Genomic DNA, 57,671 nt, shown 5'->3' on the forward strand with positions numbered 1-57,671 from the left:
AAATTCATTACATGGCAAAAAAAGAATTGTTTGAAGGGAAATTTAAAAATTGGTTTTTTAAAAATGTAAATGCATTCCCTGTAGACCGTGCGAATCCAGGGCCAAGCACATTGAAAATTCCATCACGTTTATTAAAAGAAGGAAAAGTAGTAGGGATTTTCCCGAGTGGGACGAGGTCATCAGAAGACGTTTCACTAAAAGCTGGGGCTGTTACGATTGCAATGCGTTCTAACGTTCCGTTAATACCGGCAGCTTATGTTGGTCCATCAAGTATAAAAGAATTGATAAAAGGAAAAAAAGCGCGATTAGTTTTTGGAGACCCAATTCAAATCGATGCTGAAGAACAAATAGATCGAAAAACGGCTATGAAAATGATGACAGATGAATTAAATGCAAAGTTTGAAGAACTAAAGGAAGTTTTGCAGCCAAATCAAAAATAAGAAAAGACGATCGTGCATAGACGGTCGTCTTTTCTATTATTATTTATATAAAGGGGAAAGGGGACACGAAGTTATAGTGTAGCAGCGTAAATGAAAGCAGTAAGAAGAACCGTGCCGCTAGCTAGTCCTAAAAAATCTAATTTATTAAAAGTGATGTTGTTCATAATGTATTCTCCTTACTTGTTTAATGTAGAAGCAACAGCTTTTGCATCGATAAGAGCGGAAAATACCAAGCTCATTGTATTTAAGAAATTGTTCGTTTTCATTTTGTTCATCATATAGATCCGCTCCTTTTCAAATGGTTGTTGCCCTGTTTCTGACTTAATTATATGAAATGTTGCGGAGAGTCACTATCGAATTAGCTTACAGGAAAATTACACTTTTGTAAGAAAAACGAATGAAAGTGTCATGATGAGAAGATTTGACATATGTTCATGTGATTCATTAAGTTAAAAGTAGAGGTGAGTGTATGGCTAATATTAAAGATATTGCAAAGATGGCTGGGGTTTCAGTTACGACTGTTTCGAGGGTATTAAATGATCATCCATATGTAAGTGAAGAAAAAAGGAAAGTTGTTTTAGAAATAGTTGAGAAATTGAATTACTCGCAAAATGCCAATGCTGTTCATTTATCAAAAGGGAAGACGAATATTGTTGGCGTGATTTTACCTTATATTAATCATCCGTCTTTTGATGCGATGGTGGGTGGAATGATGGAAGTTGCGTTAGCTCACAACTATCGAGTGCTTCTTTGTCAAACGAACTACAATAAAAAAGAAGAAATGAAAAGTTTACATATGTTGAAAACAAAGCAACTAGACGGTCTTATCATTTGTTCTCGTGCCAATGAGTGGGAAACTATAGAGCCTTATGCAGCGTATGGGGCGGTTATTGCTTGTGAGGATAATGATATTGAAAGCATATCGAGTGTATATACAGATCATTTTAATGCCTTTCAATTAGGGATGAGTTACCTTATTGAAAAAGGTTATAAGAAGATTGGATATTGTACGGGAAGAAAGTTAGGGCCAAGTAGTAAGAAACGTTTTGATGCTTATAAACAACAGCTACAATTAATAGATGAAGAAGTGATGGAAGATCGGATTTTCACAGAATGCTTTACGTTAGAAGATGGTGTAAGAGTTGCACATCAATTCAAGGAGATGGAGAATCCTCCTGAAGCATTAATAGTGGCAGGAGATGAAGTTGCTATTGGGATCATGACAGAAGTTGAAAAATTAGGTATTGAAGTTCCTGAGGATTTAGCGATTATTGGTTTTGATAATCAACCGATTTCTCAAGTTTTACAACTGACAACCATTGACCAAAATTTAAAGGGAATAGGTAAGACGGCTTTTGAAATGTTTTATAGGCAAGTAAGTGATGAGAGTTCTAAACAAGAAAAGATGGAAATTCCGTATAAACTTGTGGAACGCTCGACGGTTTAGTATTTATCCGTTATGTGTATAATCACATAACGGATTATTTTTTGAAATGTCTTTGACAGGAAACGCGTTTCATACTTTATAAAAGAGTTACACCGGTCTGTAATAATCCATGGATTCTTTTCAAGTGTTAAAACAATGAATAGAATTTGGAGGAATATGCATGAATGAACTTTTATTAAGTATGAAAAAATATGTAGAGGATGACGAAAAGATTTTAGCGTTTGTCGTAGGGATATTTGAAAAGGATGACTTTACTTTATGTTATCAACATGGGATTTTTGTTGCCACTACTAGACGTCTTCTGTTTTACGGGAAATTTTCGTGCTATCCTGCGATATTTGAAGAGTATTCATATTTGCATATAGATGACATAGATTTCCGTCCATATTTCGAATGTACTTGTAATCGTGAAACCATTAGAGCTAAGTATATTCAGAGTGGGAATGTGGAGCGCTTTGTCCGTACAGTTAGAGCGAATATGAATAATTAATCACCCCTTTGTTTAAACATAATATCTTGGTCTTTGTGAGGGGAAATGCGGAATAAAAACAACTTCTAAACCTCTAGGAGATAGTGATACAATGTCAAATGGGGGGAGGTATGAACTATGGTTAATCAACGTATAAAGGAAATAACACTAATTACAATTGGTTCATTATTATTCGCAATTGGTATTAATTACTTTGCAATTCCAAACCGTTTATCAGAGGGTGGAATTATTGGTGTAACGGTTGTTACGTACTATTTATTTGATTGGTCACCAGGAATTGTGAATTTTGGTTTGAATGCAATTTTATTAGCTGTAGGTTATAAATTTTTTGATAAGAAAACGATGGTTTACACAATTATAGGTATTGTGGAAACCTCTTTGTTTTTATATGTTACAGAACATATCGAATATCAAGTAAATAGTGATACGTTACTAGCAGCTTTATTTGCTGGTGTATTTGTAGGTATCGGATTAGGCTGTATGTTCAAAGCTGGAGGTACATCAGGAGGATCGGCAATTTTAGCTCGACTAGCAAATCAATATTTAGGTTGGAGCGTTGGTAAAGGCGTACTTATTATTGATATCGTTGTAATTGCGGGTTCTGTATTTATAATAGGACAAGAAAAGGCAATGTATACACTTGTAGCTGTATTTGTCGGAGCGAAAGTAATTGATTTCATCGTGGAAGGTATGGATACAAAAACAGCTGTTACAATCATTTCAAATCAACCGGATTTAATACGTGAAACTATTACAAAAAACATGACACGCGGTGTCACTGTATTAGAAGGACGCGGCGGATATACTGGTAAAAATAAAGAAGTTTTATATATCGTTATTAATAAACAAGAGCTTGTTAAGTTAAAGCAAGTTATTAGTAGAGTTGATGAAGATGCCTTCGTTGTCATTCACGATGTGCGTGATGTACTTGGCGGTGGCTTTAAAGCAAGCTAAAAGGTGAACGAGAAAATTCGTTCATCTTTTTTTATCCTGCATTAACGGGCAGTAGAACTCCCACCTCAAAATTCAGCTGGAGCAAAGAAATTAGGTGGGAGATCAACTGCCCGTAAACGCCCGATTGGTGAGGGCCGATAATCAGTGGGGGGATGAACAAAACCCCCACTGATTAAAGTTTCACTTTATTCTTACAAAAATGTAAGGGTAATGTAATGGGATTGAATGGTAGATTAAATTCCTGCTCTTTAGAATGGATGTATAAGTATCCTGTAGAGGAGGAAGATCAGTATTATGAAGAAAAAAATAATTACTACTGTAATAGCTATGGTAGTGATAGTAGTAGTATTACTACCTACGAAACTTGGACCAGTTATTGATAAATATAATCCGCTTTATACGACGAAAGAATACTATACAATTGTGGATGCGATTGGTCAGCGTGTCGGTGATGAATGGTATGAATATGAATTTATTGCATTTGATGAACGTGGAAGAGAACAAAAAATAAAGAAGACTGTTAAGCATATGTTAAAGAGAGATGAAGCATTAAAGGTGTACGCAAAAGGACGCTACGGCGAGGCAATTGAAGAAATTGAAGCTGTAAATATTCCTATTAATGCGAAGAGTAAACTTTTAACGATGAGATAGCGAATTATACCCCCACCTATTTTTTGTCGAAAATAAAAATACTAGGTAGGGGTATTTTAGGTTCGTGAAAAAGCCTTAGTCCATATGGACTAAGGCTTTTCTTATTATATAAAGGGGAAGGGGGTACATTGTAGTAGCATGAGTGAAAGGTATAAGAAGAGTAGGCTACTAGCAATGTAATTTGGTTATGTGAGTGTTCTTCTTATTTGGTTTACTTTCTAACTTTATTGTACGAAATATAGGTAAGGGAAACTATCGAATTACATTACACATAGCTTACAAACATGTAAGCCTTCTGTAATGTAATTCGATGGTTAAAATATAGTAAATTTCATATAGTGTAACTAGAAAGTCTCACTGTATCACTTTCTGTTTGTAATGTTAATGAAGAATGAAAAACCAACTAATTTTTAATAGCCCTCATCTCTATTTAGATGAGGCTCTTTTTCAAACCTTACAACATTGTAAGGTTTACGTAAGTTAATTCGATAGTAAATTTGTCATATTTTTTGCATAATAGATACAAATAGATAAAAAATAATTAGGGATATATTAAGAAGGGAGAAAACTGGGATGCGTAAAGAAGAAGTAGTGAAGTTTCCAATTAAAGATTTCTGTAGCTACTTTACTGTTGCCGTAGTATGTATTGGATTATTTGATATAATAACAAATTTAATTGTTAACTAATATAGATGATAAAACAAGAAGGAAGACCCTTTCTTGTTTTTTTTATGGGGGCATAAAGATGAAATTGATTGATAGTCATATACATGTTGATCAATATGAGAATGAAGAGAAAAGTAGATTATTTATAGATGTGGAAAACAGTAAAGAGATACAAGGGCTTATTGCAGTATCTATGAATTATCAATCATGTCTAGAAACTTTATCTTTAGCAAAGCGATATCCTTTTGTACATCCAGCAATAGGTTTTCATCCGGAGCAGCCGATTCATAAAGAGGAATGTGAGCAAATTTATAAATTAATTGAAGATCATGTAGAGGAAATCGTTGCGATTGGTGAAGTGGGCTTGCCATATTATTTAAGGAAAGAAGATGAAAATATTGCTATTGATCCATACATAGCGGTGTTAAAAAAGTTTGTGGAACTAGCTAGTAAATACGATTTACCAATTATATTGCATGCGGTTTATGAAGATACTGACACTGTATGTGGTTTACTTGAAGAATATAAAGTTTCGCGTGCACACTTTCATTGGTTTAAAGGAAGTGAAGAGACAATGAAACGGATGATGAGGAACGGTTATTATATTTCTATCACACCGGATGTTTTACATAAGGAGAAAATTAGAAAAATAGTTTCGTATTATCCGCTTGAATATATGATGGTAGAAACAGATGGGCCGTGGGAATTTCAGAAGGATACGATGACACATCCTTATATGATAAAAGATGTATTACAAGAAATTAGTATAATAAAAAAAATATCAGTAGAGAAAGTTACTGAGCAAATATATGCGAATACGGTGCGATTTTATAAAGTTAGTGAGTCATAAAAAAATACCAAGCATCTCGCTTGGTGTTTTTTTATGACTCTAATTTTTTCGCACGTCTTAATAATAAAAGAAAGACAATTATAATGAACCCAATTATATGGAAGAACCCATATTGTTTTATATAATCAATTATGTCATTCGCACTTGTTGGTTTTTCAATGTGAATGCCTTCTTTATTAGTAGTAATATGAATATCTTTCATTTTTACTTCATTCATGTCTTTTTGTAAATCAATCCACTCTATGTTTGGAATACTTTCTAGTTCTTTTAATACTTCTTTTAATGGTTCAACGCCCAAGTAAGGATGATAAAATGCACCGATAATTCCATCAGATAGTTTAGTGATAGATAAAGCACGTTCTTTCATTTTTGCTATAGCTTGTGGCTTACCTTCTTCAATAAAGCCAACAGTTTCAGGAATTAATTTCATCCCATGTAAAAATGACGGTGTACTTATATAAGCCGGTGAGTGCATTGATTTCCAAGTTGTATCGTTTAGTTGTATTTGTCCTACATAAGTTGAAAAATATTGTGATAGTATTTCATATCCTTTTTGAGACATTGTATAGTGCGGAGCTTCAAAGGCAACTGGATATAATTTAGCTTCTACAAGCTCTGTAATCCCTTTTTCAATATGATCTTTAATATATTTTTCTTCGAAGGCTTTCCCGTTTTTTACGTATTTATTATAGTCTTCTGTAGACTGAAAATCTTTTTTTGTTTTTGATTTTTCATGGTTTGGTTGGCGAATTGGTTGATCTGTTTTTACATCCCAAAATTCAAAACCTTCGCCAGTTTCACTATCATAAAACTGATGTGTGTAACCATGCATAACGATAGAGCCACCATTATCTTGCATAAAGTGTAAAACATCGATTAATTCAGAGTTATCCTTTAAATGTACTGTTTTTCCTGTGTCTGGATCTTTGTAAACAGGGATAACGGTAATCATATAAGGGAGCTTTTTCTCTTTTAGTAATTCAGCGATTTCTTTTAATTGCTTTACATCTACAGCTGGATGAACGTCTTCAAGACGTAAATAAGCTGAAGTTTTATTTGTTTCAGGTATTTGTCCGAAATAAGAAAATAACATTTCACCGACGTAATGAGACATCCAATCGAAAAGGTTTGGAGTTGCAACATAATAGGATGTTCCTTGCTGAATGATTAACGGATGAGTTCCATCAGCACTCAAGGCGTAAGCAAGAGTTGTTCCTTTTGTTTCAATTTTCTTCATTAAGCGTTCTTCATGTAATTCATTTTTTAACTGGTTAGTCGGATATTCTATAGTGTGAATTCGTATATCGGTTTCTTTCGAGGTAATGAAAGAAAAACGATTAGATAATTGTTCAACATTTTGTCCTAAAATTAATATGGGACCTGAGAAGTTTTCTAGAAATTGTTTTGCTGCAATAGAAAAATCTTCTTTTTTCTCTCCGATATAAACAATATGTGTATAAGAAGATGATTCAGTACTTTCCTTTATTTCCTTTAAGCTTTTTACTGTTATATCTTTTGTAAAGTGCCCTAACTGAGTATTAAGGATTTGTACATTGTTTGTAATTTTGTTGTCTTCTGTACTATACAAAACGAGTACTTTTGATTTTGATGATGTTTGTGCAGAGGTATGTATAGGAATGAGTAGTAAAATGCTGAAAAAGATTAGTAGAGTTCTTTTCATTTATTTATGCTCCTATTCTATATATGGAATTCAATTTACAATTATATACAAGAAATAAGTTATAGTCCATGTAAGTTACATTTTTGCACGTATTTACCATATGTTTTTTCGCAAAATCGGTCTAAAGCATGATGATAATATGTATAGTAATTTGCTATGATTGAAAGGTAAGAGAATGATAGAGTGTTGGTAATTGTAAAAGAAAGGCTGAAAGGGGACAAATTTCAGCGGAGAAAGAGGTAGAGGTAGTGAAGAAATTCTTTGTAGGATTTTTAGTTGTTCTTGGAGTGTATTTATATTTCCAAGGAAAGTCTGAAGGAATGGGTAAGCTAATGAATGAGACAAGCTATGTTGATTCAGAAGAAGCAAAACAGATGAAACAAATCATTATAGAGGAAGCAAAGAAAGTAAACCTTCCGGAATGGATACCTCTTACAATTGCCGAACACGAAAGTAGGTTAAATCCAAGAAGTGTTGGAGATAACGGAACTTCATTCGGATTGTTTCAATTACACCGCGGTGGTGGGCTTGCGCCAGATCATTTAACTGATGAAGAGCTGAAAGATCCACGTACAAATGCGCAAATTGCAATGCCGCATTTAATGAAAGGTTATAAGCGCGGGGTGCAAAAAGGTTTGACTGATTTTGCATTACTGAAATATATAGCGAATACATCTGGATGGCCAGGGAATTTAGGACCAGAGTGGACGGATAACAATATGAAGTATAACATCGGATTAGAGGATGTATACTATCGAAATAAAGGTGTAATCAAAGAGTAGGTTTTCTATACCTACTCTGTTTTTTTGTGAATAATTTTGTCTTCGTGCTTCATGAAATACTGCGCTAGTTGTATTTTCACCTCTTCTAGTTTTGTAGAAACTTGTGGTATTTTATATCCTACATACAACGGTGAAACGACAAACCTAGGAACAACTTTACAAATGATTTTTCCATTTAGATGATAGAAGAATAAGTTATAACTACTACATCCTTTATGGAAATCTGTCAGTATGTAACGTACAGTTTGCTGAATATAATTTGCCATTTCATCTATAAATGCAATATATTCAATGACTATGTTAAATTCAGTAAAGCCAATAATAGGACGCTCTGAAATGTTGAGTTCAATGCGTTCATTTTTTTGAACAATTACCCCTTGGAAATTTGCTTCCTCAATATTTTCAAGATAGTCTACATGTTTCATTCCGATAATTTGCATATGTGCATGATGCAAACTTCCGCCTGAAAATGGACCATGATTTTTGTATAAAATCACAGAAGTGAATTCTTCATTTTCCTGTAAGTTTAACCAATGGAGAATAGAGAAGCGAATTAGTTTTCTCATATGTTCTTCTGTATATGTTGCGATATGGTCTTCGCAATTATCTGTTTCGATTAGCACGGTTTGAAAGGTATCCTGTAATGTAGGGAATTTATTTTTTAACCAAATAATAGAGCCCTCAGTTGCTAAAATATCCGTTAAATTTTCTCTGTCACAAAAAGGACATGCAGCGCTTCTGTTCCGAATGCTTTCTGGTTTTTGTTTACCGATATCGTTTAAAAAATATAGTTGTTGTGTATCCATTTGTATATGCCCCTTTAAAATATATGTAAAAATCCCGCTTAATACATTCGGGAAAAGGAGAAGGAAATCCTTTAAAGGGAATAGGGAAAAATAAAAGACAAGATATCCTCATTGCAATAGGGTACCTTGTCTTTTATTTTTTCTTTAATAGTGTGTATGGATAATATAGAGCATTTTCATTTTGTTTCTTTTTTCTATTTTTTATTGTGTATAAGGCAATTGCTGTACTTGCGATTACAATAATGGCTTTCTTCATATTCATATACCCCTTTTTATTGTTGGTTTAATTCTTGGCTAACTGCTTTCGCATCAACTAAAGCATGTAAGATCATTTTTACCATGTTCATCATAGTTCTTTCCTCCCTTTTATAGTTCGTTTAGTTCTTTTACAACTGCTTGTCCGTTCACTAATACCTCAAAGATTGCTTTTACGATTTCTTTCATCATGATTGTTTCCTCCTTGTTTTTGTCTCTCTTGTTTATATCTTTATTGTATAGGGAGGCATCTTTTCGTACTATCGCTTTCCATTACGTGAACATAACAGTTTTGTAAGATTTGATGTCACTTATTGAAATGTTTAGTCTATCTTCATTATTTTCAGAAAAATGACTATTCAAACATAAATCGGGGAAGTATAATAAAGAAGTAAGTATTAAATTCCGTACGAAAGGAGTGAATGAGATGAAATGTTCTTTAGCTACGCGCGCAAAATTTTTAGATTATATCTATATTTGTCGTGCGATTTTTCATGATGTAGTTGTTAACGGGATACGTATGCCCTTTTTTAACAATTGCATAGTAGCTATTGAACGATAGAAGTCTCTTCACCCATTTTTGATAAACGTGTGAAAAGGGAGCTATTTGGCTTCCTTTTTCTATGACAAAAACCATGGGGAATGTTTCTTTCCCATGGTTTTTTATATTGAAAGGAGTACGGAAAATGACAATTTGTAGTGTAAATAATGTAAAGAAATCTTTTGGTGGAAACATCATATTTGAAAATATATCGCTTGAAATAAAGAATGGAGAACGTATTGGATTAGTTGGTCGTAACGGTAGTGGGAAGACAACTATCTTTCAGCTTTTAACAGGAATTGAGGGTTTGGATGCAGGGGCTATTCATGTGAAGAAAGGTACGCGCATTGGTCATGTAGCACAAATTCCAAAATTTAATAATGAAATGAATGTATATGATGTATTAAGCTCCGCTTTTAAAAAGGAAAAAGAGTTGGAGATAGAAATGCATGATTTAGAAAAAAATATGGCGGAAGAACAGGAATCATCTGCTTTACAAAAATTGATGGAGAGATACGGAGTAATTCAAGAAAGGTACGCGTTTCTCGGTGGTTATGAAATAGAAGCGAATATTATGAAGGTAGCAAATGGTCTACAGGTGACGGAACTATTTCCAAGATCATTTATGGAGTTAAGTGGTGGAGAACAAACAAAAGTAAGCCTTGCGTATATGCTATTGCAGAAACCAGATCTACTTTTGTTAGATGAACCAACAAATCATTTGGACTTATTTGCAGTCGAGTGGTTAGAGCAATTTCTAAAAGAATATACAGGAACAGTTATGGTCATTTCGCATGATCGCTATTTCCTTGATGAAGTTGTAACGAAAATTTTTGATTTAGAAGATGGAGAAATTCACGTATATCATACGAACTATTCACAGTTTGTTGAGGAAAAGGAAGAAAGGCTGCTTCAAGAATTTCAAGCGTATCAAGAACAGCAAAAGAAAATAAAGAAAATGAAAGAAGCAATTAAGCGTCTACGTGAATGGGCAAATCAAGCGAATCCGCCGAATGAAGGATTGCATAAGAGAGCCAGAAATATGGAACGTGCATTAGAGCGCATAGAGAAACTAAAGAGACCCATTTTGGATAGAAAACAGATGGGACTTCAGTTTGAAGGGCAAGAGAGAAGCGGGAAAGATGTTGTTGTAATGAAAGAAGTGAGTAAAGGATTTGATGAACGATCTTTATTCGAGAAAGTAAATTTGCATATTCGTTTTCAGGAGCGCGCAGCTATCGTTGGACGTAATGGTACAGGAAAGACTACGTTATTAAAACTATTACTAAAAGAAATGCAGCAAGATGCTGGAGAAATTCGGATTGGTAGTAGTGTGAAAATCGGTTATTTATCGCAACATGCGTACGGGAATATGAAGAACAATGTATTGGAAGCTTTCAGAGATTGCGTGGCTGTAACAGAGGGAGAAGCAAGACATATATTAGCTCGTTTCTTATTTTATGGTCCAGCTGTTTTTAAGAAAGTAACACAACTTAGCGGTGGAGAAAAAATGAGGTTAAGGCTCGCGCAACTTATGTATCAAGATGTTAACTTTCTTATTTTAGATGAACCGACGAATCATCTTGATATTGAATCAAGGGAAGTTTTAGAGGAGGCCCTTGAACAATATAATGGGACGATTTTAGCTGTTTCACATGATCGTTATTTCTTAAAAAAATTGTTTGAAAAGACATATTGGATTGATGAGCACAAATTATTTGAGTTTGCAGGGAACTATGCATGGGCTCGTCAAAAGTGGGAAGAAAGAATTGAGAAACAAGTAGTAAAACAGAAGCAGCAACAGCAAGGGAATAAAGCGTTAGAAGTAATGCCTATAAAAAAGAAGAAGTCTAGGGATTTAGAGGCAGTTGAAAATGAGTTAATGCATATAGAAGAAGATATATATGCACTCGAATGTAAAATGGAAAATGTAGTTGATGTTGAAATGCTTGAACAATTATATGAAGAAAAAACGAAAAAAGAGTTTTTACGAGCGGAGTTATATAATGAGTTAGAGAATATTGTGGAGTAAAGAAAATAGAATGAAAAAGAGCAAGTTGTTTCCTCATATTTTGGGGGAGGGCTTGCTCTTTTTAGTATAATGAAAGTAGAAAAATTGGTATAATTTTCTTGCTGCTGTGATAATAGAATGAACTTTAGGTCACTAAAACGTGGGGAGAATTTTATGTTAGGATATGCGCGGATTGCTACAATCGTCATGATTTGCTTAGTTTACGCAAATCATGTTTCACGTGAAACAGAAAATTTACAAATTTTTGTCGGTATTGCACTTTTTATTTATATTGTGAATCATATTTTGCTTGTAAAAGCAAAAGGGAGTAGGAAACTTGTTTTTTATACCTTGCTCACAAACGGTATTGTCACAGCGTTATTAGGTTTTTTATTTCCCGAGACATGTTTGTATTTAATTATATTTGGAATTGATGCGGTAGGATTATTTATTCATGATTGGCGTAAAAGGATGACTTATTTTTTTATCGCTTTTTTCTTTCTTTGTTGGTTTATAAATATACTACATACGTATCAACATACAGAGAGTCTGGAATTGGAGAGTAATGCAATTAACTTTATGTTTATCATTTTCAGTGCTTTAGCTGGAAACTTAATAAAAAAACTTACAGCTGCGCGAAAAATGGTAGATGAGCAATATGGGGAATTAGCATTATCTCATACAGCTTTAAAAGAAGCACATGAGCAATTACGTCTATATGCAAAAGAGGTAGAAGAATTGACAGCTGTTCGGGAGCGAAATGATATTGCCCGAGAAATTCATGATACTGTTGGTCATAATATGACAGCATTACTTGTTCAGTTACAACTGGCGGAGGTTTTATGGAAACAAAAATCGGACGCTACAGAAGAGGTTTTACATACATGCCATGGGTTAGCTAGAAAATCACTTCAAGAAGTGAGAGCTTCTGTGCATGCCTTAAAAGAGGAAAGTAAACTAGGGAACATAATAGAGAATATGCGTGAAATGTTACATGGATATTCTAAAGTGACGAAAGTACAAGTATCTTTTCAATTACAAGGAGATCCGGTTTTGATTCCGTTGTCACTACAGCCTACGTTGCTTCGGATTATGCAAGAGTCTTTAACGAATGCAAAACGTCACGGAAAAGCTAGTTTATGTGAAGTAAGTTTAGTTTGTTCAGTGGAACAAGTTAAGTTATGTATTTTGGATAATGGTATGGGAGTAAATGAAGTAAGCCCTGGATTTGGCTTACTTAATATGAAAGAACGTGTAGAGGAGCATGGTGGAATCATTCAATTTGAAAGTGAAATAGAAAAAGGTTTTCGCCTAAAAATCGAATTTCCACTCCGAGAAAAAACATGGGTAATAGGGGGAGCGTTATGATTCGAATTATGATTGTTGATGATCAATCACTGATTCGTGATGGATTGGCAATGATATTAAATTTACGTCCGGAACTGGAAGTGGTAGGGACGGCTAGTGATGGGGATGAAGTCGTACAAAAGGTGAAACAATTACAGCCTGAAATTATTTTGATGGATATTCGGATGCCTCGTATGAATGGTGTTGAAGGAACTCGTTTAGTTAGAGAAAAGTTTCCTTATATAAAGGTTCTTATGTTAACAACTTTTAGTGATAGTGAGCTTATTTTTGAGGCATTAGAGCAAGGAGCGAGTGGTTATTTATTGAAGGATATGGAGACAGATGCAATCGCGCAAGCAATTTTAACGGTGCATAGTGGCGGGGTTGTGCTTCCTCAGGATATAACAGCGCAAATTATAGAGGAATTAAAAAAGACGAAAGTGGCAGTAGAGTGTAACCCACCAGAACAACTAAAACAATTAACTGAGCGAGAAGTAGATGTTTTAAGAGCAATTGGACTGGGGTTAAATAATAAAGAGATTGCCGAAAAGCTATTTATTACAGAGGGAACTGTTAAGAATCACGTTTCTAATTTGATTAGTAAGCTAGAACTGAGAGATCGAACGCAAGCAGCGATATACGCAGTAAGGTATGGCGTCACGATGTACACATGACTTTTGGCATATATAAGTGTGAAAAAGCAGCGGAATTTGCTGCTTTTTTATTTTGTATTTCTATCTTAAGGGTGATGGAGAGAAGAAGAAATTTTTCTACAATGAAAGTGTAGATGAATACAAAGGGGCTGAATCAATATGTTAGTCATAGATCATATTACGAAATCATTTGGCAAGAAGGAAATCGTAAAGAATGTTTCTTTTGAAGTGAAAAAAGGTGAAACATTTGGATTGCTTGGACCAAACGGAGCGGGGAAATCAACGACGATATCAATGATTTGCGGGTTAATTCCATACGATAGTGGTGATATAAAAGTTGGTGGGAAATCTGTAAAAGAGTATCCATTAGAAGCGAAAAAGAAAATCGGTATTGTCCCGCAAGACATTGCGCTGTATCCGACACTTTCAGCAAAGGAAAATTTAATCTTCTGGGGAAAGATGTACGGTTTAAATGGAAAAGTTGCAAAAGAGCGGGCAGAGGAAGTGTTAGCTTACGTCGGTTTACAGGACCGGGGGAAGGATAAAATTGAAACATTTTCAGGTGGAATGAAAAGGCGTATTAATATTGGTGCAGCACTTATGCACGAACCAGAGTTATTAATTATGGATGAACCGACAGTCGGGATTGATCCGCAATCGAGAAATCATATTTTAGAGACTGTTAAAAAGTTAAATGAAAAAGGTATGACGGTCATTTATACGAGTCATTACATGGAAGAAGTTGAGTATTTATGTGAGCGAATTGCCATCGTTGATCATGGAAAGGTAATTGCACTAGGAACGAAAAGAGAGCTATGTAATCGTCTAACAGATGGGTTTATGGTGAAATTGCAATTAAATCGCTACAGTACGGAACTGCTACAAAAGTTGAAGGCACTACCTGTTGTTGAGCGGATTATTTTTGACGAAGATAGTAGCACGATTGATATTGGACTAAATGGTGGCGAGGCAATTGGCATAGTTGTTTCAGAAGTTGTTGAAAACAAAGCTCAAATTTTAAAACTGGAAGTAAAAGAACCGAATTTAGAGGCACTTTTTTTACAATTAACAGGACGTTCACTTCGTGATTAAGGGGGTTAGTACGAGATGAGAAGTTTCATTATTGCATGGAAAGATTTAAAAATCCGTTTAATTGATCGGCGCGGATTTATGATGATGTTAATTATGCCACTTGTATTAACGGCTATTTTAGGTTCAGCATTAAGTAATGTATTTGAGAGTGGTGGACTACCGAAAACAGTAATTGGCTATTATCAAGAGGGAACGGATGAGTTTGCAGATGTCTTTCAAAAAGATGTATTGCAATCTAAAGAAATAAAAGATGATGTGAAAGTAAAGGTAGTTAACTCTCGGGAAGAGCTTGAAGATATGTTAAAGGAAAAGAAAATAGATGTAGGAATTGTCATCCCAAATAAATGGAGCGAACAAGTACAAGATGGAAAATTAAAAGAACCAAAGGTGCTTATAGACCCATCAAAAGATATACAAGCAAAAATTGCTGAGTCAATGATCCGCTCTTTTTCAGAACGTGTTCAAACAGTCGCAGTATCTACTAAAAGTGTTGTAACAGAATTAGCAAAATCTCAGCAGAGTGATGTAGCACAAGTTGCAAAAGAGGTAAGTGGAAGTCTACAGACGATAGCAACTGCAAGTGTGGGTAACATCCAAAAAGGAACGGTAGGCAAAAAAACAGTTGCAGCGATGCAATATTATGCAGCAGCAATGTTAGTCATGTTTTTACTATATAACATAACAGTAGGTGCAAAGTCAGTTGTAACAGAGCAACGAACTGAAACGTTGGCGCGTTTGTTCAGTACACCGACGAGCTCATTTTCAATTTTATTCGGGAAGTTTTTAGGTACATTACTATTTGCCTGTATACAATTTGGAATATTTATAGTTGCTACACGCTTTATGTTTCATGTGGAATGGGGCGAAGATGTGTCTCAAATAGTAGTGTTGGGAATTTCTTATGCAATTTGTGTTTCTGGTTTATCTATGTTAATCGCCGCTTTTATTCGTGAGGAAAAAACGGCAGATTTAATGGGGGGAATCGGTATTCAAATACTAGCTATATTAGGAGGATCAATGTTACCGATTTACGTATTTCCCGATACACTTCAAACAGTTGCAAATATTGCTCCGAATAAATGGGCACTTACGAGCTTTTTAAATATTATGTCGGGAACATCTTGGGATGTGCTATTCCCTGTCATTTTAAGTTTATGTAGTGCAGGAATTATCTCCGTTATGATTGGAACGTTACGTTTACGTACGAGATAGGAGGGGAAATGATGAAGAAAGTTTGGGCGCTTTGTTGGCTAGAATTAAAACAAATTTTAATTAAGCCACAAAGTTATATACTCATGTTTGGAATGCCTATTATTTTTACACTCATTTTCGGTGGACTTTTAGGCGGAAGTGGGAATGAGAAAGTAAATATTAGTTTAGTAGATAAAGATGGTTCTGTATTATCTGGCAAGTATTATGAGGAAATAAAGAAAAGTGATTTAATTTCTATAGAAAAGGTAACGTATAGGGAAGGGACACAGAGGATCGAAGATAAGAAATCATCTGGTATAATCATCATTCCGAAAGATTTTCAAAAGAGTATGCAAGATGGAAAAGTAGAAAATATTCAATTTCAAGCCAGTGCTGATTTTACGGGTGGAACTTCTGTAGAGCAAGTATTAGCAAGTGCATTAAAAAAGATGGAGATAGAAGTTAGTGCAGCAAGAGATTTTGAGAAGAAAAGTAACACTTCGTGGGAAACGATGTATGAAACAATTTATACAAAAATAGATCCTGTTTCGATTCAAAAAGAATTGATTTTACACGATGATCAAAAGTTAAATAACGTTACAGGTCGAGCGGCAGGCTTTTCAATTCTATTCGTCATGATTGTCATGTTAAGTGCGACGGGAACTATTTTGAAAGCTAGACAACTTGGGGTTTGGTCTCGTTTATTAGGGGCACCAGTTTCAAAAGTTCAAATACTAGCAGGATATATCCTTTCCTTCTTTTTAATAGGGTGGATTCAATTTGGTGTTTTAATGATATTAACGCATTCATTATTTGATGTGCAGTGGGGAAATTTATTAGGGGTTATTACACTCGTTTCAGTATTGCTATTAACGGTTATTGGTCTAGCTTTATTATTGGCAAGTATCGTGAAAACAACAGAACAGCAGTCCGCACTAGGGAATATCGTTGTAATTTCAACGTGTATGATTGGTGGTCTTTATTGGCCAATTGAAATTGAGCCTTCATGGATGCAAACGGCGGCAAATTTTGTTCCGCAAACGTGGGCGATGCGTGGCTTTACTGAGTTAATTGTAAGGGGAGGTACATTAGCAGATATAGGAGGATATATTGGTATACTCATTTTATTTGCAGGAGTATTTTTCGTAATTGGTTTAACAAGAATACGTTATGACTGAAAAAAGAAAGCAGAGTTACAGCTTTACGCGCTGAACTCTGCTTTCTTTTTGTGTGGTATCTTCCCTTGTTGAAATTATAATAGCGATCCCGAGCATAATAAAAAAAGCTAAAAAGAGGACGAACTTTGGGAAGAAAGGGAATAGTAATAACGCCCCGACTATTATGATTGTTAATAATACATAGTGCAGGACATATTGGAATAGGTTGTCCATATTTTCGCCCCCTTCTTGGTAGTTAATTGTTATTATTCTATGCGGGACTATTAGGTAATAGAAGGTGTTTTTAATTTTTTGAAAGACATCAATTAGCAAGGATTGACATAACTAGTGAAAAGGAATAATCTTGAAATTAATTCATACTATTTTTATAGGTAAAGTAAAGATAGTTACAGAATTGGCGTTATGTTACCACTTAATAAAAAAACAGGAAAGTAAGGGTGAGAATTATGCGAAAGGTTTTTAAAGGGTTACTTGTTACGTTTCTTAGTACATCGGTTTTATTAGCAGGATGTGCTCAAGAAGAGACAAGTACAAATGAAGCAACAAAGATGCCGAAAGTAAAAGATGAGTTTATTAAAGCGAGTGACAAAGCAAAAAGTCCAGCAAAGGCAAAAGAAAGAAAAGATACCTTTGTAGTGGGAATGCCGAGCCCTGGCGGGATATTCCTTCCGCATTTTATGGAAAATGGGTGGGATGGTAATATAACACAAGCTATCTTTGCTCCTCTCGTTGGATTGGATAAGGAGGGGAAACCAATTCCAATTCTAGCGAAGAAATGGGATATTTCGGAGGATCAGCTTACATATACGTTTCATTTGAAAGATGATTTAAAGTTTAGTGATAGTTCACCGTTAACAGCGGATGACATAGCATTTACATTAACTTTACTACATGATCCAACTTATAGTGGTGCAACGGACATAAGCCAAACCGCAATAAAGGGTGGGCAAGCATATAAAGAAGGAAAGGCTACATCTATTGAGGGGATTCAAGTCATCGATCCGAAAACAATTACGATTACAACTGAAAAGGTAAATGCCCAAACATTATCGTTAATTGGTGGAGAAGTTATATCAAAAGCTTATTACGGTAAAGAATATAAGCAAGGGAATTTAGAGTATTTAAAAGAGTTATATGGAAAACCGATGGGAGCAGGAGCTTATAAACTAGATAAATATATTCCAGGTCAAGAAGTTCGTTTTGTAGCAAATGAAAATTATTTTGAAGGTAAACCGAAGATTGAGCACTTTATTTATAAAATTACAAAAGGTGATACGAAGCTACAACAATTTCAAGCGGGCGAAGTAGATTATGATGGCTTCACGACAAATGCGGAGACGATTGAACAATTAAAAGAGTTAGGCTTTGCTAATGTTAATGTGTATACGGGAAGTTCATACGGTTACATTAAAATGAATTATAAGAAGTCATACTTTAAAGATAAACGTGTACGCCAAGCGTTTATTTATGGATTAGAGCGTCAAAAGGTCATTGATACATATTTCCAAGGATACGCTTCACTCGTTAATGTACCAATTACACCAGTTTCGTGGGCGTATACAGAAGAAGGAATCAATAAATACGAATATAATTTAGAAAAGGCGAAGAAATTGCTCGATGAAGCTGGGTGGAAAGCTGGATCAGATGGTATTCGTGAAAAAGATGGCCAAAAATTGAAGGTAAGTTATTTTGCTTCTTCTGCAAGTAAAATCAATGATGTGATGATCCCCGTTATGAAGGAGGATTATAAAAAGATTGGGGTAGATTTCAATCCTGAATACATGGACTTTAATACGATGATTTCCAAGGTAATTAAAGGAGATTATGATTTAGCGATGGTCTCCACACCGATGATTGATGATCCGAGCGGAACAATTGAGGAGTTTGTTTCGACAAGTAAGCGTAATTATGATGGATATCATAATCCGAAAGTAGATGAATTAGCTAAGCAGGCATTAGAAACATTGGATATTGAAAAACGAAAAGAAATCTATAAAAAACTATATCAAGAGTTAAGTGAAGATCCACCTGTTATTTTCTTAAACAATAGTAAAGTCGTGTCTGCACATAATGCACGAATTCAAGGATTACAAGAAGATAATTATAATGGTATTTTGTTAAGTTTACCTAAATTGAATATTGCTCAATAATTTTTGGGGAATTATCGAAATATTTATATAGAAATAATTGACAAAATATACTGAAAGATATAAGCTAATAACCATAAAGTCTACCGGAAAGGTCGGAATAAGATTGTTACCCCTCAAAAACAACTATTTTTTTATAACCAAAACCGACTTTTCCGATTGGCTATAAAATGTTGCTGTGGGAGGCATACATTAGGCAAGCAGTTCATAAGGTGTAATTATTAAAAAAAAGTTAGGGTGGGGACAATGAAGAAAAAGACAAAAAAATGGGCTGGTGTATTTTCGGTATTACTGAGTAGTTCGCTTGTGTTATCTGCTTGTGGGGGACAGGAGGATACGGCTTCTACAGAACCAGTAAAACAGCAAGATTTAAAAAATATAAAAGTTGAAAATATTGCTGCGACAGATAAGACGAAAGTACCAGATAAAGCGAAGAATAGAAAAGATACGTTAGTAGTTGGCATTAGTAAACCAGGCGGCGTATTTTTACCATATTTCCAACAAAATGGTTGGGATGGAAACGTCACTTCAGTTATTTTTGCATCCCTTGTATCTACAGATAAACAAGGAAAACCAACTCCAGAATTAGCTGAGAAGTGGGATATTTCCTCTGATCAGTTAACATATACATTCCATTTACGTAAAGATTTGAAATTTAGCGATGGTTCACCATTAACAGCAGATGATGTAGCGTTCACATTGACGCTTTTACATGATAAGGCATATGAGGGTGACAAAGACATTTCTCAATATGCTGTTAAAGGTGGTAAAGAATATAAAGAAGGAAAAGCAACTTCTATTGAAGGAATTCAAGTTGTTGATCCACAGACAATTAAAATTACAACTGAAAAAGTTAATTCACAGGCACTAACAGCCTTAGGTGGAGAGGTATTATCAAAAGCTTATTATGGAAAAGATTACAAACAAAATACAAGCTTAGATTACTTAAAAGCGTTATATGAAAAACCGATAGCTGCGGGTCCATATAAATTTGAAAAGTATATCCCAGGGCAAGAAGTGCGATTTGTAGCAAATGAAAATTATTATGCGGGTAAACCAAAAATTCCAAACTTCATTTATAAAATTACTTCTGGTGATACGAAGCTTCAATTATTCCAAACAGGTGAGGTTGACTACACTGGCCTAGGTACTGGTGACGAAGTTCTTGAACAGGCTAAGGCTTTAGAATTTGCAAATATCCAAATCGAAACAGCAGCGTCATTTAGCTATATTTATATGAATAATAATAAGCGGTACTTAAAGGATAAAAAGGTTCGTCAAGCACTTATTTACGGATTAGATCGTAAAAAATATGTTGATACAGCATTGAAAGGATACGGTACGGTAGCTAATGTACCAATTCATCCAACTTCTTGGGCTTATACGGAAGAAGGAGTTAATAAATATGAATACGACAAAGAAAAAGCGAAAAAATTATTAGATGAAGCAGGATGGAAAGTTGGTTCGGATGGAATTCGTGAAAAAGATGGTCAAAAATTAAAGCTTTCTTATTTCGGCCCAAGTTCGGCTAAAGATAGCGATTTATTAATTCCGATTGCAAAAGAGAATTATAAAGAAATAGGTGTAGAATTTAACCCTGAATTTATGGACTTTAATACTATGCTTTCGAAGGTAAATAAAGGTGATTATGATTTAGCGTCTGTTTCGACACCAATTACAAGTGATCCGAGTGAAACAGCTGGTGAATATTTGTCGGGTGTCAATGAGAAGAGTCTTGGTTATAAAAATGCAAAAGTAGATGAGTTAATTCAAAAAGGTATTGAAACGGTAGATATTGAAAAACGTAAACCAATCTATAAAGAACTGTATAAAGAATTAAGTGAGGATCCACCAGTAATTCTATTAAACTATCGTAGAACAATTACTGGTTATAACGGGAATATAAAAGGAATTGACCCTGAAAAATACAATAGTATTAGTGCAAACTTACCAGCTCTATCTATCGAAAAATAACGAGAAGAATGTATAAGTAGAAGACATTTTTTCATTCGGCAAGTAGTGTGCCGCTTTGAAAAAATGTTCTTCTATTTTAAGCATAAGATTGGAGAGAAAAAGGGTGAAAACATATATCATTCGTAGGCTGTTACAAATGATTCCTACACTGTTGGGGACATCGATTATTATCTTCTTCCTGTTCGCACTTCTTCCAGGAGATTATATTGATTCAAACCCGAAGATTACACCGGAAAGAGCAGCTGAACTTAGGGAATTGTATGGATTGAATAAACCAATTGTTGAGCGATATTTTCACTGGCTAGGTAATGCATTGCAGGGGGACTTTGGTTTTTCTCTTCAATATCAAGAATCTGTAACGTCATTATTAAATAAATTTATATGGAATTCGTTTATTGTTGCGATTATTGCATTGTTCTTTATTTGGCTAATTGCACTTATTATCGGTGTATTTTCAGCGACAAAGCAACATTCTTTATTCGATAAGCTTGTAACAATTGGTGTATTTGCAGCGATGTCATTTCCTTCATTCTTTATCGGTTTGTTTTTAATTAAAGTGTTTGCGGTTGACTTTAAGCTGTTACCGATAGGCGGGATGATTGATGTTGGGAGTAATTCAACTGGGCTTGCTTACGGAATAGAAGTTGCAAAGCATATGGTTTTACCCGTATTTATTTTAACTCTTCTTGGAGTTGGCTCATTAACTCGTTATTTTAGAACGAGTATGTTAGAGGTTGTACGGCAAGATTACATTCGAACGGCTAGAGCAAAAGGTTTAAAGGAGAAGACCGTTATTTATAAACATGCATTAAAAAATGCAATTTTGCCGGCTATTACATTGCTTGCATTTGAATTACCAGGGTTGTTTTCAGGGGCAATTATTATAGAACAAATTTTCAACTGGCCAGGTATCGGTAATATTCAATTAGAAGCATTAAATTTTCGTGATTATACGGTATTAATGGCATTTACGATGTTTCTTTCGTGTTTGACAATTGTTTCAAACTTTTTAGCGGATATTGTATATGCAGTTGTTGATCCACGTATTCGGTTGAAGTAAGGGGGGAAAGAGATGGAAACTGTTACAGCAACTACGGAAAAAAAAGAAAAAAAGAAAAGAAGGAATGAATCATCGCCGTGGAGGCAAGCTTTTAAAAGGATAAAGAAAAATAAAATGGCACTTATAGGATTTTACGCATTAGTTTTTATGTTTTTATTTTGTTTTATTGGTCCATTCTTTTCACCGTATGCATCAGGAAAAATACAAGTTACGCTAATTAACAAACCACCTAGTTTTTCTCATTGGCTTGGCACAGATCAATTAGGAAGAGACATTTTAACGAGGCTTATGCAAGCAGGACGGATCTCATTAACAATTGGCTTAGCCTCAATGGTGTTATCCGTTATACTAGGAGCTTTATTAGGAGCGATTGCAGGTTTTTACCGTGGTATCGTCGATAATATTATAATGCGTCTTGCGGATATTTTAATGTCGATGCCAGGATTACCGTTACTTATTATAATGGGAGCTATTTTATCAGAATGGAAAGTACCATCTGATTATCGTCTTTATGTCATTATGATCATTTTAAGTCTAGTAGGTTGGCCAGGACTTGCACGCCTCGTACGAGGTCAAATTTTATCGCTGCGAGAACAATCGTTTATGCAAGCTGCTGATGTACTCGGGATAAACGATTACCGGAAAATTGTATATCATTTAATCCCAAATGTTCTGCCGATATTAATTGTTGTATCCACATTAGGTGTTGCAGGTTCTATTTTAGGAGAGTCTGCACTAAGTTACCTAGGACTTGGCGTTGTCCCGCCTACACCATCGTGGGGAAATATGATTAGTGCAGCAAACTCATTAATCGATTTCCAAAAGCGTCCGTGGTTATGGATCCCGCCTGGTTTTGCAATCTTTATAACAGTTGTATCAATTAATATACTTGGCGATGCACTTCGTGATGCATTAGATCCAAAGATGAAGCGGTAGGTGAGAAAGCATGAGTAGAGCGGTAGTAGAGCTAAAGGATTTACAAACACACTTTCAGACGGAAGAAGGTACAGTAAAGGCTGTCAATCATGTTAGCTTTTCAGTTCGAGAAGGTGAAACAGTTTGTGTAGTGGGCGAATCAGGTTGCGGGAAAAGTGTAACGGCTTTATCTATTATGGGACTTATTGCTGAATCTGGCGGCATCGTTGGTGGTGATATTCTTTATGAAGGAAAAAGTCTTTTAGGAATGAAAGAGAAAGAACTTCGTAGTTTAAGAGGAAATGATATCGCCATGATTTTCCAGGAACCGATGACATCGCTTAATCCGGTCTTTACTGTTGGAGAGCAAATTGTTGAGACGTTAAGAGAGCATGAACTACTTAGCAAAAACGAAGCATACAAAAAAGCAATTGAATTAATTCGTAAAGTTGGTATTGCTCGTGCTGATGAAATTGTCCATTCTTATCCGCACGAATTAAGCGGTGGCATGTTACAACGTATTATGATTGCTATTGCACTTAGTTGTAATCCAAAGTTATTAATTGCAGATGAACCGACAACAGCTCTGGACGTTACGATTCAAGCGCAAATATTAGATTTACTAAGGCAAGTAAAAGAGGAATTTAAAACATCGATTTTATTAATTACACATGATCTAGGTGTTGTAGCAGAAATGGCCGATTATGTTGTCGTTATGTATGGTGGAAAAGTTATTGAAGAGGCACCGGTACTAGAGATATTTCAAAATCCGAAACATCCATATACGCAAGGGTTGCTAAAATCAAAACCAGTAATGGGGAAACGAACAGATAAACTTTATTCTATTCCAGGGCAAGTTCCAAATTTAGTTGGCTTAGATGAGTTTTGCTACTTTAGTGGTCGCTGTGAACATTGCATGGAAATATGCAAAAATGAAGCGCCAAATCTTAATGTGCATGACGAGGATCATAAAGTAGCTTGTTGGTTATATGAGGAGCGTGCTGGGCAATGAGTGAACCATTATTAGAAGTGAAGAACTTAAAAACGTATTTTCCGATTAAGGGCGGCGTATTTAGTAGAACGATTGGACATGTGAAAGCGGTAGATGGGGTAAGCTTTACAATTGATAAAGGAGAAGTGTTTGGCCTTGTAGGAGAGTCTGGAAGTGGGAAAACGACGATAGGAAAAACAATTCTCCGTCTCGTTCAAAAAACAGAAGGCGAAGTGAAATTTAAAGGTCAAGATGTTCATGCTTTATCAAAAGAAGAGCTGAGAAAGCATCGTCCTAATATGCAGCTCGTCTTTCAAGATCCATTTAGCTCATTAAATCCAAGAATGAGAATTGGAGAAGCGCTTGGTGAGCCAATGTTGGCTCACGGACTAGCGACGAAAGAAAATGTCCGTGCAAAGGTGATAGAAGTATTGGAGTTATGTGGTTTAGCGCCGTATCATATTGACCGGTACCCTCATGAGTTTTCCGGTGGGCAACGTCAACGTATCGTTATTGCAAGGGCGATGGTATTAGATCCAGAATTTATTGTAGCTGATGAGCCTGTTGCGGCATTAGATGTATCTATTCAAGCGCAAATCATTAATTTGTTTAGTGAATTACAGGAGAAAAAGGGATTATCCTATTTATTTATTTCACATGATTTAAGTGTTGTGGAGCACTTATGTACGAAAATTGGAATTATGTATTTAGGAACTATTGTGGAAACAGCACCACGTGATGAGTTATTTGCGAATCCGCTTCATCCATATACAAAAGCATTGTTATCAGCAGTGCCAATACCGGATCCAACGGTTAAGCGAGAACGGATTATTCTAGAAGGGGATATTCCAAGTCCTGCAAATCCACCATCAGGTTGCCGTTTTCATACACGTTGCCCCGTTGCTACAGATATTTGTAAAACGAATGTACCAGAATTCCGTAATGTGGGTGAAGATCATTTTGTTGCTTGTCATCATGTGTAAAAGAAAAGGACTCTTTCAAAATGTGAAAGAGTCCTTTTTTTACCCCGCATTAACGGGCAGTAAGACTCCCACCTAAAAATTCGACACATGCGGGGAAGTTAGGTGGGAGATTAACTGCCCGTAAAAGCCCGATTGGTTCAACTAATAATCAGAGGAACCCCGCCTCTGATTAAAGTTGAACTTTATTTACTAGATGAAGTTTGTTTCAATACAAATTGCTCGATTGCATGAGCAACACCATGTTCATTGTTTGTTAATGTTACAACGTCACATAGTTTTTTGACATCTTCTTCGGCATTTCCCATTGCAACTGATAAGCCAGCTACTTGTAACATTGGCACATCATTAAAGTTATCGCCGATTGCAACAGTATCTTCAATTGGTATATTGAAATAAGCTGCCATTTCTTGCAAACCATTGCCTTTATGGCCATGCTTATCCATAATTTCTACATTAGTAGGAGCTGATGCCGTAACTGAAATGTCCGTATCTTCTTGTAAAGTTTGTAATAGCTGTGAACGATGAGCAGCATTAAATGTTAAAATGAAGAATTTAGATATTTCTAATTCTGGATTATTTACGACATCTTCGATTTTTTGGAAATCAGTAATTAAGTTTGATTTCTTTTGTTTTTCTGTAATTCTTTCAAGTTCCTCAAGTGTAACATCTAGTGTATGCTTGTTTTCTTCGAATGCCTGCATAACTTGATCTTGCCATGTATAAGGAGAGTAAACCCCTTTATTTGTGTACAACTTATATGGAAAACCTTCAGATTCTAGTAATTTTGCAAGCTTGTATACTTTATCATTTTGTAAACAACGCGAGTTAATTACTTTTCCGTCCACATAAACAATTGCCCCATTGCTTGCTCCAACTGGAAGAGATAGTTTATATTCTTCCAATAATTTCAAAGCATCCTCTTTCGCGCGGCCAGAACAAATCATTACAATATGACCAGCCTCTTTTGCGGTTTGGATAGCTTGTAAGTTCTCTTTGGAGATTTCAAGATTAGATGATAGTAGTGTACCATCCATATCTAGTGCGATTAATTTCAAAATGACCACCTCTTTGTTTCCATTATACATAGTTATATAGAGGAAACATATAAACTTATCTTGGAAAGATAGTATTTTATCCCGCATTAATTTCTAGTAAAAGTGCGATTGGTGAGGGGAATAATTAGTAGGGAATGGAACTCTCGTTGATTAAAGTTTCACTTTGGTTTTTAACAAAATAGAGATGAATAATATTATATTTCGCTTTATGACCTTAATGTTACACTAGTGTTACAAATATGATTGTAGTAGAAAACGCATTAAAACAAGGTTTTTGAGTGTTAATTTAAAAAAACGTAAAAAAAGTGTAATAAAATTTACGTAATTATATTGCAACGTAATAATAGTTATGTTACATTAGTGTTACAAACGTTACGTAATTAATTTCAATGTAACGTTAACATGAAAACTATGAACTAATCATTTCTTAGTAATTACATATAGATAACTTATAAAAAAGGAGAATGAATGATATGAACAACGAGCAAGTATTAAACGTAACAAAAGGTGACTTCTTAGGATCAGCAAGCGGAGCAGTAGTATTAACAGCATTAATCGTATTTCTATCAAGCGTATTAGTATAATAGAAGTTTTGTAACAAAAATAAGAGAAGGGAGAATGAAAATTATGAACAACGAGCAAGTATTACAAGTAACAAAAGGTGACTTCGTAGGATCAGCAAGTGGAGCGGTAGTATTAACAGCATTAATCGTATTTCTATCAAGCGTATTAGTATAATAGAAGTTTTGTAACAAAAGATAAATGAAGGGAGAATGAAAGATATGAAAGAGCAAGTATTACAAGTAACAAAAGGTGACTTTGTAGGATCAGCAAGTGGAGCGGTAGTATTAACAGCATTAATCGTATTTCTATCAAGCGTATTAGTATAATAGAAGTTTTGTAACAAAAGATAAATGAAGGGAGAATGAAAGATATGAAAGAGCAAGTATTACAAGTAACAAAAGGTGATTTCTTAGGATCAGCAAGCGGAGCAGTAGTATTAACAGCATTAATCGTATTTCTATCAAGCATATTAGTATAATAAAAGTTTTAAATTGTACAAAATGAAAGGAGAATGAGGAATATGAACAGTGAACAAGTGTTACAAGTAACAAAAACAGATTTATTAGGATCATTAGGCGGAGCGGTAATATTAACATCATTTATTCTATTCCTTGCAAATATATTAGTATGAAAAATATAAATACAATCATTCAAAAAAAATAAAGACTCTAACGTATTAGTAAGTAGTTAATATGTTGGAGTCTTTTTTGTTTTCCTCTCATATATACCTTCAAGTATTAATATTTTCCCCTTACTTTAAAGAGAAAAAAGTCGAATTTTATATGTAAGAAAAAAAGAGGAATTTGACAGAAAAGATAGAAAATTTTAAAGGTCGGAAATTGTTAGCTTGCTAACTAATTTCTATTAATTGATGTTGGAAGCGTTTTCGGTTGGTTTTAAGTATGGACCATTTAATCTATTTACAGGGGGATGAAGATATTATGAAACAAAAATCTATGGATACGCTAGCTGCACAAATGGAGGACTTTTTTCCGGTACGTGATGTAGATCATTTGGAATTTTACGTAGGGAATGCAAAGCAATCAAGTTATTATCTTGCGAGAGCGTTTGGATTCAAAATTGTAGCTTATTCTGGATTAGAAACAGGAAACCGTGAAAAGGTATCTTATGTTCTTGTGCAAAAAAATATGCGTTTTGTTGTGTCTGGAGCTTTAAGTAGCGATAGCCGTATTGCAGAGTTTGTAAAGACTCATGGTGATGGAGTGAAAGATGTGGCTTTACTTGTTGATGACGTTGATAAAGCCTACTCTGAAGCTGTAAAACGTGGCGCTGTTGCGATTGCTCCTCCTGAAGAGTTAACAGATGAGGAAGGTACCTTGAAGAAAGCGGTTATTGGTACGTATGGTGATACAATTCATACGCTTGTAGAGCGTAAAAATTATAAAGGAACATTCATGCCAGGATTCCAAAAGGTTGAATTTAATATTCCATTTGAAGAGTCTGGTTTAATTGCTGTAGACCATGTAGTTGGTAACGTTGAGAAAATGGAAGAATGGGTTAGTTATTATGAGAACGTCATGGGATTTAAACAAATGATTCACTTTGATGATGACGATATTAGCACAGAGTATTCGGCATTAATGTCAAAAGTTATGACGAATGGAAGCCGTATTAAGTTTCCAATTAATGAACCAGCAGACGGAAAAAGAAAGTCACAAATTCAAGAATATCTAGAGTTCTATAACGGAGCGGGTGTACAGCATCTTGCTTTATTAACAAGTGACATTGTAAAAACAATTGAAGTGCTTCGTGCGAATGGCGTGGAGTTTTTAGATACGCCAGATACGTATTACGATGAGTTAACAGCACGTGTTGGAAAAATTGATGAAGAAATTGATAGATTAAAAGAATTGAAGATTCTAGTAGACCGTGACGAAGAAGGTTATTTATTACAAATCTTTACGAAACCAATTGTAGATCGTCCAACTCTATTTATTGAAATCATCCAACGTAAAGGTTCTCGTGGATTTGGCGAAGGGAACTTTAAAGCGTTATTCGAATCAATTGAAAGAGAACAAGAGCGTCGCGGAAATTTATAAAATTTGTATCCACCAGCAAGAGTTCCTTTGTTGGTGGAAATTTCATTTTCATAGGGAGGAATCACGATGAAATTTGTTACATTTCGTCTCCCATCGAAAGAAATGCGAGCTGGATGGCTTGAAGGTGACAAAGTAATCGATATGAATCTTGCGAGTAATGGACAATTACCTTCTTCTATGTTCGCCTTTTTAGAGAAAGCAGATGAGTATGTAGAAGTATTGCGTAATATTAAGAATCCTGAAAAGGGTATATATTCCTTAGAGGAAGTTCAATTAGCAGCGGCAATTCCTAATCCGAGTAGCATTCGAGATTTTTATGCATTTGAGCAGCATGTAAAAACAGCCCGCGGGAGAAGAGGGCTAGATGTTGTACCTGAATGGTATGATATCCCGGTTTTTTATTTTACGAACCACCGTGCTGTTATTGGGCCAGATGATTTTGTTATTGGTCCGAAGAAGTCTAAAAAGCTTGATTATGAGTTAGAGATTGCTTGCGTAATTGGGAAAGAAGGACGAAACATTTCTCGTGAACAAGCAGAGGAATATATTTTTGGTTACTGCATTATGAACGACTGGAGTGCAAGGGACTTACAAGCAACAGAAATGAAAGTGGGACTCGGTCCAGCGAAAGGAAAAGATTTTGCAACTTCATTAGGAGCATATCTCGTTACGAAAGAGGAATTAGACGTTTATCGTAACGGTGATCGTTATGATTTAGAGATGACTGCTCATGTAAATGGAAAGATATTATCAAAGGGAAACTTCCAAGATATTTACTATACATTTGCTGAAATGATTGAACGTGCTTCGGAAGACGTTACGTTATATCCAGGAGATGTGATTGGTTCTGGGACAGTAGGAACAGGATGTATTTTAGAACTTGGTACAGAAGAGTGGCTACAAGATGGAGATGTTGTAGAGCTGTCGATTACTGGTTTAGGCACGTTACGTAATACGGTCAAAAAAGACATGAAAGCAGGTGATGGGCATGTTTTATCGTCACATGGGGGAGCTACCTCATAAACGACATGTACAATTTCGTAAAAAAGATGGATCGCTTTATCGTGAGCAGGTAATGGGGACAAAAGGTTTCTCTGGTACCCAGTCTATTTTGTATCATCATTATATGCCAACAGAAGTAGGGCACGCGGCATTATCGCATTCTTGTCAGTTACAGTATGAAGAGGATGCCCTTCTTGCTCATCGCCACTTCCGTACGAAAGAAAATAAAAAAACTGGTGATGCAGTAAGCGGAAGAAACTTTATGCTTGGGAATGAGGATTTATTAATTGGAGTAGTGAGTCCAACAGAAAAAATGGATTATTTTTACCGTAATGGTGATGGCGATGAAATGTTATTTGTTCATTATGGAACAGGAAAAATTGAAACGATGTTTGGAACGATTCACTATAGAAAAGGTGATTATGTAACAATTCCAATTGGAACGATTTATCGTGTTATTCCAGATGAGGGAGAGACTAAGTTTCTTGTTGTAGAGGCAAATAGCCAAATTACAACACCAAGTCGCTATCGCAATGAATATGGGCAATTGTTAGAACATAGTCCGTTTTGTGAAAGAGATATGCGTGGGCCAGAGAAATTGGAGACATATGATGAAAAAGGTGAGTTTGTCGTAATGACAAAGTCGAGAGGTTATATGCACAAGCATGTGTTAGGGCACCATCCGTTAGATGTTGTTGGATGGGATGGGTATTTATATCCGTGGGTCTTTAATGTGGAGGATTTTGAACCAATTACAGGTCGTATTCATCAGCCACCACCAGTACATCAAACATTCGAAGGGCATAATTTCGTCATTTGCTCTTTCGTACCGCGTTTATACGATTATCATCCAGAATCTATTCCGGCACCATATTATCATAGTAATGTGAATAGTGATGAGGTACTGTACTATGTAGAAGGTAATTTTATGAGCCGAAAAGGTGTAGAAGAAGGTTCTATTACGCTTCATCCAAGCGGGATCCCGCATGGGCCACATCCAGGGAAAACAGAAGCGAGTATAGGGAAGAAAGAGACACTTGAACTGGCTGTTATGATAGATACATTCCGTCCGCTTCGTATTGTAAAACAAGCACATGAGACGGAAGATGAAAAATATATGTATAGCTGGATTGAAGAGGGTTCATATACTGTGAAATAAGTAAAAAGAGGCATGCTCACTACGGGAGCATGCCTCTTTTATGGAATCGACATGTATAATAATACCCAAAAAAGTTATAGAAAGATATATAGAAAGAGTGATAAAGATCGTGCATATTCAGAAGAATTTCTACTTATTTCGAAAGGGATTGTTATGGATAGATTTTGCGTTTGAAAATTTACATTTTTCTAATTATATATAATATAATTGTTGGGGAACTAAGGGGGGAATTTATGAAAAATACATGGCGTGAGTTAAGAGGGATGGATCGTAACGTATGGATTCGATTTATCGGTGAGACATTGAACGGAATTGCGATGATGATGTTAATGCCTTTTTTTGCACTATATTTAAAAGATAAGGTAGATTCTTTATTACAAGTTGGAATCATTATGGCGCTTTCTCCAATAGCTGCAAGTTTTGGTTCGCTTATAGGCGGAAGAATAGCTGATATATATGGAAGAAAGCCAATTATGATATTTTCAATGGCGAGTAATGCATTACTAATGCTCGGTTTTTTATTTATAGAAGGGTTTATTCCATATGCCATTTTATCTATTTTTTTAGGGTTAAGTAATTCGCTATTTCATCCAGCGGCATCAGCGATGGTTGCAGATGTGACGGCGCCAGAAAAAAGAACAGAAGCATATGGTTTATTGCGAATGGGACACAATATTGGTGCTGCAATTGGACCGATAATGGGAGCATCAGTAGTTGTTTTATCAAAGAACCTCGTGTTTATTATTGCTTCATCCGCTATGTTGTTTTATGCGCTACTAGTGTTAGTACTTATTAAAGAAACAATGCCAAAAATTACGGATATGACTGAAAAAAGTAAAGAGCAGGAATCCGGAGCAGTTTGGAAAATTTTAATGAGAGATAAGGCGTTAATGATTTATTTGTTAGCGGGGATCATTATTTCTATGGGGTTTTCTCAAACAGAAGGCATGTTACCGCTTCACTTTGATAACGAAATGAAGGATATTTTTGGAGTCAACAATCCATACCCATATTTAATGGCATTAAATGGTCTATTAGTTGTTTTATTTCAATTTCAAATTTCAAAATGGGCGACAGATAAACCTGTTGGAAAGACGATGTTATACGGTGCGTGTTTGTTCGGAATTGGTTTGTTTTTTATAGGATGGTTACCGAAGTGGTTTGGAGAATATGATACAAATGCTACAATTATTTTAATGACGTTAATGTTTGTTTATGCCATATATACGTTAGGCGAGATGATTATGTCGCCTGTACAGATGACGTTTGTAGCGAATTTGGCCCCTGAGCATTTGAGAGGAACCTATATGGGGGCGGCGAGTTTGCAGTGGATTACAGGAAGTGCATTCGGTCCACTTCTTGGTGGTTTTTTATTGGATCGTTTGCTTGGTCACTACTTATTTACAATTTTAAGTGTAGGGTGTGTAGTTGCAGGCTTTGTATATGTTTCTTTAGATCGTCTTGTTGAGCAGAGGCAAAAAGATACGCCTACAAAACAGTCTTCTTAATAAAATGAAACTTTAATCAGTGTTTTTTCATTCTCCACAAATGGTAGGGTAATATAGATGACATACACACAAAGTGGATTTCTACATATTTTAGGTACATAACTAGATTAGATAGCAATTTTGCTCTAAAGTTTAATTTTGTTTAGCTGTGTAGAAATTAAAGGGAAAAAGTGTAGAAAACCAATAAGTGGTGTCTTTTAATTATTTGTGGAAGTTACATTTTATTTCAAATAGGAACTACCTATTTTTATAAAAAGTGCTAAAATAGAAAAATGAAAACAATTGGTTAGGGTGATTTCAGTGACAAAAATTAAATTAGGTTTATTATACGGTGGAAAATCAGCTGAGCATCAAGTTTCGTTACAAACGGCTCTTGCTGCTATTAAAGCATTAAATCAAGATAAATTCGAGATTCATCCAATTTATATTACAGAACAAGGCCAATGGATGCGTGGAGAGCGTATTGAAGGCGAAGTAACAAATGTTGAGGCATTACAAATGAGTGGGGAAGAGAATACAATTTCTCCTGTATCATTAAGTACAGAAATTATCCCAACGGCAACTTCTAAACAAGAAGATGCAATTGATGTTATTTTCCCATTATTGCATGGACCGAATGGCGAAGATGGAACAGTACAAGGGTTATTAGAATTACTAAACATTCCATATGTAGGTAACGGTGTATTAGCATCATCTGCTGGTATGGATAAAGTTGTTATGAAAAATATCTTTGCAGAAGCTGGATTGAAACAAGCGAAATATGCATCTTTCATTCGTAGCGCATGGGAAAAAGATCGTGAAACAGCGTATGAAAAAGTAGAAGAAGTATTAGGATATCCTTGCTTCGTAAAACCAGCAAACCTTGGTTCAAGTGTTGGTATTAATAAGTGTAATGATCGTGAAGAGCTTGAGAATGCATTCGAAGAGGCATTCCAATTTGACCGTAAAATTATTGTAGAAGAAAATATTATAGGTCGTGAAGTAGAAGTTGGTGTATTAGGTAATGATGAGCCGAAATGTTCAGTTGTAGGTGAAATTGTACCGAAAAAAGATTTTTATGATTACAAATCGAAATACATCGATGGTGATACAGCGTTAATTATTCCAGCTGAAATGACAGAAGAAGAGTCTAATGTAATTAAGCGAGATGCAATTATCGCATTCCAATCATTAGATGGTTCGGGCTTAACACGAGCTGATTTCTTCTTAACGAAAGATGGAGAAGTATATATTAACGAAGTAAACACAATGCCAGGATTCACGCCGTTTAGTATGTTCCCTCTATTATGGCAACATACAGGGTTACCGTATCCGGAATTAATTGAAGAGCTAATTCGCTTAGCGATTGAGCGTCACGAAGAAAAACAAAAAATTAAATATACAATCTAACAAAAAAGGAGGAAGCACTATTCGAAGGAATAGTGCTTCCTCTATGTAAGGAGTGTTTTCATGATAAATCGAACGTTAAAACAAGTAGAGCAGATGATAAATGGTACTGGATTAGCAGAGCAGTATGAGGGAATTACTATACAAGGAGTGTCTATTGATACGAGGAAAATTGAAAATGGAAATTTATATGTTCCAATTCAAGGTGAACGTTTCGATGGACATGCTTTTGTAGACAAAGCTGTTGAAAATGGGGCGATTGCTACATTATGGATGAAAGATGTAGAAAACCCACCTGAAAATCTTCCGGTTATTTTTGTAGAAGATACACTAGCAGCATTGCAAATGTTAGCGAAAAACTATCGTGATCAATTGGATGTAAAAGTTGTTGGTGTAACGGGTAGTAATGGTAAAACATCTACGAAAGATATTGTAACAAGTATTCTTGCGACTAAATTTAAAGTTCAAAAAACAGAAGGTAATTTCAACAACCACATCGGTTTACCTCTTACTATTTTAAATTTAGAGGAAAATACAGAAGTAGCTGTATTAGAAATGGGCATGTCAAGCCGCGGAGAAATTGAATTTCTATCTAAGTTAGCTCGTCCTAATGCAGCTATTATTACGAACATTGGTGAGGCGCACTTAATGGATTTAGGCTCTCGTGAGGCGATTGCTGAAGCGAAGTTAGAAATTGTTACAGGTTTACAAAAGGGTGGCGTGTTCGTATATAATGGAGATGAGCCGCTATTAACGAATCGTGTTCCAGAAATGAATTTAGCAGCTGAAACAGTTACATTTGGTGATGCGAGAGCAAATGATTACTATCCAACTACTGTAACATTGCAGGCTACTGGGACACACTTTAAGATGAACAGGGATGAAACTTTGTCATTCTATTTGCCAGTACTAGGAAAGCATAATGTATATAATACGCTTGCTTCAATGGCAATTGCAAAACATTTTGGTGTAACGTGGGAAGAAATGAAACAAGGTTTAGTAACACTTCAAATGACAGGTATGCGTATGGAAATTGTAAAAACAGATAGTGGTTTAACAATTATCAATGATGCTTATAATGCTAGTCCAACAGCTATGGAAGCTGCGTTCCACCTAATGAATGGTTTAGATGGATTTGCTAAAAAAATTGTTGTGCTTGGTGATATGTTAGAACTTGGAAATCAAGAAGTGCAATTTCATTATGAAGTAGGTAAATTAATTGATCCAGCAAAAATTTCATATGTATTCACATATGGTAAATTAGGGGCTCAAATTGCTGAAGGTGCAAAAATTAATTTCCCTAAAGACCGTGTAAAAGCGTATGATAGTAAAGAAGAGTTAATAAAAGAGTTGCAAGCAGTAGTCGGTACGAAAGATGTTGTATTAGTAAAAGCATCTCGCGGCATGAAATTAGAAGAAGTAATTACGATGTTGAAATAATTGGTGTATATAAATAGGGATGATAGCCACGAAAATAGTGGAAACTTATAATAAGCGCTTACAGTAAACGATAAAAAAATAAAAGTAAAGAAAAAAGCTCTGAATATGAAATAAGGTAACAGTTGGGGTTTGCTTTTTACACCTACAAAACTTATAATTGATAAAGTGTAATAACGTTTAGAAGTATTTTCGTGAAGAATATACGCCCGGTTATATACGTAAGTATTCAGGAAAATGGCTTTTCCGCAAGTTCGGAAAACGCCTTTTTTTAAATGATAAGTATAGGATAGAAAAGGAGAAGTAACATTGACAACATTTCGAGAACTAGGATTAAGTGAGTCTTTACTACAATCTGTTGAAAGTATGGGCTTTGAAGAGGCTACGCCGATTCAAGCTGAAACAATTCCACATGCATTGCAAGGTAAGGATATTATTGGGCAAGCGCAAACAGGTACAGGGAAAACAGCAGCATTCGGATTACCACTATTAGATAAAGTGGATACAAATAAAGAAGCAGTTCAAGGTATTGTTATCGCGCCAACGCGTGAATTAGCAATTCAAGTTGGAGAAGAGCTATACAAAATTGGTAAACATAAACGTGTTCGTATTCTACCAATTTATGGTGGTCAAGATATTAACCGCCAAATTCGTGCTCTAAAAAAACACCCACACATTATTGTAGGTACGCCGGGTCGTATTTTAGATCATATCAACCGTAAAACACTTCGCTTACAAAACGTAGAGACTGTTGTTCTTGACGAAGCGGATGAAATGTTAAACATGGGCTTCATTGAAGATATTGAAGCGATTTTAACAGATGTGCCAGAAACACATCAAACATTATTATTCTCAGCGACAATGCCAGATCCAATCCGTCGTATTGCTGAGCGTTTCATGACTGAGCCTCAACACATTAAAGTAAAAGCAAAAGAAGTAACAATGCCAAACATTCAGCAGTTCTATTTAGAAGTGCAAGAAAAGAAAAAGTTTGACGTGTTAACACGCTTACTAGATATTCAATCTCCAGAGCTTGCAATCATATTCGGTCGTACAAAGCGTCGTGTTGATGAATTATCAGAAGCATTAAACTTACGTGGTTATGCAGCAGAAGGTATTCACGGTGACTTAACACAAGCGAAGCGTATGTCTGTATTACGTAAATTTAAAGAAGGTACTATTGAAGTTCTTGTTGCAACAGACGTTGCTGCACGTGGTCTTGATATTTCAGGCGTAACACACGTATACAACTTCGATATCCCACAAGATCCAGAATCATACGTTCACCGTATCGGTCGTACTGGCCGTGCTGGTAAAAAAGGTATTGCAATGTTATTTGTAACACCACGTGAATCAGGACAATTAAAAAATATCGAGCGTACAACAAAACGTAAGGTTGATCGTATGGACGCACCGACACTTGACGAGGCGTTAGAAGGTCAACAACGTTTAATCGCTGAAAAACTTCAAAGCACAATTGAAAATGATAACTTATCATACTACAAGCGTATTGCAGAAGAAATGTTAGAAGAGAATGATTCTGTAACAGTAGTAGCTGCTGCTTTAAAAATGATGACAAAAGAGCCGGATACAACTCCGATCGCTTTAACATCAGAACCACCAGTTGTTTCAAGAGGTGGCGGTGGCGGTTCTAAAAAACGCGGTGGTAACGGAAGTGGATACCGTGATGGTAACCGTGATCGTAATCGTAGTCGTGATGGACGCGGCGGTGGCGATGGTCGTAACCGTGATCGCAATCGTGATGGACGTGGAAGCGGAAGTGGCGATGGTCGTAACCGTGATCGTAATCGTGATGGCGGTAGCCGTGATGCTGGTAGCCGTGATGCTAACCGTGGTCGTAAAGGTGAAGGTCGCCCTGGATCTTCAACTGGACGTGGCGAAAGAAAACATCATAGCCGTCCACAAGCTTAATAAAAAAGAGAATGCCCTTTGCGGGCATTCTCTTTTTTTATTTCTGTAATTGTGCATACTACATAGTAACTCGTATAGAAATGAGGTGCTATATGCTTGTAAGACTTGGGTATGTTGCGATGAGTGTACATTTGAAGAATGCTTCTCCATCTCAAACGATGACGTATGCACAGTTTCAGCGGATTGATGATCGAGAGGCTGCGATTCGTAAACTTGAAAGAATCGCTAATTCGAATTTGGAAAATTGCTTACGGTTATTAAAACATAATAAAGGGCATGATGTATCTTTCTTTCGACTTAGTTCCAAGCTTATTCCTTTAGCGAATCATGAGGAGTTGTTAGATTGGAACTATATTCGTCCGTTAAAAGAAAATCTGAAAGAATTAGGTGAATATGCAATTCGTATGAATATGCGAATTGACTTCCATCCAGATCACTTTGTTGTACTAAATTCACCTGAGGAGAGTATTTTCAAACAATCTGTAAAGACATTGCAGATGCACAAAAAATTGTTAAAGGGTATGGGAATTGAACATAAGCAACGATGTGTATTACATGTGGGAGGAGGTTATAAAGATAAGGAGCTTGCATTAGAACGCTTTATAGAAAATTGGTCAACTGTTCCAAGAGGTATTCAAGAGATGATTATATTAGAAAATGATGACACGACCTTTTCTTTAGAAGAAACATTGTATTTAGGTGAGAAATTAGACATTCCAGTCGTGTTTGATTTGCACCATCATATGATGAATAATGACCAGGAAGATTGGCATGAAGATTGGGCGCGTGTTGTACATACGTGGGAATCGTCTTTGTTACCGGTTAAAATGCACATCTCCAGTCCTAGAGATGGAAAAAACCCGAGAGCACATGCAGATTTTATTGATGTAGATACTTTCTTATCTTTTTTGAAAAAGATAAAGGGGAGTGTTCCGCGAATTGATTGTATGATTGAGGCGAAGAAAAAGGACGAGTCTTTATTTCAACTAATGAGAGAGTTAAGTAAACAAGCAGATGTGGAAATTATCGATGGTGCGAGCTTCTATATTAAATAAGCTCTGCGCCATCGTTTTTTTTTGTTAAAAAAGGGGTGCACATGCCGCCGATGATCAGTCCTGTTAAATGGCTTATAGGATTGGCAGAGGGATTAAAGAAAGTAAATAGTAGTAATATAAGTATCATTATTGAAAAAATAGCGATGTCTCTTGGTTTTGAAGAACGATATCGACTATACAATAAAAATAATTGGGCGCCTAGTAATCCGAAAATACCACCAGATGCTCCGGCGTGAATATATTCAAGAGGCATAATAATATAAGAAGAAATATTCCCGAGAATGCCAGAAAGGAAAAAAATAATGATGAAAGAAAAGTGTCCTAGTTGTTTTTCGATGGAAGAACCAAATACGAATAAACAAATACTATTAGAAAGGAAATGTTGTAAGTCTACGTGTACAAGTAAGGAAGTTATGACACGCCACCATTCTCCTTTAGCGATATATTCATTGTAGGCTGCCAGGTGAAAGAGGGAAAAGTCGCTCAATATAATCATGACTAATTGTATAAGAAGTAAAGAAATGATAATCGGTTGTAAGGAAATGCGAGTGGATGGTATTAGCATGTTGTTAGTATCACTCCTTTTGCATCAGAAAGATTCCTGTTATTCTTACAATATGAATGAAGAAAGCTAAATAGAAGAAGGGGATTTTGAAATGATTGTAGGGATTGGAATCGATATTATTGAGTTAAATCGAATTGAAAAAATGCTAGATGGAAAGCTTAAATTTATGGAACGTATTTTAACTGAAAGAGAACGTGGTGTTGCCGAGGGGCTGAAAGGAAGTCGTCTTACAGAATTTGTAGCTGGAAGATTTGCAGCAAAAGAGGCGTATTCTAAAGCGGTAGGGACCGGTATCGGGAAAGAAGTGAGTTTTTTAGATATTGAAGTAAGGAATGATGATAGAGGTAAGCCGATTATCATTACAAATACAGAGCATATTGTTCATTTATCAATTAGTCATAGTAAAGAATTTGCCGTTGCTCAAGTTGTTTTGGAAAGCTCGTCACGCTAGTCTGCATATTTTATATCTTTGTCTCATATATTTGAGGTAGCGATAAGGAAGGCATATCTTCCATTCATTTATAGGGGCAAAGGGGCTGAAGTGATGAAAAGGCGTCTGTTTTTAGTTCTTGTCGGTTTATTGACCGTTTTTGTGTTGGCGGGTTGTATGGAAAAGAAACAGGAAGATGTTGTGAGAGATTTAGAAACGAAAGTTAAAAGTATGAAGAGTTATCAAGCTGAAGCGAAATTATCTATTAAAACAGGAAATGAACCTCAAGAGTACAATGTAGAAATTTGGCATAAAGAACCTTCGTATTATCGTGTGAATTTGCAGAATGCGAAAAAGGATCAGAGTCAAATTATTTTAAGGAATGATGAAGGTGTATTTGTATTAACACCGGCACTTAATAAGAGTTTCCGTTTTCAAAGTGATTGGCCGCAAAATAGTAGCCAGGCTTATTTATATGAATCACTTGTAAGAGATATTTTGCAAGATAAGAAAAATCTCTCTTTCGAGAAAACAGATAAGTATTATGTGTTTAAAACAAAAACAAATTATCAACATCAAAATATGTTGCCGAAACAAGAAATTAAGCTGAATAAAAGTGATTTAACACCAGTTTCTGTGAAACTGATGGATAATGATCAAAATGTCCTTGTAAAAGTAGATTTCACTAAAGTAAAGTTTGATGCAAAGTTTGATAAAGGTGCATTTGATACGAAACAAAATATGTCTAGAGCACAAGTGGATGTTCAGACGGCAGCGAAAGAAGACAAACCGTTTGCTATTTTGTATCCACGTGATACACCGCAAGGTATGACTTTGAAAGAGGAAGAAGAGTTGAAGACAGACAGTGGCAAGCGTGCAATACTCACATACACTGGAAGTAAGAAATCCTTTACTTTAATACAAGAAAAGTCAAAAGTTGCAGAGGCCTCATCGGCGGTAAGTGTAAGTGGAGAGCCGGTTGATCTTGGTTTCACGATTGGTGCATTGACGAAAGACTCTGTAACGTGGTCACATAACGGAGTAGAATATATGCTCGTGTCTAAAGGTTTAGAGACGAATGAGTTGTTGATGGTTGCTCGTTCGGTTACAGCGAAGCAGGTGAAGTAAACTTCTTAGACGTGGTGATATATGTGCACCACGTCTTTTCTTAGTTTGAAGGTGGATTTCATAAAAGAAGCATATAAAAGAATAAGCTTCGCATATCGTGTATAAGGAAGTGTATTTATGGAAGAAGCGCCGTTTTACCGTGACACGTGGGTGGAAGTGGATTTAGATGCGATCTATAACAATGTTACACATATTAAAGAGTACATTCCAAGTGATGTAGAGATTTTTGCTGTAGTTAAAGCGAATGCATATGGGCACGATTATGTACCGGTGGCTAAAACTGCATTAGAAGCAGGAGCAACAAGATTAGCAGTTGCTTTTTTAGATGAAGCTTTAGTGCTTCGGAGGGCTGGTATTACTGCACCGATTTTAGTATTAGGTCCTTCCCCGCCCCGTGATGTAAATGTAGCTGCTGAAAATGATGTAGCATTAACTGTTTTTCAAAAAGAATGGGTGGAAGAAGCGATAAAGCTCTGGGATGGTTCATCAATAATGAAATTCCATATTAATTTTGATAGTGGTATGGGGAGAATCGGAATACGTGAACGAAAAGAATTAAAAGGGTTCTTAAAGAGTTTAGAAGGTGCGCCATTTTTAGAGTTAGAAGGAGTATATACGCATTTTGCAACAGCGGATGAGGTTGAGACTTCTTACTTTGATAAGCAATATAATACATTTTTGCAGCAGTTACGTTGGTTGAAAGAATTTGGAGTGAATCCTAAATTTGTCCATACAGCCAATAGTGCCGCAACGTTAAGGTTTCAAGGGATTACATTTAATGCGGTGCGAATTGGTATTGCGATGTATGGATTATCCCCATCTGTAGAAATACGTCCTTTTTTACCATTTAAATTGGAACCGGCGTTGTCACTTCATACGAAAGTTGCTCATATTAAGCAAGTGATTAAAGGGGATGGGATTAGTTATAATGTCACATACCGAACGAGAACCGAAGAATGGATTGCGACAGTTGCGATTGGGTATGGAGATGGCTGGCTTAGAAGATTACAAGGATTTGAAGTGCTTGTAAATGGTGAAAGGGTACCGATTGTAGGGCGAGTAACAATGGATCAATTCATGATACATCTTCCTTGTGAAGTGCCACTTGGTACGAAAGTTACACTCATTGGAAGACAAGGTGATGAGTATATTAGTGCTACCGAGGTTGCTGAATATTCCGGGACTATTAATTATGAAATTATCGCAACGATAAGCTTCCGTGTACCGAGAATATTTATACGACACGGTAAAGTTGTAGAAGTAATCAATTATTTGAACGATATATAGAAGAAGGTATTATTACTCAGCATCTCGTCATTTGGAGGAGTTTCACTAATAAAGAATAGGCTCTTTTTCGCTGGGGAGCTTCTTTTTATACTTGTTATTAATATAAGTTGCAATGAAATATTACTGAAGGATTGCTTTATTTCTTGTTTGAAAGAGATAAAAAGTAAAAGAAGATGAATGTTTTATTTATGAATTGGAAAACATAAGCAAGGAATAAGGAAGTCTTTGCAACAGGCTCCATACAATGGTATTATTACAATAGGTGTCATATATATATTTGGGTGTGTAGTTGACGGTGGAGGTGTATTTTTGTGTCCGAATCAAGTGTAACTACTGAAATCGTGGTTCGGTTGCCAAAGCAAATGGTAACGGAATTGGACGGAATTGGAAAACAAGAGAATAAGAATCGCCATGAACTAATTTGCCAGGCAACACAACTGTTATTGCGTCAACATAAGACGAAGAAACGCTACCAACATGAATCAATGCGACGTGGGTACATTGAAATGGGAAAAATTAATCTTGGTATTGCATCTGAAGCTTTCTTAGCAGAGTATGAAGCAGCTCATACAGTAGAACGCTTAGTTAGCGGGGGGTAATATTTTGATTGTAAAACGCGGCGACGTGTATTTTGCAGACCTTTCCCCAGTTGTTGGTTCTGAGCAAGGAGGCGTTCGTCCGGTTCTTGTCATTCAAAATGACATCGGAAATCGTTTTAGTCCGACTGTGATTGTAGCGGCTATTACTGCACAGATTCAAAAAGCGAAATTACCCACTCATGTGGAAATTGATGCGAAAAAGTACGGTTTTGAGAGGGATTCTGTTATTTTACTTGAGCAGATTCGAACAATCGATAAGCAACGCTTAACGGACAAAATCACTCATTTGGATGAAGTGATGATGAGTCGTGTAGATGAAGCGTTACAAATTAGTTTAGGACTAATAGATTTTTAAATCGGCAGTTTAAGTTGCTCTCTTTACAGGGCAACTTTTTTTTATTATAGAGGAGGTTACGGTTGGATATGGAAATGGTAGATAATCGACAAGGGTTAATGAAAATGTTAGTGAAAGAATTAGGCTTTACAGAAAAGCAAGTTCGTCATGTTATTCAATTAACAGAAGAAGGTAACACAGTTCCATTTATCGCTCGTTACCGAAAAGAATGGACAGGGTCTCTTGATGAGGTGCAAATTCGTGCAATCTTAGAAAGATGGCAATATATGATGCAACTAGAAGATAGGAAAGAAGAGGTTCTTCGTCTTATTGGTGAAAAGGGTAAACTAACCGAAGAGTTGCGTCGTCATATTGTTGCTGCAACAAAACTTCAAGAAGTAGAAGACTTATATCGTCCATATAAAGAAAAAAGAAGAACGAAAGCTACAATTGCTAAAGAAAAGGGATTAGAACCGTTAGCTGAGTGGCTATTATTATATAAAAAAGAAAATCCAGCAGAGAAGGCTATGGAATTTGTTAATGCAGAAAAGGAAGTGGCGTCTGCAGAAGATGCGTTGCAAGGTGCGCAAGATATTATTGCGGAACTTGTTTCGGATAATGCGGCATATCGTAGTTGGATTCGCAATACTACTTTCCGAAAAGGGATTATGTCTTCATCTGTAAAAGATAAAGAAAAAGATGAAAAGAATATATATGAAATGTATTATGGCTATGAAGAACCGTTGCAAAAAGTAGTGCCGCATCGTGTACTAGCTATGAATCGTGGTGAAAAAGAAGACGTATTAAGAGTTTCTGTTATCACGCCAATTGAAGAAATTCTTCAGTTTTTACATAAAAAAATGATTCTTGATGAAGCTTCTAAAAGTGCGCATTATGTACAATTAGCGATGGAAGATGGATATAAGCGATTAATTCAACCTTCAATAGAAAGAGAAATTCGTAAAGAATTAATGGAAACGGCCGAAGAACAAGCGATTCATATTTTCTCTGAGAATTTACGTAATTTATTATTACAACCTCCGATGAAAGGGAAAGTTGTGTTAGCGGTAGATCCAGCATATAGAACCGGTTGTAAATTAGCTGTAGTAGATGATACAGGGAAAGTTCTTCACATAGATGTTATTTATCCGCATCCGCCTGCTCGTAAATATGAGGATGCAAAAACGAAAATCATTTCAATTATAGATAAATATGAAGTTGAAATGATAGCGATTGGAAATGGTACAGCTTCGAGGGAAACGGAAGAATTTATAGTAGATGTATTACAAAATGTAGAGCGAGATGTATTTTACATTATTGTAAATGAAGCGGGTGCTAGTGTGTACTCAGCATCTGATGTAGCTCGCGAGGAGTTTCCAAATTTACAGGTTGAAGAAAGAAGTGCTGTTTCAATTGGGAGACGTCTACAAGATCCGCTTGCAGAGCTTGTGAAAATTGACCCTAAATCTGTTGGAGTGGGGCAATATCAACATGATGTATCTCAAAAGAGATTAAATGAATCATTAACATTTGTAGTAGAGACGGCAGTTAACCGAGTTGGTGTTAATGTAAATACAGCTTCAGTTGCATTGTTGCAATATGTTTCGGGATTATCAAAAACAGTTGCGAAAAATATTGTAGCTAAGCGTGAGGAAGATGGGAAATTCACGAAGCGTACTGAATTAAAGAAAATCCCACGTTTAGGTGCAAAAACATATGAACAATGTATCGGGTTTTTACGTATATTAGAAGGAGCGAATCCGTTAGATCGCACAGGGATTCATCCAGAACAATATAAAAATGTTGAATTGCTATTGAAGAGCTTAGGGTTATCAAAGAATGATGTGGGGAAACCAAACTTGCAAAAGAGTTTCGAAGGAGTAGATATTTCTAAATTATCTCAAGAGACGGAGATTGGTGAGCCGACATTAGTTGATATTATGGATGCTTTAATTAGCCCGGAGCGAGATATGAGGGATGAGTTGCCAAAGCCACTTTTGAAAAAGGGGATTTTAAAATTAGAAGATTTAAAGCGTGGTATGGAATTAGAGGGAACGATCCGCAATGTTGTTGATTTCGGTGCCTTTGTTGATATTGGTGTGAAGCAAGATGGTTTAGTGCATATTTCTAAACTAAGCAAACAATTTGTAAAGCATCCATTAGATATTGTATCCGTGGGACAAATTGTAAAGGTATGGGTAGATGATATTGATACGAAAAAAGGTCGTGTTGCATTATCAATGTTACCGATTGAATAGTAAGAAAAGAGAGCAGATGAAACTGCTCTTTTTTTATGAACTGGAAAGTTTAATTGATTATGAGCTTTGATGTATTTTACTATAATAAAACCAGCATTCATTTAGTAACTTGATTTGATACCGGTTTTTCTCAAAATATGCACGTTGCATTTGTTTCTTTAGCCACGTGGGCATAGGAATCCCTCCTTGTTTAATCCTGCTCTCAAAAAAAGTAGCTCTTTTTAGTTAAAGTAACTTTGATGAGAGGTTGGTGAGTGGATTTCTAGCAATGCTGCATTTTTAGAAATCACGCTTCTTGAATGAGGATGGGTATATGTACTATTTACTATATGTATAAGAAGGGAGAAAAGTGTGGAAATATTTTTTAGTTTAGGAGGAATGAGAATGGATGAGCAAGAAATTCAGCGGTTAGTGGAAGAGGTATCGTTACAATGCTTTGGAATGCCGTTTTTACATAAAGCGATGTTTAATAGTAGGTTACGTACAACTGGTGGGCGTTATCTATTGAAGAATCATAATATAGAATTGAATTATCGATATTACGAAGTATATGGAAAAGAAGAGTTAGTCGGGATTGTTAAACATGAACTTTGTCATTATCACTTACATATCACAGGAAAAGGGTATAAGCATCGAGATAGAGATTTTCGGGAGTTATTAAAGAAAGTAGGTGCACCACGTTTTTGTAAACGAATGATTAGTGAGGAGGAAACGAGAGTTTCTATGTATGAATGTATGGGGTGTTCTTTTCAATATGTAAGAAGACGTCAAATAAATACACAAAGATATGTATGTGGAAAGTGTAAAGGACAACTAAAACTGGTAGTGAAAACATCTTGACAGTGAAAACGCAATCCAGTATATTATAAACATGTCACGTTTGCGCAAGATGTTGTGAAAAAACTTCTTGACTTACGATGAGAATTTTTATAAGATACAAATTGTCTTCATTATTCCGCAGTAGCTCAGTGGTAGAGCTATCGGCTGTTAACCGATCGGTCGTAGGTTCGAGTCCTACCTGCGGAGCCATACAGAGAAGTACCCAAGTGGCTCAAGGGGCTCCCCTGCTAAGGGAGTAGATCGCTAACGCGGTGCGAGGGTTCGAATCCCTTCTTCTCTGCCATACATATTGGCCCGTTGGTCAAGTGGTTAAGACACCGCCCTTTCACGGCGGTAACACGGGTTCGAATCCCGTACGGGTCACCACTTCGGAGGATTAGCTCAGCTGGGAGAGCACCTGCCTTACAAGCAGGGGGTCGGCGGTTCGATCCCGTCATCCTCCACCATATAAATTATATAAATAATATTATCGCGGGGTGGAGCAGTACGGTAGCTCGTCGGGCTCATAACCCGAAGGTCGCAGGTTCAAATCCTGTCCCCGCAACCAAATGGTCCCGTGGTGTAGTGGTTAACATGCCTGCCTGTCACGCAGGAGATCGCCGGTTCGACCCCGGTCGGGACCGCCATTTTAACTTCTGCTATATAGCAGTTGTTTTTTATTGGACATTATGGTAAAATAACATTTGTCTTTGAAAAGAAGATAACTATTTCGATGGGCTATAGCCAAGCGGTAAGGCAACGGACTTTGACTCCGTCATGCGCTGGTTCGAATCCAGCTAGCCCAGCCATTTACGAGCCATTAGCTCAGTTGGTAGAGCATCTGACTTTTAATCAGAGGGTCGAAGGTTCGAATCCTTCATGGCTCACTTTTGTTTTTTCCGCGCGGTCGTGGCGGAACGGCAGACGCGCTAGGTTGAGGGCCTAGTGGGGGAAACCCCGTGGAGGTTCAAGTCCTCTCGGCCGCATCAAAAAATCTTTTAAAAAGTACTTGCATTTGAAAATGTAGTATGGTAAGATAATTGAGTCGCCAAAATACAACGACGAAAAAACATCATGAATAAGCGCCCGTAGCTCAATTGGATAGAGCGTTTGACTACGGATCAAGAGGTTAGGGGTTCGACTCCTCTCGGGCGCGCCATAACGGGAAGTGGCTCAGCTTGGTAGAGCACCTGGTTTGGGACCAGGGGGTCGCAGGTTCAAATCCTGTCTTCCCGACCACGCGGGTGTAGTTTAGTGGTAAAACAAGAGCCTTCCAAGCTCTGGTCGAGAGTTCGATTCTCTTCACCCGCTTTTAGTTCTTTGAAAACTGAACGAAACAAACAACGTGAACGTCAATTTTTATTTTTAGATGCTAGACAAACTAACTTTATTGGAGAGTTTGATCCTGGCTCAGGATGAACGCTGGCGGCGTGCCTAATACATGCAAGTCGAGCGAATGGATTAAGAGCTTGCTCTTATGAAGTTAGCGGCGGACGGGTGAGTAACACGTGGGTAACCTACCCATAAGACTGGGATAACTCCGGGAAACCGGGGCTAATACCGGATAATATTTTGAACTGCATAGTTCGAAATTGAAAGGCGGCTTCGGCTGTCACTTATGGATGGACCCGCGTCGCATTAGCTAGTTGGTGAGGTAACGGCTCACCAAGGCGACGATGCGTAGCCGACCTGAGAGGGTGATCGGCCACACTGGGACTGAGACACGGCCCAGACTCCTACGGGAGGCAGCAGTAGGGAATCTTCCGCAATGGACGAAAGTCTGACGGAGCAACGCCGCGTGAGTGATGAAGGCTTTCGGGTCGTAAAACTCTGTTGTTAGGGAAGAACAAGTGCTAGTTGAATAAGCTGGCACCTTGACGGTACCTAACCAGAAAGCCACGGCTAACTACGTGCCAGCAGCCGCGGTAATACGTAGGTGGCAAGCGTTATCCGGAATTATTGGGCGTAAAGCGCGCGCAGGTGGTTTCTTAAGTCTGATGTGAAAGCCCACGGCTCAACCGTGGAGGGTCATTGGAAACTGGGAGACTTGAGTGCAGAAGAGGAAAGTGGAATTCCATGTGTAGCGGTGAAATGCGTAGAGATATGGAGGAACACCAGTGGCGAAGGCGACTTTCTGGTCTGTAACTGACACTGAGGCGCGAAAGCGTGGGGAGCAAACAGGATTAGATACCCTGGTAGTCCACGCCGTAAACGATGAGTGCTAAGTGTTAGAGGGTTTCCGCCCTTTAGTGCTGAAGTTAACGCATTAAGCACTCCGCCTGGGGAGTACGGCCGCAAGGCTGAAACTCAAAGGAATTGACGGGGGCCCGCACAAGCGGTGGAGCATGTGGTTTAATTCGAAGCAACGCGAAGAACCTTACCAGGTCTTGACATCCTCTGAAAACTCTAGAGATAGAGCTTCTCCTTCGGGAGCAGAGTGACAGGTGGTGCATGGTTGTCGTCAGCTCGTGTCGTGAGATGTTGGGTTAAGTCCCGCAACGAGCGCAACCCTTGATCTTAGTTGCCATCATTAAGTTGGGCACTCTAAGGTGACTGCCGGTGACAAACCGGAGGAAGGTGGGGATGACGTCAAATCATCATGCCCCTTATGACCTGGGCTACACACGTGCTACAATGGACGGTACAAAGAGCTGCAAGACCGCGAGGTGGAGCTAATCTCATAAAACCGTTCTCAGTTCGGATTGTAGGCTGCAACTCGCCTACATGAAGCTGGAATCGCTAGTAATCGCGGATCAGCATGCCGCGGTGAATACGTTCCCGGGCCTTGTACACACCGCCCGTCACACCACGAGAGTTTGTAACACCCGAAGTCGGTGGGGTAACCTTTATGGAGCCAGCCGCCTAAGGTGGGACAGATGATTGGGGTGAAGTCGTAACAAGGTAGCCGTATCGGAAGGTGCGGCTGGATCACCTCCTTTCTATGGAGAATTGATGAACGCAGTTCATCAATAAACGTTGACTTGTTTTGTTTCGTTCAGTTTTGAGAGAACTATCTCTCAAGTTTAAATGTATGTTCTTTGAAAACTAGATAACAGTGTAGCTCATATTTTTTTAATTTTAGTTTGGTTAAGTTAGAAAGGGCGCACGGTGGATGCCTTGACACTAGGAGTCGATGAAGGACGGGACTAACGCCGATATGCTTCGGGGAGCTGTAAGTAAGCTTTGATCCGAAGATTTCCGAATGGGGAAACCCACTATACGTAATGGTATGGTATCCTTACCTGAATACATAGGGTATGGAAGACAGACCCAGGGAACTGAAACATCTAAGTACCTGGAGGAAGAGAAAGCAAATGCGATTTCCTGAGTAGCGGCGAGCGAAACGGAATCTAGCCCAAACCAAGAGGCTTGCCTCTTGGGGTTGTAGGACATTCTATACGGAGTTACAAAGGAACGAGGTAGACGAAGCGACCTGGAAAGGTCCGTCACAGAGGGTAATAACCCCGTAGTCGAAACTTCGTTCTCTCTTGAATGTATCCTGAGTACGGCGGAACACGTGAAATTCCGTCGGAATCTGGGAGGACCATCTCCCAAGGCTAAATACTCCCTAGTGATCGATAGTGAACCAGTACCGTGAGGGAAAGGTGAAAAGCACCCCGGAAGGGGAGTGAAAGAGATCCTGAAACCGTGTGCCTACAAATAGTCAGAGCCCGTTAATGGGTGATGGCGTGCCTTTTGTAGAATGAACCGGCGAGTTACGATCCCGTGCGAGGTTAAGCTGAAGAGGCGGAGCCGCAGCGAAAGCGAGTCTGAATAGGGCGTTTAGTACGTGGTCGTAGACCCGAAACCAGGTGATCTACCCATGTCCAGGGTGAAGTTCAGGTAACACTGAATGGAGGCCCGAACCCACGCACGTTGAAAAGTGCGGGGATGAGGTGTGGGTAGCGGAGAAATTCCAATCGAACCTGGAGATAGCTGGTTCTCCCCGAAATAGCTTTAGGGCTAGCCTTAAGTGTAAGAGTCTTGGAGGTAGAGCACTGATTGAACTAGGGGTCCTCATCGGATTACCGAATTCAGTCAAACTCCGAATGCCAATGACTTATCCTTAGGAGTCAGACTGCGAGTGATAAGATCCGTAGTCAAGAGGGAAACAGCCCAGATCGCCAGCTAAGGTCCCAAAGTGTGTATTAAGTGGAAAAGGATGTGGAGTTGCTTAGACAACTAGGATGTTGGCTCAGAAGCAGCCACCATTTAAAGAGTGCGTAATAGCTCACTAGTCGAGTGACTCTGCGCCGAAAATGTACCGGGGCTAAATACACCACCGAAGCTGCGAATTGATACCAATGGTATCAGTGGTAGGGGAGCGTTCTAAGTGCAGTGAAGTCAGACCGGAAGGACTGGTGGAGCGCTTAGAAGTGAGAATGCCGGTATGAGTAGCGAAAGACGGGTGAGAATCCCGTCCACCGAATGCCTAAGGTTTCCTGAGGAAGGCTCGTCCGCTCAGGGTTAGTCAGGACCTAAGCCGAGGCCGACAGGCGTAGGCGATGGACAACAGGTTGATATTCCTGTACCACCTCTTTATCGTTTGAGCAATGGAGGGACGCAGAAGGATAGAAGAAGCGTGCGATTGGTTGTGCACGTCCAAGCAGTTAGGCTGATAAGTAGGCAAATCCGCTTATCGTGAAGGCTGAGCTGTGATGGGGAAGCTCCTTATGGAGCGAAGTCTTTGATTCCCCGCTGCCAAGAAAAGCTTCTAGCGAGATAAAAGGTGCCTGTACCGCAAACCGACACAGGTAGGCGAGGAGAGAATCCTAAGGTGTGCGAGAGAACTCTGGTTAAGGAACTCGGCAAAATGACCCCGTAACTTCGGGAGAAGGGGTGCTTTCTTAACGGAAAGCCGCAGTGAATAGGCCCAAGCGACTGTTTAGCAAAAACACAGGTCTCTGCGAAGCCGTAAGGCGAAGTATAGGGGCTGACACCTGCCCGGTGCTGGAAGGTTAAGGAGAGGGGTTAGCGTAAGCGAAGCTCTGAACTGAAGCCCCAGTAAACGGCGGCCGTAACTATAACGGTCCTAAGGTAGCGAAATTCCTTGTCGGGTAAGTTCCGACCCGCACGAAAGGTGTAACGATTTGGGCACTGTCTCAACCAGAGACTCGGTGAAATTATAGTACCTGTGAAGATGCAGGTTACCCGCGACAGGACGGAAAGACCCCGTGGAGCTTTACTGTAGCCTGATATTGAATTTTGGTACAGTTTGTACAGGATAGGCGGGAGCCATTGAAACCGGAGCGCTAGCTTCGGTGGAGGCGCTGGTGGGATACCGCCCTGACTGTATTGAAATTCTAACCTACGGGTCTCATCGACCCGGGAGACAGTGTCAGGTGGGCAGTTTGACTGGGGCGGTCGCCTCCTAAAGTGTAACGGAGGCGCCCAAAGGTTCCCTCAGAATGGTTGGAAATCATTCGTAGAGTGCAAAGGCATAAGGGAGCTTGACTGCGAGACCTACAAGTCGAGCAGGGACGAAAGTCGGGCTTAGTGATCCGGTGGTTCCGCATGGAAGGGCCATCGCTCAACGGATAAAAGCTACCCCGGGGATAACAGGCTTATCTCCCCCAAGAGTCCACATCGACGGGGAGGTTTGGCACCTCGATGTCGGCTCATCGCATCCTGGGGCTGTAGTCGGTCCCAAGGGTTGGGCTGTTCGCCCATTAAAGCGGTACGCGAGCTGGGTTCAGAACGTCGTGAGACAGTTCGGTCCCTATCCGTCGTGGGCGCAGGAAATTTGAGAGGAGCTGTCCTTAGTACGAGAGGACCGGGATGGACGCACCGCTGGTGTACCAGTTGTTCTGCCAAGGGCATAGCTGGGTAGCTATGTGCGGAAGGGATAAGTGCTGAAAGCATCTAAGCATGAAGCCCCCCTCAAGATGAGATTTCCCATAGCGTAAGCTAGTAAGATCCCTGAAAGATGATCAGGTTGATAGGTTCGAGGTGGAAGCATGGTGACATGTGGAGCTGACGAATACTAATAGATCGAGGACTTAACCATATAATATGAAGCTAATGTTATCTAGTTTTGAGAGAATATAAAAAACTTATTGACATTAAATGTCGAATGAGTTATGATAATTCTTGTCTTAAATGAATATAGTCTGGTAATGATGGCAGAGAGGTCACACCCGTTCCCATACCGAACACGGAAGTTAAGCTCTCTAGCGCCGATGGTAGTTGGGACCTTGTCCCTGTGAGAGTAGGACGTTGCCAGGCTATTTATATCATCGCGGGGTGGAGCAGTACGGTAGCTCGTCGGGCTCATAACCCGAAGGTCGCAGGTTCAAATCCTGTCCCCGCAACCAAATGGTCCCGTGGTGTAGTGGTTAACATGCCTGCCTGTCACGCAGGAGATCGCCGGTTCGACCCCGGTCGGGACCGCCATTTTATATAAAGAAAAGAACGAAACAAGTTGTTTCGTATTTTTTTATTTGTTTTAACAAAAAACTAATAAAGACAGTCAAACTATCCTTAGGAAAACTCCTAAGGACTTTTTTATATATTTAAAACCTGTATAATAAAGAGCAGAGAACATTGTGAGTAAAGTAGGTGAAGTCTGTGAGTAAATATGAAATAACAACAAAATCTTCCGAAGAAACCCAGCGATTATCAGAAAAATTAGGGAGACTTGTAAAAGAAAAAGATGTAATTATTTTAGAAGGTGATCTTGGAGCTGGCAAAACGACTTTTACGAAAGGACTAGCAAAAGGTCTTGGAGTGAAAAGAGTCGTAAATAGTCCTACCTTCAATATTATTAAAGAATATAAAGGAAGATTACCGCTATATCATATGGATGTGTATCGTTTAGCGGAAAGTGAAGAAGATTTAGGATTTGATGAGTATTTCTATGGTGAAGGGATCACAGTAGTAGAATGGGCTCATTTAATAGAAGTATATTTACCGAATGAGAAGTTGCAAATTAGTTTATTCCATGCTGGAGATGATACAAGAAAAATTGTACTCGAGCCAATTGGAGATCGCTATATTAGATTATGTGAGGAGCTATTACAAGATGAAAGTACTAGCAATTGATACTTCAAATTACGTAATGGGTGTATCCCTTATTGAGGAAGGGAACGTGATTGGGGAAATCATTACAAATTTAACAAAAAACCATTCTGTACGTCTTATGCCAGCTGTAGAGAAACTGTTAAAAGAATGCGGTGTAAAACCGAAAGAATTGACTAAAATTGTTGTAGCAGCTGGACCGGGATCATATACAGGTGTTCGTATAGGTGTGACAGCGGCAAAAACATTAGCTTGGTCACTTCAAATACCAATTGTAGGTGTATCAAGTTTGGAAGTGGTGGCTGCAAATGGTACTAATTTTAATGGACTAATTTGTCCTTTATTTGATGGCCGACGTGGTCAAATTTACACGGGGTTATATACATATGAAGGAGAGCGTATAACTTCAATAGAAGAAGACCGAATTATTCTTATTGTTGACTGGTTGCAAATGTTAAAAGATAAAGAACAGCCTGTTTTATTTATTGGTAACGATGTTAAATTGCATAAAGAAACAATTGTAGAATATTTAGGTGATCAAGCTGTATTTGCTCCGTTCACTAAGAATAACCCGAGACCAAGTGAATTAGCATGTTTAGGATTACAAAAAGAAGAACAAGACGTGCATACGTTTGTTCCTAGCTATCTCCGTTTAGCTGAAGCTGAAACAAAATGGTTAGAAAGTCAAAAACAATAGGGGCCTACAGAAGATGGATATGATATTTAGAAAGATGGCACTCGATGATATTGCTCAAATTGTAGCTATTGAAGAAGCATCTTTTTCAACCCCTTGGACTGCAGATGCCTTTCACCGTGAATTAGAGGTGAATGAACATGCACATTATGTCGTGCTAGAAAAAGATGGTCTCGTAATTGGATATTGTGGATTGTGGATAATTATTGATGAATCACATGTAACAAATATAGCTATCCTGCCGGAATATAGAGGTCAAAAGCTAGGGGATGCCTTATTGAAAGAAGTCATTTCCGAAGCGAAAGGGTTAGGAGTAAAAACAATGACACTTGAAGTACGCATGTCAAATGAAGTAGCAAAGCAGTTATACAGAAAATACGGATTTCAAAATGGTGGGATTCGTAAACGATACTATGCAGACAATCAGGAAGATGGTCTTGTAATGTGGGTGAATATATAATGGAAAAAAATACGATTATACTTGGTATTGAAACAAGCTGTGATGAAACAGCTGTAGCAGTTGTTAAAAATGGAACGGAAATCATTGCGAATGTCGTTGCATCGCAAATTGAAAGTCATAAGCGTTTTGGCGGAGTAGTACCAGAGATTGCATCCCGTCATCATGTAGAAGAAATCACAGTTGTGTTAGAAGAAGCTTTAAAAGAAGCGAATATCACTTTTGAGGATATTGATGCAATTGCTGTAACAGAAGGCCCAGGTTTAGTCGGAGCACTTTTAATAGGTGTAAATGCAGCGAAAGCTGTGGCTTTTGCTCATGATATCCCTCTAGTTGGTGTTCATCATATTGCTGGTCATATTTATGCGAATCGTTTAGTAAAAGAAGTACAATTCCCGTTACTATCGCTTGTTGTATCCGGTGGACATACGGAGCTTGTTTATATGAAAGAACATGGTTCATTTGAAGTGATTGGTGAAACGCGAGATGATGCGGCAGGAGAAGCTTACGATAAAGTAGCTCGTACATTATCAATGCCTTATCCAGGTGGTCCTCATATTGATCGCCTTGCACATGAAGGAAAACCAACAATTGATTTGCCTCGTGCGTGGCTAGAACCTGATTCGTATGATTTCAGCTTTAGTGGATTGAAATCAGCAGTTATCAACACTGTGCATAACGCAAAACAGCGCGGTATAGAAATTGCACCAGAAGATTTAGCAGCAAGTTTCCAAGAAAGTGTAATAGATGTACTTGTAACGAAAGCGTCTCGTGCAGCAGATGCTTACAATGTAAAACAAGTGCTTCTTGCTGGTGGAGTAGCTGCTAATAAAGGGCTTCGTGCACGTTTAGCAGCAGAATTTGCACAAAAAGAAAATATAGAGCTAATTATTCCTCCTCTATCTTTATGCACAGATAATGCAGCGATGATTGCGGCTGCAGGTACAATTGCATACGAACAAGGAAAACGCGCTACATTAGCTTTAAATGCAAATCCAGGATTAGATATTGAAGCATAGTTATACACAAAATTAACCACAGCTTGTGGATAAAACCCGAATTATCTGTTGATAATTTGGGTTTTTTTGTGTACATAAAATGTGTATAACTTTTTATGTAGTTGTGGATAATGTGGAAAAGTTATTTGAAAGTTTATATTATAAAGGTGGATATGTGTATAACCTTGTGGATAACATAGAGGAAGTCTGACCTTTGAGGAAATTCTTTTTTGGGAAATAAAAAACAAAGAGATGTCCAAAAAACATTTTGAAACATCCTCCTCTTATTATATAAGGTGCTACTATTGTCAATCCTTGTCGAATCGGTTATATAATTTTATTTACTATGGTATTGATTCCAAAAAAGAAAATAAAAAGGAGGTCATCTCGTCAAAAAGCCCGACTTATGAGACATCCTCCTCTTTTAAATTCTCTTATATATGCAGTTCTTCCCATTCTGCCATACAAGCTTCAAGTTGTTCTTGCAGTGTTTGCTTTTTAGTTGTAATTTCACTAGCCTTTTCATAATCTGCATATATTTCTGGTAAGCAAAGCTGATCTTCTAACGTAGCAATTTCTTCTTCTAAGCCTACGATATTTTGTTCCAGTTCTTCAATTTTTCGAGTACGTTGACGCTCTAGCTGTTTACGTTCTTTTTCTTCGAGATAATTTAATTTTTCTTGTGCCACCACTTTTTGAACAGGTACTTCATCTTCTTGCTCTAGTTCCGCACGTTCAATCATTTCATTTTTCTTTTCAACGTAATAATCGTAATCACCTAAATATTCTTGTGCACCTTCTGTTGATAACTCAACAACGGTTGTCGTTACGCGATTAATAAAATAGCGGTCATGAGAGACGAATAGAAGAGTACCTGGGTAATCAATTAAAGCATTCTCCAAAATCTCTTTACTATTTAAATCAAGATGGTTTGTTGGCTCATCGAGAATTAATAAATTGGATTTTTGCATCATAAGTTTTGCAAGAGCTAGTCGAGCCTTTTGTCCACCACTAAGAGAAGATACTGGTTTGAGTACATCATCCCCTGTGAATAAAAAGTTGCCTAGTATAGTGCGAATTTCTTTTTCGGGCTGCAATGGATATTCATCCCATAATTCATTTAAAACTCGCTTCGAAGATGTTAAGTTGGCTTGTTCTTGATCATAATAACCAACAGATACGTTTGACCCGAAAGCAACGTTTCCATGTAATAGCTGTAACTTATTCACAATGGATTTTAATAATGTAGATTTTCCAATTCCGTTTGGCCCAACTAAGGCAACACTGTCACCGCGAGTTAAGCGCATATTTACATGTTCAATAATCGGTTCCTGATAATAGCCAATAGTTGCATCTTTCACTTGTAAAACATCATTTCCACTTTGTTTTTCAATATCGAAGTGGAAGGAAGCTGATTTAGAATCGCCTAATGGTCTAGTTAATACTTCCATTCTGTCTAATTGTTTACGGCGACTTTGAGCGCGTTTTGTCGTAGATGCACGAGCTATATTTTTTTGTACAAAGTCTTCCAGTTTAGAAATTTCATCTTGTTGTTTTTCATAACGCTTCATTTCTTGCTCGTATAGAGCTGATTTTGAGTCTAAATATTTACTGTAGTTACCAACAAATCGTCGGCTTTCCTTATTAGAAATTTCGTATACTTGTGTAACGAGTTTATCTAAGAAATAACGGTCATGGGAAACGATTAAAATCGCGCCAGGATAGCCTTGTAAATATTGTTCAAGCCATGTTAGTGTCTCGATGTCCAAATGGTTTGTAGGTTCGTCTAAAATAAGTAAGTCTGGTCTAGTTAATAATAATTTCCCAAGAGCTAATCGAGTCTTTTGTCCACCACTTAATGTGGAAATTTTCGTCTGATGCGTTTCAACTGGGAAGCCAAGACCGCTTAAAATTGAGCGTATATCCGCTTCGTACTGATAGCCGCCTTGATCTTTATAATCTAATTGTAATTGGTCATAATCAGCTAATAATTTCTCATATATAGCCGCATTTGAAAAGTTTTCTTCTTTTCCCATCTCTTGCTCTAGCCTTCGAAGTTTTGTCTCCATCTGCTGCAAGTGTGTAAAGACGGTTAACATTTCATCCCAAATTGTTAAAGACGTTTCTAATCCGGTATTTTGAGCTAAATACCCCATTGAGACATCTTTCGGTTTTATAATTTCACCACCATCATGAGATAACTCGCCAGCTATTATTTTTAATAATGTAGATTTTCCAGCTCCATTTCGTCCGACTAATGCGATACGATCTTTTGTTTGTACTTCCAATTTTATGTTTGCAAGAATCGTTTCTGCACCGTATAATTTCGAAAGCCCATTCACTTGTAATAATATCAATGTTTTCACCTCAAATAATTTCTTAACTTTGCCATGTTTATATTTCTCAATCATACTAAAAATAGTGTATAGTTTAAAATAAAGAGAGAATACTTCTTCTCTTTATTATACAAGGAAATTCATGAGTACTAAACTTCTGTATTTGATTCAAGTATAAGAATAAAGATAGGAAGAGAGGAGAGGTTATATGGATCAGCAAAAAATTCCACAGGCCACTGCCAAACGATTGCCTCTATACTATCGATTTATCCAAAACTTATCTCTTTCTGGTAAGCAACGTGTTTCATCAGCCGAATTGAGTGAAGCGGTAAAGGTTGATTCCGCAACTATTCGAAGAGATTTTTCATATTTTGGAGCGTTAGGGAAAAAAGGATATGGATATAACGTAAATTATTTATTATCATTTTTCCGTGAAACACTCGACCAAGATGATATAACACGCGTGGCACTTATTGGAGTAGGTAA

General features: G+C 37.4%; 54 protein-coding genes, 14 tRNA genes and 3 rRNA genes (2 of these 71 cut by a window edge). 62 read left to right on the forward strand and 9 right to left on the reverse strand.

Annotation, left to right across the window (positions count from 1 at the left end):
• Nucleotides 1-440, forward strand: partial view of a lysophospholipid acyltransferase family protein gene (locus tag QCI77_RS01170; RefSeq protein WP_002124771.1) — the 3' portion only. It extends 166 nt beyond the left edge of the window; only the last 440 of its 606 coding nucleotides appear in the window; the start codon falls outside the window, past its left edge; it ends in the stop codon at nt 438-440.
• A gap of 71 nt (nt 441-511) precedes the next feature.
• Here the strand turns inward: QCI77_RS01170 and QCI77_RS01175 are convergent, their stop codons facing one another.
• Nucleotides 512-604, reverse strand: a complete 93-nt coding sequence (locus tag QCI77_RS01175; protein WP_012260201.1) for a DUF3948 family protein — start codon at nt 602-604, stop codon at nt 512-514.
• Nucleotides 605-909: 305 nt separating this feature from the next.
• Between QCI77_RS01175 and QCI77_RS01180 the strand changes: the two genes are divergently transcribed.
• The 5 genes from QCI77_RS01180 (at nt 910) to QCI77_RS01200 (ending at nt 5,498) form a co-directional block, all read left to right on the forward strand.
• Entirely contained in the window at nt 910-1,887 is a 978-nt protein-coding gene (locus QCI77_RS01180; RefSeq protein WP_002009913.1) for a LacI family DNA-binding transcriptional regulator, read from the forward strand.
• A gap of 160 nt (nt 1,888-2,047) precedes the next feature.
• Nucleotides 2,048-2,377 carry a PH domain-containing protein gene (locus tag QCI77_RS01185; RefSeq protein ID WP_002091410.1) on the forward strand — a complete coding sequence of 110 codons (330 nt, stop codon included), beginning with the start codon at nt 2,048-2,050 and terminating at the stop codon, nt 2,375-2,377.
• Between the two features lie 117 nt (nt 2,378-2,494).
• Nucleotides 2,495-3,331, forward strand: a complete 837-nt coding sequence (locus QCI77_RS01190; protein WP_353824417.1) for a YitT family protein — start codon at nt 2,495-2,497, stop codon at nt 3,329-3,331.
• Nucleotides 3,332-3,625: 294 nt separating this feature from the next.
• On the forward strand, nt 3,626-3,982 hold the full coding sequence (locus QCI77_RS01195; RefSeq protein WP_353824418.1) for a YxeA family protein: 357 nt from the start codon (nt 3,626-3,628) through the stop codon (nt 3,980-3,982).
• Between the two features lie 745 nt (nt 3,983-4,727).
• On the forward strand, nt 4,728-5,498 hold the full coding sequence (locus QCI77_RS01200; protein WP_061689750.1) for a TatD family hydrolase: 771 nt from the start codon (nt 4,728-4,730) through the stop codon (nt 5,496-5,498).
• 31 nt (nt 5,499-5,529) lie between these two features.
• Here the strand turns inward: QCI77_RS01200 and QCI77_RS01205 are convergent, their stop codons facing one another.
• A complete protein-coding gene (locus QCI77_RS01205; protein ID WP_353824419.1) occupies nt 5,530-7,179 on the reverse strand; it encodes a DUF2334 domain-containing protein in 1,650 nt (549 codons plus the stop codon).
• Nucleotides 7,180-7,427: 248 nt separating this feature from the next.
• Between QCI77_RS01205 and QCI77_RS01210 the strand changes: the two genes are divergently transcribed.
• A complete protein-coding gene (locus QCI77_RS01210) occupies nt 7,428-7,961 on the forward strand; it encodes a transglycosylase SLT domain-containing protein (RefSeq protein ID WP_000713256.1) in 534 nt (177 codons plus the stop codon).
• A gap of 11 nt (nt 7,962-7,972) precedes the next feature.
• Here QCI77_RS01210 and QCI77_RS01215 read toward each other — a convergent pair whose 3' ends face one another.
• Together QCI77_RS01215 and QCI77_RS01220 are read right to left on the reverse strand one after the other, a co-directional pair.
• The gene (locus QCI77_RS01215) at nt 7,973-8,767 is read right to left on the reverse strand and encodes a DUF4931 domain-containing protein (RefSeq protein ID WP_353824420.1); all 795 of its coding nucleotides are present in this window, start codon (nt 8,765-8,767) and stop codon (nt 7,973-7,975) included.
• A 133-nt stretch (nt 8,768-8,900) separates the two neighbouring features.
• Nucleotides 8,901-9,029 (reverse strand): hypothetical protein, encoded by a 129-nt coding sequence (locus tag QCI77_RS01220; protein ID WP_002029408.1) that lies wholly within the window; start codon nt 9,027-9,029, stop codon nt 8,901-8,903.
• Nucleotides 9,030-9,449: 420 nt separating this feature from the next.
• Between QCI77_RS01220 and QCI77_RS01225 the strand changes: the two genes are divergently transcribed.
• The 7 genes from QCI77_RS01225 (at nt 9,450) to QCI77_RS01255 (ending at nt 17,035) form a co-directional block, all read left to right on the forward strand.
• Nucleotides 9,450-9,584, forward strand: a complete 135-nt coding sequence (locus tag QCI77_RS01225) for an RAxF-45 family protein (RefSeq protein ID WP_002139888.1) — start codon at nt 9,450-9,452, stop codon at nt 9,582-9,584.
• A gap of 124 nt (nt 9,585-9,708) precedes the next feature.
• Entirely contained in the window at nt 9,709-11,595 is a 1,887-nt protein-coding gene (gene abc-f / locus QCI77_RS01230; protein ID WP_353825749.1) for a ribosomal protection-like ABC-F family protein, read from the forward strand.
• Nucleotides 11,596-11,748: 153 nt separating this feature from the next.
• Nucleotides 11,749-12,942, forward strand: a complete 1,194-nt coding sequence (locus QCI77_RS01235; RefSeq protein WP_353824421.1) for a sensor histidine kinase — start codon at nt 11,749-11,751, stop codon at nt 12,940-12,942.
• Nucleotides 12,939-13,595, forward strand: a complete 657-nt coding sequence (locus QCI77_RS01240) for a response regulator (RefSeq protein WP_000619338.1) — start codon at nt 12,939-12,941, stop codon at nt 13,593-13,595. The genes QCI77_RS01235 and QCI77_RS01240 overlap by 4 nt, the downstream gene beginning before the upstream one ends.
• A gap of 138 nt (nt 13,596-13,733) precedes the next feature.
• Entirely contained in the window at nt 13,734-14,666 is a 933-nt protein-coding gene (locus QCI77_RS01245; protein WP_000960163.1) for an ABC transporter ATP-binding protein, read from the forward strand.
• 15 nt (nt 14,667-14,681) lie between these two features.
• Nucleotides 14,682-15,878 (forward strand): ABC transporter permease, encoded by a 1,197-nt coding sequence (locus tag QCI77_RS01250; protein ID WP_113770469.1) that lies wholly within the window; start codon nt 14,682-14,684, stop codon nt 15,876-15,878.
• Nucleotides 15,879-15,889: 11 nt separating this feature from the next.
• Nucleotides 15,890-17,035, forward strand: coding sequence for an ABC transporter permease (locus QCI77_RS01255; RefSeq protein ID WP_353824422.1), 1,146 nt, complete (start codon nt 15,890-15,892; stop codon nt 17,033-17,035).
• A 15-nt stretch (nt 17,036-17,050) separates the two neighbouring features.
• On the opposite strand, the gene QCI77_RS01260 is transcribed toward QCI77_RS01255, so the two are convergent.
• A complete protein-coding gene (locus QCI77_RS01260; RefSeq protein ID WP_002115459.1) occupies nt 17,051-17,248 on the reverse strand; it encodes a hypothetical protein in 198 nt (65 codons plus the stop codon).
• A 233-nt stretch (nt 17,249-17,481) separates the two neighbouring features.
• On the opposite strand from QCI77_RS01260, the gene QCI77_RS01265 reads away from it, so the two are divergent.
• The 6 genes from QCI77_RS01265 (at nt 17,482) to QCI77_RS01290 (ending at nt 25,105) form a co-directional block, all read left to right on the forward strand.
• Entirely contained in the window at nt 17,482-19,185 is a 1,704-nt protein-coding gene (locus QCI77_RS01265; protein ID WP_353824423.1) for an ABC transporter substrate-binding protein, read from the forward strand.
• Between the two features lie 243 nt (nt 19,186-19,428).
• Entirely contained in the window at nt 19,429-21,156 is a 1,728-nt protein-coding gene (locus tag QCI77_RS01270) for an ABC transporter substrate-binding protein (protein ID WP_353824424.1), read from the forward strand.
• Between the two features lie 103 nt (nt 21,157-21,259).
• Nucleotides 21,260-22,216, forward strand: coding sequence for an ABC transporter permease (locus QCI77_RS01275; protein WP_002091399.1), 957 nt, complete (start codon nt 21,260-21,262; stop codon nt 22,214-22,216).
• A 12-nt stretch (nt 22,217-22,228) separates the two neighbouring features.
• Nucleotides 22,229-23,152: an oligopeptide ABC transporter permease gene (gene opp4C, locus QCI77_RS01280; RefSeq protein WP_000451066.1), complete on the forward strand. Its 924-nt coding sequence runs from the start codon at nt 22,229-22,231 to the stop codon at nt 23,150-23,152.
• A 10-nt stretch (nt 23,153-23,162) separates the two neighbouring features.
• The gene (locus tag QCI77_RS01285) at nt 23,163-24,143 is read left to right on the forward strand and encodes an ABC transporter ATP-binding protein (RefSeq protein WP_002091396.1); all 981 of its coding nucleotides are present in this window, start codon (nt 23,163-23,165) and stop codon (nt 24,141-24,143) included.
• The gene (locus QCI77_RS01290; protein ID WP_002124795.1) at nt 24,140-25,105 is read left to right on the forward strand and encodes an ABC transporter ATP-binding protein; all 966 of its coding nucleotides are present in this window, start codon (nt 24,140-24,142) and stop codon (nt 25,103-25,105) included. Before QCI77_RS01285 ends, QCI77_RS01290 begins: the two co-directional genes overlap by 4 nt.
• Before the next feature lie 182 nt (nt 25,106-25,287).
• Here the strand turns inward: QCI77_RS01290 and QCI77_RS01295 are convergent, their stop codons facing one another.
• Complete coding sequence (locus tag QCI77_RS01295) at nt 25,288-26,160, reverse strand: Cof-type HAD-IIB family hydrolase (protein WP_000766416.1); 873 nt, start codon at nt 26,158-26,160, stop codon at nt 25,288-25,290.
• A gap of 464 nt (nt 26,161-26,624) precedes the next feature.
• Here QCI77_RS01295 and QCI77_RS01300 point away from each other — a divergent pair, with 464 nt between their 5' ends.
• From QCI77_RS01300 to uvsE, 13 genes are all read left to right on the forward strand, one after another.
• On the forward strand, nt 26,625-26,744 hold the full coding sequence (locus QCI77_RS01300) for a DUF3948 family protein (RefSeq protein WP_002009865.1): 120 nt from the start codon (nt 26,625-26,627) through the stop codon (nt 26,742-26,744).
• Nucleotides 26,745-26,778: 34 nt separating this feature from the next.
• Nucleotides 26,779-26,898: a DUF3948 family protein gene (locus tag QCI77_RS01305; protein ID WP_000700010.1), complete on the forward strand. Its 120-nt coding sequence runs from the start codon at nt 26,779-26,781 to the stop codon at nt 26,896-26,898.
• 35 nt (nt 26,899-26,933) lie between these two features.
• Entirely contained in the window at nt 26,934-27,050 is a 117-nt protein-coding gene (locus tag QCI77_RS01310; RefSeq protein ID WP_000654250.1) for a DUF3948 family protein, read from the forward strand.
• Between the two features lie 35 nt (nt 27,051-27,085).
• Nucleotides 27,086-27,202, forward strand: a complete 117-nt coding sequence (locus QCI77_RS01315; RefSeq protein WP_353824426.1) for a DUF3948 family protein — start codon at nt 27,086-27,088, stop codon at nt 27,200-27,202.
• A gap of 42 nt (nt 27,203-27,244) precedes the next feature.
• Nucleotides 27,245-27,355, forward strand: a complete 111-nt coding sequence (locus tag QCI77_RS01320; RefSeq protein WP_001083697.1) for a DUF3948 family protein — start codon at nt 27,245-27,247, stop codon at nt 27,353-27,355.
• A 310-nt stretch (nt 27,356-27,665) separates the two neighbouring features.
• Nucleotides 27,666-28,784: a 4-hydroxyphenylpyruvate dioxygenase gene (hppD, locus tag QCI77_RS01325; protein ID WP_002140158.1), complete on the forward strand. Its 1,119-nt coding sequence runs from the start codon at nt 27,666-27,668 to the stop codon at nt 28,782-28,784.
• A gap of 66 nt (nt 28,785-28,850) precedes the next feature.
• On the forward strand, nt 28,851-29,807 hold the full coding sequence (locus QCI77_RS01330) for a fumarylacetoacetate hydrolase family protein (RefSeq protein WP_002140160.1): 957 nt from the start codon (nt 28,851-28,853) through the stop codon (nt 29,805-29,807).
• On the forward strand, nt 29,773-30,945 hold the full coding sequence (locus tag QCI77_RS01335; protein WP_002140161.1) for a homogentisate 1,2-dioxygenase: 1,173 nt from the start codon (nt 29,773-29,775) through the stop codon (nt 30,943-30,945). Before QCI77_RS01330 ends, QCI77_RS01335 begins: the two co-directional genes overlap by 35 nt.
• Nucleotides 30,946-31,178: 233 nt before the next feature.
• Entirely contained in the window at nt 31,179-32,453 is a 1,275-nt protein-coding gene (locus QCI77_RS01340) for an MDR family MFS transporter (RefSeq protein WP_002029432.1), read from the forward strand.
• Between the two features lie 300 nt (nt 32,454-32,753).
• Nucleotides 32,754-33,842 carry a D-alanine--D-alanine ligase gene (locus tag QCI77_RS01345; RefSeq protein WP_002029433.1) on the forward strand — a complete coding sequence of 363 codons (1,089 nt, stop codon included), beginning with the start codon at nt 32,754-32,756 and terminating at the stop codon, nt 33,840-33,842.
• A gap of 60 nt (nt 33,843-33,902) precedes the next feature.
• Nucleotides 33,903-35,279, forward strand: a complete 1,377-nt coding sequence (gene murF / locus QCI77_RS01350; RefSeq protein WP_002009963.1) for a UDP-N-acetylmuramoyl-tripeptide--D-alanyl-D-alanine ligase — start codon at nt 33,903-33,905, stop codon at nt 35,277-35,279.
• A 306-nt stretch (nt 35,280-35,585) separates the two neighbouring features.
• Nucleotides 35,586-37,208 (forward strand): degradosome RNA helicase CshA, encoded by a 1,623-nt coding sequence (gene cshA, locus QCI77_RS01355; protein WP_044440770.1) that lies wholly within the window; start codon nt 35,586-35,588, stop codon nt 37,206-37,208.
• A gap of 92 nt (nt 37,209-37,300) precedes the next feature.
• Entirely contained in the window at nt 37,301-38,263 is a 963-nt protein-coding gene (gene uvsE, locus QCI77_RS01360) for a UV DNA damage repair endonuclease UvsE (RefSeq protein ID WP_353824427.1), read from the forward strand.
• Here the strand turns inward: uvsE and QCI77_RS01365 are convergent.
• A complete protein-coding gene (locus QCI77_RS01365) occupies nt 38,256-38,828 on the reverse strand; it encodes a rhomboid family intramembrane serine protease (RefSeq protein ID WP_002167128.1) in 573 nt (190 codons plus the stop codon). The genes uvsE and QCI77_RS01365 overlap by 8 nt on opposite strands.
• 91 nt (nt 38,829-38,919) lie before the next feature.
• Between QCI77_RS01365 and acpS the strand changes: the two genes are divergently transcribed.
• The 6 genes from acpS to QCI77_RS01395 all read left to right on the forward strand — a co-directional run bounded on the left by acpS (nt 38,920) and on the right by QCI77_RS01395 (nt 44,864).
• Nucleotides 38,920-39,279: a holo-ACP synthase gene (acpS, locus tag QCI77_RS01370; protein WP_002009969.1), complete on the forward strand. Its 360-nt coding sequence runs from the start codon at nt 38,920-38,922 to the stop codon at nt 39,277-39,279.
• A gap of 156 nt (nt 39,280-39,435) precedes the next feature.
• Nucleotides 39,436-40,386, forward strand: coding sequence for a LolA family protein (locus QCI77_RS01375; RefSeq protein ID WP_002124820.1), 951 nt, complete (start codon nt 39,436-39,438; stop codon nt 40,384-40,386).
• 117 nt (nt 40,387-40,503) lie between these two features.
• Nucleotides 40,504-41,673 carry an alanine racemase gene (alr, locus tag QCI77_RS01380; RefSeq protein WP_002029440.1) on the forward strand — a complete coding sequence of 390 codons (1,170 nt, stop codon included), beginning with the start codon at nt 40,504-40,506 and terminating at the stop codon, nt 41,671-41,673.
• A 311-nt stretch (nt 41,674-41,984) separates the two neighbouring features.
• The gene (locus QCI77_RS01385; RefSeq protein WP_000004570.1) at nt 41,985-42,272 is read left to right on the forward strand and encodes an antitoxin EndoAI; all 288 of its coding nucleotides are present in this window, start codon (nt 41,985-41,987) and stop codon (nt 42,270-42,272) included.
• Between the two features lie 4 nt (nt 42,273-42,276).
• Complete coding sequence (ndoA, locus tag QCI77_RS01390; RefSeq protein WP_000635965.1) at nt 42,277-42,627, forward strand: type II toxin-antitoxin system endoribonuclease NdoA; 351 nt, start codon at nt 42,277-42,279, stop codon at nt 42,625-42,627.
• A gap of 68 nt (nt 42,628-42,695) precedes the next feature.
• Entirely contained in the window at nt 42,696-44,864 is a 2,169-nt protein-coding gene (locus tag QCI77_RS01395; RefSeq protein ID WP_002029442.1) for a Tex family protein, read from the forward strand.
• Nucleotides 44,865-44,921: 57 nt separating this feature from the next.
• Here the strand turns inward: QCI77_RS01395 and cmpA are convergent, their stop codons facing one another.
• Complete coding sequence (gene cmpA, locus QCI77_RS01400; RefSeq protein ID WP_001143642.1) at nt 44,922-45,038, reverse strand: cortex morphogenetic protein CmpA; 117 nt, start codon at nt 45,036-45,038, stop codon at nt 44,922-44,924.
• A gap of 210 nt (nt 45,039-45,248) precedes the next feature.
• Here cmpA and QCI77_RS01405 point away from each other — a divergent pair, with 210 nt between their 5' ends.
• The 22 genes from QCI77_RS01405 to tsaD all read left to right on the forward strand — a co-directional run bounded on the left by QCI77_RS01405 (nt 45,249) and on the right by tsaD (nt 54,870).
• A complete protein-coding gene (locus QCI77_RS01405) occupies nt 45,249-45,704 on the forward strand; it encodes a SprT family protein (RefSeq protein WP_016095131.1) in 456 nt (151 codons plus the stop codon).
• Nucleotides 45,705-45,818: 114 nt separating this feature from the next.
• Nucleotides 45,819-45,893 (forward strand) — tRNA-Asn (locus QCI77_RS01410).
• 3 nt (nt 45,894-45,896) lie between these two features.
• Nucleotides 45,897-45,987, forward strand: a tRNA-Ser gene (locus QCI77_RS01415).
• Nucleotides 45,988-45,995: 8 nt separating this feature from the next.
• Nucleotides 45,996-46,070, forward strand: a tRNA-Glu gene (locus QCI77_RS01420).
• A gap of 4 nt (nt 46,071-46,074) precedes the next feature.
• Nucleotides 46,075-46,150 (forward strand) — tRNA-Val (locus tag QCI77_RS01425).
• Between the two features lie 24 nt (nt 46,151-46,174).
• A tRNA-Met gene (locus QCI77_RS01430) sits at nt 46,175-46,251 on the forward strand.
• A 3-nt stretch (nt 46,252-46,254) separates the two neighbouring features.
• Nucleotides 46,255-46,330: transfer RNA gene (locus QCI77_RS01435), tRNA-Asp, on the forward strand.
• 87 nt (nt 46,331-46,417) lie between these two features.
• Nucleotides 46,418-46,492 (forward strand) — tRNA-Gln (locus QCI77_RS01440).
• 5 nt (nt 46,493-46,497) lie between these two features.
• Nucleotides 46,498-46,570: transfer RNA gene (locus QCI77_RS01445), tRNA-Lys, on the forward strand.
• 16 nt (nt 46,571-46,586) lie between these two features.
• Nucleotides 46,587-46,669, forward strand: a tRNA-Leu gene (locus QCI77_RS01450).
• A 96-nt stretch (nt 46,670-46,765) separates the two neighbouring features.
• A tRNA-Arg gene (locus QCI77_RS01455) sits at nt 46,766-46,842 on the forward strand.
• Between the two features lie 3 nt (nt 46,843-46,845).
• Nucleotides 46,846-46,922 (forward strand) — tRNA-Pro (locus QCI77_RS01460).
• A 1-nt stretch (nt 46,923) separates the two neighbouring features.
• Nucleotides 46,924-46,994: transfer RNA gene (locus tag QCI77_RS01465), tRNA-Gly, on the forward strand.
• 76 nt (nt 46,995-47,070) lie between these two features.
• Nucleotides 47,071-48,622: ribosomal RNA gene (locus tag QCI77_RS01470) — 16S ribosomal RNA — on the forward strand.
• Between the two features lie 146 nt (nt 48,623-48,768).
• A 23S ribosomal RNA gene (locus QCI77_RS01475) occupies nt 48,769-51,690 on the forward strand.
• A 102-nt stretch (nt 51,691-51,792) separates the two neighbouring features.
• Nucleotides 51,793-51,908, forward strand: a 5S ribosomal RNA gene (gene rrf, locus QCI77_RS01480).
• The 16S, 23S and 5S rRNA genes sit together here with 14 tRNA genes alongside, the layout of an rRNA operon.
• Nucleotides 51,909-51,920: 12 nt before the next feature.
• Nucleotides 51,921-51,997, forward strand: a tRNA-Met gene (locus tag QCI77_RS01485).
• 3 nt (nt 51,998-52,000) lie between these two features.
• Nucleotides 52,001-52,076: transfer RNA gene (locus QCI77_RS01490), tRNA-Asp, on the forward strand.
• Nucleotides 52,077-52,250: 174 nt separating this feature from the next.
• Entirely contained in the window at nt 52,251-52,724 is a 474-nt protein-coding gene (tsaE, locus tag QCI77_RS01495; protein WP_016101417.1) for a tRNA (adenosine(37)-N6)-threonylcarbamoyltransferase complex ATPase subunit type 1 TsaE, read from the forward strand.
• Entirely contained in the window at nt 52,705-53,397 is a 693-nt protein-coding gene (tsaB, locus tag QCI77_RS01500) for a tRNA (adenosine(37)-N6)-threonylcarbamoyltransferase complex dimerization subunit type 1 TsaB (RefSeq protein WP_002091610.1), read from the forward strand. The genes tsaE and tsaB overlap by 20 nt, the downstream gene beginning before the upstream one ends.
• 13 nt (nt 53,398-53,410) lie before the next feature.
• A complete protein-coding gene (gene rimI / locus QCI77_RS01505) occupies nt 53,411-53,854 on the forward strand; it encodes a ribosomal protein S18-alanine N-acetyltransferase (RefSeq protein WP_002063534.1) in 444 nt (147 codons plus the stop codon).
• Nucleotides 53,854-54,870, forward strand: a complete 1,017-nt coding sequence (tsaD, locus tag QCI77_RS01510) for a tRNA (adenosine(37)-N6)-threonylcarbamoyltransferase complex transferase subunit TsaD (RefSeq protein WP_002009991.1) — start codon at nt 53,854-53,856, stop codon at nt 54,868-54,870. The genes rimI and tsaD overlap by 1 nt, the downstream gene beginning before the upstream one ends.
• A 413-nt stretch (nt 54,871-55,283) precedes the next feature.
• On the opposite strand, the gene QCI77_RS01515 is transcribed toward tsaD, so the two are convergent.
• Nucleotides 55,284-57,206, reverse strand: coding sequence for an ABC-F family ATP-binding cassette domain-containing protein (locus QCI77_RS01515; protein WP_090835618.1), 1,923 nt, complete (start codon nt 57,204-57,206; stop codon nt 55,284-55,286).
• A gap of 187 nt (nt 57,207-57,393) precedes the next feature.
• On the opposite strand from QCI77_RS01515, the gene QCI77_RS01520 reads away from it, so the two are divergent.
• Nucleotides 57,394-57,671, forward strand: the 5' portion of a protein-coding gene (locus tag QCI77_RS01520) for a redox-sensing transcriptional repressor Rex (RefSeq protein WP_000372704.1). It continues 352 nt past the right edge of the window; the window shows 278 of its 630 coding nt (coding positions 1-278); it begins with the start codon at nt 57,394-57,396; its stop codon lies beyond the right edge, outside the window.

The sequence above is a fragment of the Bacillus cereus group sp. MG9 genome (assembly GCF_040459995.1).
GTDB classification, from domain to species: domain Bacteria; phylum Bacillota; class Bacilli; order Bacillales; family Bacillaceae_G; genus Bacillus_A; species Bacillus_A mycoides.

Coding starts and splice junctions, on each gene's coding strand:
- QCI77_RS01175 (WP_012260201.1), bottom strand. CDS start 604: ATGAACAACATCACTTTTAATAAATTAGATTTTTTAGGACTAGCTAGC.
- QCI77_RS01180 (WP_002009913.1), top strand. CDS start 910: ATGGCTAATATTAAAGATATTGCAAAGATGGCTGGGGTTTCAGTTACG.
- QCI77_RS01185 (WP_002091410.1), top strand. CDS start 2,048: ATGAATGAACTTTTATTAAGTATGAAAAAATATGTAGAGGATGACGAA.
- QCI77_RS01190 (WP_353824417.1), top strand. CDS start 2,495: ATGGTTAATCAACGTATAAAGGAAATAACACTAATTACAATTGGTTCA.
- QCI77_RS01195 (WP_353824418.1), top strand. CDS start 3,626: ATGAAGAAAAAAATAATTACTACTGTAATAGCTATGGTAGTGATAGTA.
- QCI77_RS01200 (WP_061689750.1), top strand. CDS start 4,728: ATGAAATTGATTGATAGTCATATACATGTTGATCAATATGAGAATGAA.
- QCI77_RS01205 (WP_353824419.1), bottom strand. CDS start 7,179: ATGAAAAGAACTCTACTAATCTTTTTCAGCATTTTACTACTCATTCCT.
- QCI77_RS01215 (WP_353824420.1), bottom strand. CDS start 8,767: ATGGATACACAACAACTATATTTTTTAAACGATATCGGTAAACAAAAA.
- QCI77_RS01220 (WP_002029408.1), bottom strand. CDS start 9,029: ATGAATATGAAGAAAGCCATTATTGTAATCGCAAGTACAGCAATTGCC.
- QCI77_RS01225 (WP_002139888.1), top strand. CDS start 9,450: ATGAAATGTTCTTTAGCTACGCGCGCAAAATTTTTAGATTATATCTAT.
- abc-f (WP_353825749.1), top strand. CDS start 9,709: ATGACAATTTGTAGTGTAAATAATGTAAAGAAATCTTTTGGTGGAAAC.
- QCI77_RS01235 (WP_353824421.1), top strand. CDS start 11,749: ATGTTAGGATATGCGCGGATTGCTACAATCGTCATGATTTGCTTAGTT.
- QCI77_RS01240 (WP_000619338.1), top strand. CDS start 12,939: ATGATTCGAATTATGATTGTTGATGATCAATCACTGATTCGTGATGGA.
- QCI77_RS01245 (WP_000960163.1), top strand. CDS start 13,734: ATGTTAGTCATAGATCATATTACGAAATCATTTGGCAAGAAGGAAATC.
- QCI77_RS01250 (WP_113770469.1), top strand. CDS start 14,682: ATGAGAAGTTTCATTATTGCATGGAAAGATTTAAAAATCCGTTTAATT.
- QCI77_RS01255 (WP_353824422.1), top strand. CDS start 15,890: ATGAAGAAAGTTTGGGCGCTTTGTTGGCTAGAATTAAAACAAATTTTA.
- QCI77_RS01260 (WP_002115459.1), bottom strand. CDS start 17,248: ATGGACAACCTATTCCAATATGTCCTGCACTATGTATTATTAACAATC.
- QCI77_RS01265 (WP_353824423.1), top strand. CDS start 17,482: ATGCGAAAGGTTTTTAAAGGGTTACTTGTTACGTTTCTTAGTACATCG.
- QCI77_RS01270 (WP_353824424.1), top strand. CDS start 19,429: ATGAAGAAAAAGACAAAAAAATGGGCTGGTGTATTTTCGGTATTACTG.
- opp4C (WP_000451066.1), top strand. CDS start 22,229: ATGGAAACTGTTACAGCAACTACGGAAAAAAAAGAAAAAAAGAAAAGA.
- QCI77_RS01285 (WP_002091396.1), top strand. CDS start 23,163: ATGAGTAGAGCGGTAGTAGAGCTAAAGGATTTACAAACACACTTTCAG.
- QCI77_RS01290 (WP_002124795.1), top strand. CDS start 24,140: ATGAGTGAACCATTATTAGAAGTGAAGAACTTAAAAACGTATTTTCCG.
- QCI77_RS01300 (WP_002009865.1), top strand. CDS start 26,625: ATGAATGATATGAACAACGAGCAAGTATTAAACGTAACAAAAGGTGAC.
- QCI77_RS01305 (WP_000700010.1), top strand. CDS start 26,779: ATGAAAATTATGAACAACGAGCAAGTATTACAAGTAACAAAAGGTGAC.
- QCI77_RS01310 (WP_000654250.1), top strand. CDS start 26,934: ATGAAAGATATGAAAGAGCAAGTATTACAAGTAACAAAAGGTGACTTT.
- QCI77_RS01315 (WP_353824426.1), top strand. CDS start 27,086: ATGAAAGATATGAAAGAGCAAGTATTACAAGTAACAAAAGGTGATTTC.
- QCI77_RS01320 (WP_001083697.1), top strand. CDS start 27,245: ATGAACAGTGAACAAGTGTTACAAGTAACAAAAACAGATTTATTAGGA.
- hppD (WP_002140158.1), top strand. CDS start 27,666: ATGAAACAAAAATCTATGGATACGCTAGCTGCACAAATGGAGGACTTT.
- QCI77_RS01330 (WP_002140160.1), top strand. CDS start 28,851: ATGAAATTTGTTACATTTCGTCTCCCATCGAAAGAAATGCGAGCTGGA.
- QCI77_RS01335 (WP_002140161.1), top strand. CDS start 29,773: ATGTTTTATCGTCACATGGGGGAGCTACCTCATAAACGACATGTACAA.
- QCI77_RS01340 (WP_002029432.1), top strand. CDS start 31,179: ATGAAAAATACATGGCGTGAGTTAAGAGGGATGGATCGTAACGTATGG.
- murF (WP_002009963.1), top strand. CDS start 33,903: ATGATAAATCGAACGTTAAAACAAGTAGAGCAGATGATAAATGGTACT.
- uvsE (WP_353824427.1), top strand. CDS start 37,301: ATGCTTGTAAGACTTGGGTATGTTGCGATGAGTGTACATTTGAAGAAT.
- QCI77_RS01365 (WP_002167128.1), bottom strand. CDS start 38,828: ATGCTAATACCATCCACTCGCATTTCCTTACAACCGATTATCATTTCT.
- acpS (WP_002009969.1), top strand. CDS start 38,920: ATGATTGTAGGGATTGGAATCGATATTATTGAGTTAAATCGAATTGAA.
- QCI77_RS01375 (WP_002124820.1), top strand. CDS start 39,436: ATGGAAAAGAAACAGGAAGATGTTGTGAGAGATTTAGAAACGAAAGTT.
- alr (WP_002029440.1), top strand. CDS start 40,504: ATGGAAGAAGCGCCGTTTTACCGTGACACGTGGGTGGAAGTGGATTTA.
- QCI77_RS01395 (WP_002029442.1), top strand. CDS start 42,696: ATGGAAATGGTAGATAATCGACAAGGGTTAATGAAAATGTTAGTGAAA.
- cmpA (WP_001143642.1), bottom strand. CDS start 45,038: ATGCCCACGTGGCTAAAGAAACAAATGCAACGTGCATATTTTGAGAAA.
- QCI77_RS01405 (WP_016095131.1), top strand. CDS start 45,249: ATGGATGAGCAAGAAATTCAGCGGTTAGTGGAAGAGGTATCGTTACAA.
- tsaB (WP_002091610.1), top strand. CDS start 52,705: ATGAAAGTACTAGCAATTGATACTTCAAATTACGTAATGGGTGTATCC.
- rimI (WP_002063534.1), top strand. CDS start 53,411: ATGGATATGATATTTAGAAAGATGGCACTCGATGATATTGCTCAAATT.
- tsaD (WP_002009991.1), top strand. CDS start 53,854: ATGGAAAAAAATACGATTATACTTGGTATTGAAACAAGCTGTGATGAA.